This is a genomic window from Thauera sp. WH-1 (assembly GCF_047806685.1).
GTDB lineage: Bacteria > Pseudomonadota > Gammaproteobacteria > Burkholderiales > Rhodocyclaceae > Thauera.
On the sequence record NZ_JBLQGP010000003.1, the window covers coordinates 115,344 to 170,834 of the forward strand.

The window sequence follows — 55,491 nt, forward strand, 5'->3', positions numbered from 1 at the left end:
CTCGCCAGCCGCGATTTCTTCGAGGAGCTTTCGCAGACGAAGGCCGTGCGCAAGGACCGCGTCGACATCGGCATCGTCGGCATGCGCGTCGACCCGCGGACGCACTCTTCACGCCAACTGGTGGAATACCTTCAGCAGTTCGACCTGCCGCTGGTCGCCTGCATCCGCCAGGCCCAGCGTTACGTGCAGGCAGTCGAGACCGGGGTGACGCTGTTCGATGGCGGCAGCCTTGGAGCAGGCGAGCAGGCGCAGTGGAAGCCCTTGCTCGACTGGCTGGTCAGGCGTCGTTGAGCCGGCTGTCCGAGCCGACCATCACAGGACAGCCTGGCGGCTCGGGCAGGGCGCAAGCTTGGCACTCGGGCTCGGGCACGTTGCGGGCAGGGCGCCGGTCAGTCTGATACGCCTGCCGTCTCGACGTAATCGGTCAGTTGCCTGACCGCATGCTCGGCATCCGAGGGCGGCGACTGGATGTAGAGCGTGAATTGAGCGGCGAGCAACAGGCTCTTCACCCTGGCCAGAATGTCACCGAGCGCTGCGTCGGGGCCACCGGCGCTGGCGATGCCGTCGTCGATGAGGCGAAAAAGCTTGATGAGCCAGTTCAGCGTGTCTTCGACCGAGGCCTGGTGGAAGGGGATGCGCCAGCAGCGGCGGACCTTGCCGGCCTCGACGAAGAACAGGGCAAAAGAGGGATAGTTGATTCGCCGCTTGTCGACGCCGAAGTAGTCCTTCATCAGGCTCGAGAAGTAGTATCCCCGGTCCTTCGTGCTCGGGATGGTCGACGCTGTCAGCATCTTGGCATTGAAGTCCACATCACAGCCGTACTGCTCTTCGTCCCGCACGGCAAAGACCTCGAGATGCTGTCCGGATGCAGTGTCGAGCGCATTCCAGTAGTCGCGCCGGGTCAGCAGGCGGCGCACGGCGACATTGGTCTCGTCGTAGATCAGGGTGCCGAACAGCGTCACCTGCGGGCGCTGGCACAATGCGACAAGATGATCGGCGAGCTGCGACGCGGGGATCGTGCCCTGCGGTACGCGGGGAATGTTGAGCCCCTCGGGCAGGATCAGCGCTCCGGTCCCTCCCTTGAGCTTGCGCACCAGCAGCTCGCAGACACCGATCACACCCGCGGTGCGCAGATCCACGTAGGCGGTCGACCGCGGCAGCCCCGGAATCCAGGCCTCGTCGACCCGCACAGGAAGGAGGTATTCGGCAGCCTGCTCGATCATCCGGTCGAGCGCCGCGCGCCGCTCGACCTTTGAGTAGGACTTCTCGACATAGGCCTGCGACACCAGCACGACCACGTAACGCCCACGCGCCCGATAGGTGTGATCGAGGTATTCGACCAGGTTCCGTCCCCACACCTCGTGCTGGAACTCCTCGTCGAAGAACACCTTGAGTCCATTGGCCGTCGCGATCGCGTGAATCGCCCGTGCATAGTCGCGCTCTGGCGATGCAAACGACAGCAGCACATCGAACTCGAATTCTTCCGACATGGCGAGCTCCTTGAGCGAGTCGTCAGTATCGACGCGCCGCTTGCCCGCCGTCCAGTGAGGTGCCGCCAGGCCCACACTTGAATGCCGATGCGAAAAATGAAAAAGCCCCGCAAATCATCGACTTGCGGGGCTTTGACGGTGTCCTGGCGGACAGGGCGGGATTCGAACCCGCGTTGGGATATTATCCCAAACACGCTTTCCAGGCGTGCGACTTAAACCACTCATCCACCTGTCCGTAAGCCCGCCATTATAGCTGCAAGGTCTGCAGCGTGAAAGCGCTTTTTATGGCGTGGCTTGCCACGTCCGCTGAATCAGGATTCGTCCGCCTCGAGATAGGCGGTGATCTCCGCGCCGAGGGCTTCGAGTTCCGTGCTCAGGCGTTCGACCAGTTCGGCGATCGATCGCGTCGGGGCAGTCGCTTCGGGCGTATCCAGCGCGCGGCAGCCGGCCTCGAGCGCGCGCGCGTGCGCGACGCTGGCGTGGGCGCGGAACTGGGACAACGAGCCGCGTGCGGTGTGAGCGATGTGGGCGAGGCGGGGCAGGTCGTTCACCTGCGCGGCGGCATGGAGTTGCACGAGCAGGTCCTGTTGCCAGGCGAGGTAGGTCTGGAGCACGCCGCGCACGGCTTCGCGATGCTCGAACATGTCGTGCAGCAGGGCGTCGGGATCGAAGTGGCGGCAACGCGGCTTCGTCATCGCGGTGGGCGCTCAGAGCGGGGCGGGAGGGCAGGGGGCCGCGCCGACGGCGGCGGTGATCGCGCCCAGGGTGATGGGCTTCATCATGACCTCGTCGAAGCCGCTGCGCAGGTAGCGCTGGTGGTCGTCGTCCCGTGCATGGGCGGTGTAGGCGATGATGCGGATGCCGGCCCAGTCCGGCCGCGCGCGGATCTGCCGGCAGACTTCCTCGCCCCCCATGTCGGGCATGGAGATGTCGAGCAGCATGAATGCGGGCCTGGCTTCATCGAGGCGCGCCAGCATGGCTGTGGCGCTGCTGAACTCCTCCACCGTCCACCCGAGTCGCTGCAGGAAGACCCGCCCGATGGCGAGGTTGATCGGGCTGTCGTCGATGATGAAGGCGAGCGTGTTCATGGCTGGCCGACCGCCTGTTCGAGACCGGCCTAGGCGCCGTTACAGGCGCGTCGGCGCTGGGTGATCAGCGCCTGCATGTAACCGTGCAGTTCGTGGAAGGGGATGGGCTTGCGATATACCGTGACATCGTCGGGCAGACCGCCCTCGGCGGCGATCTCCTTGGCGCTGAGCGCCGACACGACGACGATGGCGACATGGCTCGACAAGGGGTTCTCGCGCAGGCGGCGGATCATTTCGAAGCCGTCGATGCCTGGGATGCGCAGGTCGGCGATCAGCAGGTCGGGTGGTTCGCGGCCGACCTCGACGAGCGCGTCGAGGCCGTGATCCATCACGCACACCTCGATCGGCAACGCCCAGGCGGCAAAGGTCTCGCTGTAGATGCCTTGCAGCAGCTTGTCGTCCTCGACCACCATCACCCTCAGGGTGCTGCTGAAGGGGCGCGCCATGCCGGCCGGCGCCTTTGCCCGCGCGAGCAGCGCGTCGACCGAATCCTGCCGGATGCGGCGGTGACCGCCTGCCGTTTTCCAGCCCGCCAGCGTACCGCTCTCGACCATCTGCTGGACGGCGCCGAGCGACAGTCCCAGTTGCCGGGCCGCCTGTGCGGTGCTGATGAACTCGCGGGGGGACTCGGATTTGCTCGACATGGCCGGCAGCATATTTGTACAAAAGACAAGAAAATAGCAGAAATGGCAGGGGACCGGGCGACGATTTGCATGCCCATGGCGTGGCTGGTGGCTGCCTCGGCCAATGGCGTGGCGCTCAACGGCGTTGAGCTGGCCTTGCCTGGCAGGCACATTCTGCCCCTCGCGCCAGGCCGGGCTACAATAAAACCGTCGAGCCAGCGCTTGCCGAGATCTTTACGGGAACGAACGCGCATGAATGCCTCACGCAATGTCCTTGGCGGGCCACTTCTGGCCTGCAGCTATGCCCCGCTGACGGGCTTCTACCGCACCGGTTGCTGTGAAACCGGGCGGGACGATCTGGGTCGTCACATCATCTGTGTCCGCGTCACTGACGCGTTTCTGGCGTTTTCGCGGCAGGTCGGCAACGATTTGTCGACGCCGCGTCCGGAGTACCGCTTTGCCGGCCTCAAGCCCGGCGACCGCTGGTGCCTGTGCGCACTGCGCTGGCGAGAAGCCTGGGAGGCCGGGGTGGCGCCGCCCGTGGTGCTGGAGGCGACACACGAGTCGGCGCTGCGCGTCGTCGACCTCGAGACGCTGAAGGCACATGCCTACGGTGCGTCGACCGGCCCGCAGGCCTGAGTGGCCATGGAGGGCGCAGCCGTCGACCGTGAGCAGCTCGAGCGCCTGCTCGTGGCGCTCGGGTCAGGCCTCGTGGAACGGCGACAGGCACTGCGCCTGAGCCTGCTGGCGGCGCTGGCCGGCGAGCACACCCTGCTGATCGGGCCGCCCGGGACCGCAAAGAGCGCGCTGGCGCGGCGCATCCATCTCGCGTTTCGCGAGGCGCGCTACTTCGAGCGCCTGCTGACCCGCTTCACCGTGCCCGAAGAACTGTTCGGCCCGCTGTCGATCCGCGCGCTCGAGGAGGACCGCTATGAGCGGCACACCGCCGGCTTCCTGCCTGATGCGGCGGTCGCCTTCATCGACGAGGTGTTCAAGGCCAACAGCGCCATCCTCAACGCGCTGCTCACCCTGCTCAACGAGCGCGAATTCGATAACGGCGCCGGGCGGCAACGCTGCCCGCTGATCAGCGTGGTCGGTGCCACCAACCAGGTGCCCGAGGACGAGGTCGCCGAGGCCTTCTTCGATCGCTTCCTGCTGCGGCTGAGCGTTGGCCCGGTCAGCGCGGATGGCTTTCGCAGCCTGCTGCAGGCGGATGCGGCGACAGGTGCGGCCTTGCCCGACGAGGCCGCGCCACCCGTGATCGCCGAGGCGCACCAGCTCTCGGCTGCGGCGCGTGGCGCGCTGGTCCGCGCGGCCGTGGGCGTTGGCCTGCCGCCGCCGGTGTTCGCGTTGATTGCCGAACTGCGGGCGTGGCTGGCGGCGCAGCACTGCTATGTGTCGGATCGGCGCTGGGTGAAGATTGCCCGCCTGCTGCGGATGGCTGCGGCGAGCGAGGGCAGGGCGGCGGTCGCGGCCTGGGACCTAGGCCTGGTGCCCTTCTGCGTGGCGGCCGAGGCCGAGGCGCAGCAGGCCGTCGCCGACTGGCTGGCGGCCCGGCTGGGCTTGCGCGAGGCCTATGCGCCGCCGCGGCTGAGCCGGGTGGTGGAGGCCTTCGAGGCGCAGTTGAAACTTGAACGCGAGGCCAACGATCTCGACTACGACGAATCGGGCAGGCTGCGCTTTTCCGCGCTTGGTCAGGCCGAGGCCCTTGCGGACGCATTCGGCGGGGATCGCGAGCTGCAGGGCGGTGGCGCGTTTGCCGATGAGCGTGCCGGAGAACTCGCCAGCGCAATTGGCGATGCCAAGGGCGGTGCCGGCGCGCTGCGCATGACCTATACGCGCAAGCGTCGCTACGGACGGCGCCATGTCGCCGCGCGCACGCACCAGATCGACGCCCTGCTGCAGCGCATCGCGGGCTACCAGGCCGAGCTCTGCGCCGAGCGCGCCGCCTTGCAGGCCTGGGCCGCCCAGGCGATCTGGGCCGATCCCGCGTTCATCGCGGCGGCGCAGGCGAGCCTGGCGCACACCACGCAGGCCCTGGTCGATCTCGTGCATCGCGCGCGGGCGGCGCGGGCCGGCTTCGAGGCCTTGCCGCGACTCGACGTCGAAGGCACCGAACCGGCGCCGGTCGAGCACGAGCCCTTGCTCGACTGAGGGCGACATCGTGCTCCCCCCGCTGGTCGTCCCGCGAGCCGTCGTCGCTCAGCGCTTCGAGGCCCTCGAAGCCCCCCTTGGGGTGCTCGAGCGCCTGCCGCGCGGCTTGTGGCTGGGCGGGATGACCCATGCGCATGGCCGGCTGGTCGATCGTCTCGAGGCGCTCGACGCCTGGCGCCAGGCCCTGCTGGCCGGGGGACTGCCCGAGGCGCAGCCGCCTACCGCGGATTCGGGCGAGTGCTGGCCACCCGCCGAGTTGGAAGCGGCCTTGCGCGCGCGCATGGCCGCGCTTGCGCTCGCGGGCTATTGTCGCGACCGCGCCGAGCTCAGCGAAACGGTGCTGCAGAGTCTGCTCTTTCACCTCGACCTGATCGTCGATTACCGCGACCGCGGCGCCAGCGCGGCCGAGGCGGACGCCATGGCGCTGGACGCCTTCGCCGCCGACTGGGCCGAGCGCTGTGGCGAGATGGACGAGCTCATAGCAGCTTTCGGCGACCTGGGCGACCTGCTCAAGAACACGCGCTGGGACAGCCTGCGCGGCCTGCTGCGCAGCACCGAGTGGCGCGAGGTGGTGCGCATCCGCAAGCTTCTCGAGCGCCTGCCCGAGCTCGCACGCATCATCCGCAGCCTGGGCCGCGCCCGCCAGGCCGAGGACGAGGCGGCATCGAGCCAGGCCGTGCAGCCGGTAACCGAGCCCGCCAGCGTGTTGCGCAGCGCGGCGCGCCGCCTGCGGGTGCCCGAGCTGCCGGGCGAGACGCGCGGCGTACACCGTTCCGGCCGCGTCGCGCGCATGCTGCCGGCCGAGGCCATGCTGCTCGGCCACCCGCAACTGCGCCTGGTGTGGCACGCCCGTCATGCCGAACGCACGCTGCTCGCCTACGAGGACGACGACCACCTGCAGGAAGAATGCCTGCGCCCTGCGCCGGTTCTGCGCCCCAGCCTGCGACCGGCGCCGGCGAAGCGGCTCGAGATGGGGCCGATGCTGGTTTGCGTCGACACCTCCGGCTCGATGCAGGGTGGTGCCGAGGCGGTGGCCAAGGCGGTGGTGCTGGAGGCGGTACGCTGCGCCCATGCGCAGGGTCGCGCCTGCCTCGTGTTCGCCTTTGGCGGCCCGGACGAGGTGGTGGAGATGGCGCTCGGCATCGATGCGCCCGGGGTGGCACAACTCGCCCGCTTCCTCGGCAGGAGTTTCGGTGGCGGCACGGACATCTGCGGCCCGCTCGAGCGTGCCATCGCCCGGCTGGAAGAAGCCGAATGGCAGCTCGCCGACCTGCTCATCGCCTCCGATGGCGAATTCGGTGCCACGCCGTCCCTGGCCGAACGCCTGCACGTGGTGCGTCGCGAGCAGGGCCTGCGCGTGCAGGGCATTCTGATCGGCGACCGCGAGACCATCGGCCTGCTCGAGATTACCGACCACATCCACTGGGTACGCGACTGGCGCCGCTATGGTCGGCCCGGCGACGGACAGCCGGCGCGTGGCGAGGGCGCCGAGGCGGGCGGCTCGCCGGTGCATTCCCGTAGCCTGACCGCCAGCTACTTCCCCGGCGCGCTGCGCAACCCCGAGAACCGTGCCCGCAGCGTCAGCCCCGAGGTCGCCGCGGCGGCCGTGCGCGCGGGCCGCCGTTGCGCGCCGGACGTGGCGGCGCAGCCTTCCACTGCCCCGGACGAGACCCGCTCATGAGCTTTGCCGCCGACCTTGTTGCCCAACTCGAACGCGTCACCGCCGGCCAGCCCATCCCACGCGTGCGCGCGCTGCATCTGCCGCCGGCCGAGGCCGCCGCATCGAAGAACGGCGAGTTCTGTGCGCTCGAACTTGACGACGGCGCACTCGGCATCTCGTATGTGCTGCTGGGCGACACCTTGTCCCGGCTCGCCGCTGCGGACGATCTGCAGGGCATCGTCGGCATGGATGCGCTGCAACTTGCGCGCGAATTTGCCGCGCCCGTGCCCGCAACTGGCGCGGCAGCCGCCGGGCACCGTGATCTGCGCCGCACGCTCGGCTTTGCTGCGGCGAATGCGCTGTCGCGCACGGTGATGGACCGCATGGGCTTCACCCCGCCGCGCGCGACCGACTCCATCGGCGGCATTGCGCCGCAGGCGGACGACCATATCGGCATGGTCGGGCTGTTCTCGCCACTGCTCAAGCAGGTCACCGCCGCCGGCGCGCAGCTTACCGTGATCGAGCTCAACCCCGACTACGCCGGCCACTACGACGGCTACCGCGTCACCCTCGATGCCGGCGCGCTCGAGACCTGCAACAAGGTGTTGGCGACCAGCACCATCCTGCTCAACCACACCGTCGACGCCATGCTCGCGCATTGCCGCAGGGCCAGCCGTATCGTGCTGATCGGTCCGAGCGCCGGTTGCCTGCCCGATCCGCTCTTCGCGCGTGGCGTCAGCGTGGTCGGCGGGAGCTGGGTGACTGATCGCGCGGGCTTTATCCATGCCCTTTGCAGGGGTGAATCCTGGAGCGCCTTCGCGTATAAGTTCGCCCTCGCGCCGGCCGACTGGCCTGGCACCGGGCGGGCCGGACGGCATTGACGATCGTCCGCCCGCGCAGCACATAACAATAAGCGGACGTCCTCTCCATGCAGCTGACCCCTCGACTCGTCTCATTCCTGCTCTTGCCGCCCATGCTGTGGGCGACCAACGCCGTCGTCGGCCGCATCGCCATCGACAGCATCGGACCGCTCTGGCTCAACGCCCTGCGCTGGATGGTGGCCTTCTTGATCCTGCTGCCGCTCGGATGGCGCGCGGTCGCCACGCCCGAGGCGCGCGCGCAGATCCGCGCCCGCTGGGCTCACCTTGCGGTGCTCGGGCTGATCGGCGTCGGCGCCTACAACGCGCTGCAGTACATGGCGCTGCGCACCAGCACGCCGATCAACGTGACCCTCATCGCCTCCAGTGCGCCGGTGTGGATGATGCTGATCGGCGTCCTGTTCTACCGCGTCATCCCGCGCCCGGTGCAGGTGCTGGGCGCGCTGATGTCGTTGCTGGGCGTCGCCTTCGTGCTGTCGCGCGGCGACCTCGGCGCGCTGGCGCGCATCGAGTTCGTCGAGGGCGACCTGCTCATGTTGCTCGCCATGATCGGCTGGACCGCCTACAGCTGGATGCTCGCCCGTCCGCCCGCGCACATGCGCGGCGACCAGCGGCCGGCCTGGAACTGGGCCGAGTTCCTCGTCGCGCAATGCGTGTTCGGTGTGCTGTGGGCGGTCGCCGCCGCCGCCGCGGGCGATTTCGTCGCGCCGGCAGCGCCTGCCGAGTGGTCCTGGGGCCTGGTCGCGGCGATCCTCTACGTCGCCATCGGACCCTCCATCCTCGCCTACCGTTTCTGGGGCGCGGCCGTGTCCGAGGCCGGTCCCGCAACCGCCGCCATCTTCTACAACTTCACTCCGCTGTTCGCCGCCATCCTGTCCGCCGCCGTCATCGGCGAGTGGCCCAAGCTCTACCACGGCCTCGCCTTCGTGCTGATCCTGGGCGGTGTGCTGGTATCGACCCGCGCGGCGCGCAGCTGACACCCATGGCCTCGCTGTTCGACATCCTCGCCGAGCAACGCATCGCTGACGCCCTGCGCCGGGGAGAACTCGACAACCTTCCCGGCGCCGGCAAGCCGCTGGTGTTCGATGACGAGCTGTTCGTGTCGCCCGAACAGCGCATGGCCAACAAGATCCTGCGCAACGCCGGCTTCGCGCCGCCCGAGATCGCCTTGCGCAGGGAGATCGCCGCGCTGCGGGCGCAGATTGCGGAGCTGGGGGACGGCAGCGAGCGCCGCCAGCTGCTGCGCGGGCGCCTGGCGATGCTGATCGTGCAGATGCAGGAAATGCGGCGGGAGCGTGGCTGAGCGGGCTATTGCGCGGGGCCGTGTCACAGCTGCTCATTCAGTAGCGGGTGTCGAGAAAGTCGCCGCCCACCATGTGGTACTCGGATGGAAAGTAGAGCCGCCGGCTGCGGATTTCTTCCTTCGAATAGTTGCGCATCTCCGCCGGGGCGCGCTCGATGTCCCACCCGAATAGCACGCCGTCGGGCTTTAGTCGAAACTTCAGTCTCAGGTTCCCGCCACGAGCGCGGAGTTCTTCGAAGACCGGGTCAGGAATCCGGGCAGCGACCGGGACGACGTAATCACCAGCGACTTCGCCGGCGTAGCGGATGCGGCCTTCCTTGCGGAAGCTGTGGTGCTCCTTTCGCCACATCACGCGGACCGTCATCGGCAAGCTGCGTCCGCCTGGGAAAGCCATGATTTCGCGGTTGCGTTGCGTAACCACGGAGGACGCATAAAAGGGGGCTTCGCGCTGACCAGCAAAGAATTCGACCCCGAACATCTCGGCGTCGGGTACCGAGTCAACGACGAGGGTCAGTCCATACTTGCCCCGCATTTCCCTGTATTCGTTCAACGCTGTTTGATCGGAGCGTGCTTTCACCCTGAACCCGACGAACAGAGCGATTGCTGCGATAAGCCCGGTAAGGGCGAGGCGTTTGCGTTGAATCATCTGGCTCAATCTATGTGAAGGTTTCCGAGGGTATAGCCATGCGCGCCCAACCAAGCCAAGTATGAATGCATATCGACTGTGCCAACAATATCGTCGGGCCTGGAGGCAATAACGTGCGGACCGTCGACAGGTGGTGGCGGCAAATAGGTGATGAAGGCTGCGGTGTCAGAGTAAGTCATCCCTGATGCTGAAGTCATTTCTCTCTGAGCGGTCGAGTCACCATTCAGGTAGCGTACCTCGCGGTCCTCGGCCAGGGCAGGGTGACATTCAGGCCCGGAGGGGCAATGCTGGTTGTTGCTTTTATCGTGGAGATGGGCGCCGGCCGGCACCGAACTGGCTGGCTGATCGATCATCCTTACCCCACTGGTCTTGGCTTGCTCGACCATCCACCTCAGTGCGACTTCGGCAAGCTGATTGTGTTCGCCGGGAAATCCGCCTCCGATATCGGCGTGTGAGCCGACAAAGCCTCGTTCGATGCGAACATGTCCCGAAGAGGTGCTTTCACCATCTGGACTCGCCAGGATCGACTCCAGTGGAAAGGCGCCCTGCGCCCCGGGGACGAGGCGGATCCCGCTCCCGCGATACTCATTTAGTGCTATGGCGTGTGCGACGTAGGCGAATTCTTCAGGAACTGCAAGGCTGTAACTGCTGCCGCTCAGGTTCGTGGACAACACCGTGTCGAAGAGCCCCATGAAGCGGAAATTGATGCGCTGGCATCGGTCTATCAACTTCCCATTTATGTTGATGGTGTAGCGATAGATTCCATCCGTGGTGGCGCCTACGATGCGGTTGGCGAACTCTCGAGCTTGCGCCGCTCCTCGGCTGAAACCAATGATGTCGACATCCATCGCCCCATCGTCTTCCCCGAAGAGCTCAGCCTCGTCGTCAAAGTAGCGATGCATCCGGTCGATACGTTCCGGCCCGGTGAAATTTCCCGCCATGTCTAGGGTGGACACATTTCCCCATAGCAGGCTGATATCGCCGTGATCGTCATCGAAATGTCTTACACCGACCCCACTGACATATCGCCGATTGCCATCTGCGTATAGTTGGCGAAACTCCCATACGTTAGAGACGCCGCTGCCAAGCTCCGCGAGTATTGCTTCATTGTCCGTATTCCCCGTCCCATCAAACGCAAACAAGATGAGCCCATCCGGATCCACAAACCCCAGCGGGTTGAACGCCACATACGCATAAGGATTCGGCCCGTCCGGCGTGCCGAGGGGGTCGGGGGTGAGGTATTGGCCGCGGTCGGGGTCGTAGTAGCGCTGTCGGTTGTAGTGCAGGCCTGTTTCGGGGTCGTGGATCTGGCCGGGGAGGCGCAGGGCGAGGGTGAAGCCAGGGCGGGCGGGGGAGGGGGTGATGGTGGCGGCGCCGAAGGGGGCGTAGCGGGCGCGCCAGATGGGCTTGCCGTCGCCGTCGGTGGCGAGTTCGGGGGCGTTGAGGTGGTTGGTGTGCAGCCATGCAAGGCCGGCATGCGGCGCGAACCAGCTCTGCACGGCACGGCCGAGGTCGTCGATGATCCGGCGCAGGCCGCCGATTTCTTCCACCGGGCGGGTGGGCAGGTCCAGGACGGCGAGCGGGAGGTCGGCGAGCCAGAGGTACTGGCGGGTGAGGGTGCCGTCCGCGTCGAGTTCGGCGAGTGGCTGGCGGGCGTCGTCGTAGACCGTGTGCGTGGTGCGGGCAATGCCGTCGGTCGCATCGATGTGGCTGCGGGTGATGCGCAGGCCGCGGTGGTCGTAGGTGTAGCGGGCCAGCGGCCGACCGTGTTCGGTGACGGCGGCGAGGCGGCCAAGGGCATCCCACTGGTATTCGCGTGCTCCTTCGCGTTCGGGCTGGCCGTTGGCGTTGTAGGTGGCAGCGGCATCGGGGGTGTATCCGCCGTCTGCGCTCTCGGCGTTCTCCAGGGCGCGGCTGAGGACGCGGTGGGTGCCGGGCTCGAATCGGGTGCGCTCGACCTTCGCGTGCAGCTCGTGCTGGCTGTCGACCCCCTCCTGGGCGAGGACACGGCGCTGGCTGGCGTCGTAGGCATAGCGCCACATCGCGCGTTGCTGCAGGCCACGCTCGGTCTCGCTCCATTCGACGCTAGCCACGAGCTGGTTACGGTGGTCGTAGGCCTGGCTGCGCTGCAGCGGCGCCGACGGGTGGACCCTGGAACCTTCGCGCTGGTGCAACAGATTGCCCTCCGCATCCCACACGTAGCGGTGATCGAGCAGCGCGTCTTCCGCCGCCCAGGTGTCGAGCGTGGCCGCATGGGCGGGGCGCAGGCCGAGCAGTTCCTCGATGCGCTGGCCGAGGGTCTGACCCGGGCGCATGGGGCTCGCGCCTGGGAGGGTAAGCCGGATGGTACGCGTGTCCTTGCCGAGGTGGTGCGTCACCCGCTGCAGCGTCCCGTTGCGACTGCGCTGCAGGCGTGTGCGAACGCCGTTGCCGCTGCGATAGCTGCGCAGGCCGAACAGGTCGCGCTCGAAGTCGGCAGCAATGATCTGTTCGCGGCCGAGCCAGCGCAGCCAGGGCGTGCGCACGGGCTGGCGGTGCAGCGCGACGATCTGGCCCTGGCCGTTGCGCACGTAGTGCAGGCGGCTGCCGTCGGGCAGGGTGGTGGCGCTGAGACGGTCGCGGTCGTCGTACTCGTAGCGGGTGATCGTGCTCAGTTCGCCGGGCGCCGCCTTCAGCGTGACGGTGCGAGCTCGCCGCTGGCCGGCGGCATCGTAGTCGAAGCGTTCGCGCTGGGTCGGATGGTCGACTTCAAGCAGGCGCGCGCCGTCGTAGCGCCAGCGTGTCGTTTGTGTCTGCCCGGTGCGGGCGTCGGTGACGGATTGCTGCACGATGCGGCCGCGAGCATCGTAGGCGTAGCGGGCGTGGTGGCCGACGGCGTCGCGCATGGCCTTGATGCGGTCGGCGGCGTCGAAGCTGCGCAGGGTCTCGCCGTGATCGGGGCTGTGGGTCCACACCGGGCGGCCGAAGTCGTCGTGCAGCGTGCGCGGACCGCGGACGGGGACCGCCGCGCCAGCCCCGATTGCGTCGCGGCCCGCTGACCGCAGCTGCTCGCGGCCGTGGCTGTCGGTGAGACTCACCAGACGCCCGCTGCCGTCGTAGCGCAAGGCGCGCTGGAAGCCGTTGTTGTCGGCGATGCGCTCGAGACGGCCGACGCCGTCGTAATCCCAGGTGCGGCGGCGGGCGAAGCTGGCGCTGCGCAGCGTGGCGTCGATCAGCCGGCTCTCGCTGTCATGGGTGAACAGGCGCGCGATGCCGAGGGCATCGGCGTGCCATTGCAGGCGACCGGCGGTGTCGTAGGCGCGGCGCCACAGCGCGCGCACCGGTGATCCGTCGACCGTGCCTGTGCGCAGCTCGATGAGGTGACCGAGCGCATCGTATTCGGCTTGATGGATCCGGTCCGAGCGCTCGCCCGGCCCGCGGCTGCGCCATTCGACGGGATTGAGCGCGCTGTCGTGACGCCAGCGGGTCTCGTGGCCGTCGTCGTTGCGCACACGCAGGGGCAGTCCGGTGGCCGGGTCGGGTTCGATCTCGGCGCGCCGGTCGCCCGGCTGCTCGAGGGCGATCACGAAGCTGCCGCGCGCGTCCCAGTGCAGGCGGGTGATGTCGCTGTCGGCCGGCGTTTGTGCGGGGCCGTTTTCGAGTGGGCCGTCGATCTCGGCGAGCACGCTGCGGCCATTGATGCGTGCGTACCGATAACGGGTGCTTCGCTCGATCGGCGTGGCCGCAAGGCGGCCGTTCGCATCGACCGGGCTGAAGCCCGATTCGCGCAGTTCGACAAGCTGGCCCGCTTCGTTGTAACGCAGCTTGATGCGGTGCTCGCGGCCGACGACGACGCTGGGGCGCACGATCGCGGTGGGATGCGTCCTTGGCGTAGCGGCTGCGTGCGGCCTGCCATCGGTGTGGGCATCGTCGATGGCGCTGGCGTCAGCGGCGTACTCGTAGCGGACATGGTCGAGCAGGCGCGGGACGCGCGCGGACAGGTCGGCTTCGAGTGTTTCCACGATGCGGCCGTTGGCGTCGAGGCGGTGCTGGACCGAGCGGCGCGGGCGGCCCTCGGCGTCGAGCGTGGTGGCCGCCGTCAGACGTCCGTTGGGGGCGTAGCGATAGCGCACGTCGGTGGGGCCGCAGCGCGCGCAGCCGGGGCCGCGCGCTTCCAGGATGCGGCGCTGCCCACCGATCACCGCGCTGAGATAGGTGGTGCGCTGGCCGAGGCTGTTAGTGAGTATGCTGCGACCGCGTGCGGGAAACTCCAGGCGCACGTCTTCGATGCCGGTCTCGTCCTCGGCGGGCATCGGGCCATGCACCGAGCGCACGCCGCGGCCGGCGTCGTCGTAGGCGTAACTGGTGAGGCGTTCGCGCCGCGGCGTGCCGTCCGCAGCCGTGCTGGCGAGCGTGATGCCTGTGAGGGCGGCGCCGTGGCGGGCGTCCTCATAGTGGTACTCGCGGTAGGCGCGTGCTTGAGCCGCCGTGCTTCTGGCGTCGACGGCGGGGTAGACGACCCGCAGCAGATTGCGCGCAGCGCCCCTCGCCGCCCCGGGCTGTGCGCCCGCAGCTTCGGCGCGGGAACTGCCGGTAAAGCCCTGTTCATAGGAAAAGCGTCCCACCGGGCTGTCGATGTGGGCGATGCCGGTGACAGCGCTGCCCGCCGGGTGGTAGTGCAGGTGCAGACTGCGCCCTTGCGGATCGGAGATCTCCAGCAGGCGGCCGTGGTGGTCGCGTTGCAGGCTGAGGAATTCGCCCGTGGGGGCCTGGATCTGCACCAGGCGGCCGGCGGCATCGAAGCTCAGGCGCCGGCCTTGCGGCCAATGCCAGACGTATTCCGCGCCGTCGGCGCGGGGGCGAATCCGGATCTCGCCGCGACTCGGGTCGGTACTGGCGCAGCGCTGCGGCTGCGCCGGGTCACGCGGGAAGATCACGCGCGCGCCGTCGGCCTGCACCACGACGAGGCGGTCGGGCCGGATCTGCAGCTCGGTGTCGTAGGACAGGCGCCAGCCCGCGCCCAGCCCCCGCGATTCGCCGCGATGGGCGCGCAGGCTGTTGTAGTGACGAACGAGCTCGAGGCCCAGCACGCCGGGCAGCGCGGGCATGTCCGCCTCGTGCTGGTACTTGTTGCCCGACAGCAGGTTCAGCGGGTTGCCGGCGCCGATGTCCTGCCCGGTGGCCGAGGCCTGGCTGGCGGGGCCGCCATGCGCGCCGCAGGTGTCGCCGGCGTTGTTGGTGACGCACTGTTGCGGTGCTGGCGGAACCGCATCCCAGGCAAGCTCGCTGTCTTCGTCCGGCGCGCAGCTCATGCTGATGCCGCAGCCCTCGGTCTGCACGCCGGCCAGTGCCGCGCTCAGGGCTGCGTCTGGTCCTGCAGCAGGGAGCAGCAGCGGTACGAGCAACGGCAGGGTGAGCAGGCGGCGCAACAGCGGGGCCAGGGTTGCACGCATCGTGACTGGGGGGGAGGGCATGGGCGGATAAGGGGCGGTGGTGAGGGACGCAGAGCTGAGTTCGCGGGCCGAGGCGTAGAGAGGGCCTGGAGGGTGGGTTGGGGGCGTGGAGACAGAGGATCGGTCGGGCACGGTGCTGGCTACCGGGTTGGCGGCTTTAGCAATCAGGATCGAAGTCGCCCGCCCGTGGCGGGGGCGTACCGTCTGAATCGGGGCCGGGTTGGGCAGTGGGCGGTGCGGTGTCGGACGGGGCTGGGGTGCATAGCGGATCCCACAGCGGACAGTCGGGCAAGGGCGGCGGCGCGGGGCCTTCACCCGGCCCCGTACCCGACCCTGAATCAGGCCCTGAATCCGGCCCAGAATTGGGCCCCGCGTCGCTGCTGCCGCTGCGTGGCATCGACCGCACGGCAGCGTTCTCCACGGCGTCCGACTGCATGCGCAAGGTCACCTGTGTGACGAGCGGGATGCGCCCGGCCTGCAGCAGGCTGCGGCGAAAGGGGTCGGGGTGGGTGGGGTCGAGCGTGCGCACGACCCAGGTGAAGAATCGCCCGGCCAGCGGGACCTGCTTGGCAGGCGGCAGGCCCCAGGTGATGCGCAGCTTGAGCAGGTTGGCGTCGGCCAGGCTCTGGCCCGAGCGGTTGCTGGCGGGGTTGGCGTTGCAGTCGGGGCGGTCGGCCGGGCAGCTGAGATAGCCCAGATTGGCGGACGGAATCACCCGTGCGGTGGTGCCAAGCTGTTGTGCCGCGGCTGGGCTGTGGTAGTCGACAAAGCTTTCCCGGCTCGGCGACAGGATCTCGATGCGCAGGGCTTGCGCAAGATCGGCGCGCGCGGCGGCGGCGGCGCGCGCAAGCTGGGTGGCGTCACGGCCTCCGCCATAGTAGGGCGTCATCGCGCGGGCGAAGGCGTCGCGGATGGCCGCCGGGTTGGCGTGGCGGAGCGTGCCGGCGCGGGCCGCTTCGAAGCTGGCATAGGTGAGATTGCTGCGGGCGTGGAAGGCGAGGCCGGTCTGCAGCATGGCGAGCGTCATGGCGAGCAGGGTGGGGGCGATGACCACGAACTCGACCAGGCCGGCACCGCCTTGCCGAGGTCTGTGCGAGCCGTGCCGCCCGAGCACCAGTCGGCTTCTCACGGCTGCTCGCTCCCCAGCGTGTTGCGGAGCAGCGCCGGGCGCCGCTGGCCGCGCCGGATGCCGGCTCGCGCTGCACCGCCCGCCGCCAGTTCCAGCACCGCATGGGCACCGCGGCAACGCGCCGTGCGCCACGGCGTCAGCGCAGGATGGACAGCAAGTACGAAGCCCTTGCGGTCAAGGAACACGGCATCGATCGCGAAGCGCATGCCGAAGGTGTGGATGCTGCTGCAAGGCTGGATCAGCAGCGCCTCGTCGGCGGCCAGCGCACGCCGGCCGAGCAGGCCGAGCGCGCGCTGCCAGAAGCGGCGGGCATGGCGGATGCGCAGCATCACAGGCCCATCGCCAGGAACTTCATCGCGATCGGAAAACCGAGCACCAGGAAGGTGCACGGGAAGATGAAGGCGATCAGCGGCAGCAGCATCTTCACCGGGGCTTCCATCGCGGCCTTCTCAGCGCGGGCGAAGCGCTCGCCGCGGCGCTGTTCGCCCTGGGCGCGCAGCACCGGGCCGAGGCTCATGCCCATGTTCTCGGCCTGGATGATGGCTGACACCAGGCTGGTGACGGCCGTCTCGTCGATGCGCACGGCAAGGCGACGCAGGGCCTCGGCGCGCGACTTGCCGGCGCGCACGTCGCGCAGCACCCGCTGCAGCTCATCACGCAGCGGGCCGGCCGGCCCCTTGGCGACCGCCTGCTGGAGGGCGCCATTGAGGTTGAGCCCGGCCTCGATGCACAGGGTGATGAGGTCGAGCACGAAGGGCAACTGCTTAAGCAGGTGTCGGCGGCGCGCGCGGGCGCGGTCGTTGAACCACGACCAGGCCAGAAGGCTGCCGGCGAGCGCGCCGACGAGCGCGCTCGCCAGGACCGGCACCTGCCACCCATGGGCCACAAGCGCGGCGAACAGCGCACCCAGTCCGCCAACCGCGATGCGGTGCGCGAGCAGCTGTGCGGGCGATACCGCATAGTCCAGCCCGGCCAGGCGCAGCCGCGTCAGCAGGCGCTCGCGCCCGCGCGCCGGCAGCAGCGGATCGACCGCCTGTGCGATCCAGCGCGTCGGCCACCACAAGGCATGCATGAAGCGTGGCGGCCGATCCAGCCAGGTGCGATCCTCCTGCGGTAGCGTGATGAGGCTGTGCGCCAGCACTGCAGCAAGCGCGGCCGCACTGGTGCCGGCGAGCAAGGCCACCAACATGATGGACGCGGTGTCGGCGGGGGCGGGCAGGCTGCTTGCGTTCATACGTCGATCGCCACGATGCGGCGGATCAGCAGCACGCCGGACACTTCGAGCAGCACGATCACGGCCAGCGTCGCCCAGCCCGCCTGTGTATGCCAGAGCAGGGCCATCGCCTCCGGCTCCATGCGCTCGAGCACCAGCAGCAGCCCGAGCGGCAGCAGGCCGACGACAACCGCCTGCAGCTTGCCCTGGGCGGTCAGCGCGTCGATCTTGCCCTGCATCGCGAGCTGGTTGCGGAGGGTGGCCGCGGCGCGCTCGAGCGCCTCGGCCAGGCTGCCGCCGGTCTCGTTGGCGATGCGCATCGCGGCCACCACCAGCGTGATCGCCTGCAGCGGGACGCGCTGCGCGAGGTGCTCCAGTGCCTCGTCCAGCGCCAGACCGAGGCGATGCTCGCGCAGCATGAGGTCGAACTCCTGCGCGATCGGCGGTCGGCCCTCGCGGATGAGCTGCTGCAGCGCCTGCGGCAACGAGACCCCTGCGCGCAGGCCGCCGGCGATGACCTGCAGCGCATCGGGCAGTTGCTGCTCGATCGCCTGCAGTCGTCGCCGGCGCAGCCAGCCGAAGACAAACCGTGGCAGCAGCGCGAGGGCGAGGCCGGCGCCAAGCCCGAGCGCCAACTGCCCGCTGGCGAGCCACAGGCCGATGCCGAGAACGGCGACCGCAGCCACATTGAGCGCGAACAGCCGCGCCGGATCCATGAACAGGAAGAGCTCGTCCAGGCGCACATGGGCATCGGCGGTGAAGCGCTGCCGATAGCGGGCGAGCGCCTTACTGGCGATGGCGATCGAGCCCCAGGCCAGCAGCGCGGCGGCGAGCCCGAAACCCAGCGGCGCCAGCAGCGTCGGCAGGTTGGGCCCGGCGCTCATGCCGCCACCCGGTCGAAGATGCGCAGATCCAGCGTGGCGCCCAGGCCGTTGCTGCGCAGTTCGTCGTAGAAGCCGGGGATGGCGTCGCAGCCGCTGAAGTGGCCCAGGCTGTGACCGGCCTCGCTACTGCGCCGCTCGAAGCGGAACAGCTCCTGCAACTGGATGCGCCCGCCCTCCATGCCGGTGACTTCGGCGATGCGGGTGATGCGGCGCGCGCCGCAGGCAAAGCGCGTCTGCTGCACGATGATGTCGACCGCGCTGGCGATCTGCTCGCGGATCGCGCCAAGGGGCAGGTCCATGCCCGCCATCAGCACCAGGGTCTCGAGGCGCGCGAGGGCATCGCGCGGGCTGTTGGCATGCAGCGTGGTGAGCGAGCCCTCGTGGCCGGTGTTCATCGCCTGCAGCATGTCGAGCGCCTCGCCGCCGCGGCATTCGCCGACCACGATGCGGTCGGGGCGCATGCGCAGGGCATTGCGCACGAGGTCGCGGATGCTCACCGCGCCACGCCCCTCGAGGTTGTTCGGGCGCGCCTCGAGGGCCACCAGGTGAGTGTGGCGCAGGCGCAGCTCGGCGGCGTCCTCGATGGTGATGATGCGTTCGCCGTCGGGGATGAAGTTCGACAGCAGGTTGAGGAAGGTCGTCTTGCCCGACCCGGTACCACCGGAGACGATGATGTTGCGCCGCTGCGCCACGCAGATACGCAGGAAGTCCGCCATGTCCTGCGACAGGCTGCCCAGCCGCACCAGGTCGTCCACCTCGAGCTGGCGGCGGGCGAACTTGCGGATGGTGAGCGTCGGCCCCTTCAGTGCCAGCGGCGGGATGATGGCGTTGACCCGCGAGCCGTCCTTGAGCCGGGCATCGACCATCGGCGAGGACTCGTCGATGCGTCGCCCGAGCGGCGCGACGATGCGCTCGATGACGCCGAGCACCGCCCGGTCGCTGGTGAACACAGCGGGATGCAGCGTGAGGCGGCCGCCACGCTCGACGAAGATCTCGTCGAAGCGGTTGACCATGATCTCGCTCACCGCCTCGTCCGCGAGCAGGGCCTCGAGCGGGCCGAGCCCGATCGCCTCGTCGAGCACCTCGCTGCACAGGCGGTCGCGATCAACGGTGGCGGGCAGCTCGCGGTCAGCGGCGATGATCTCGCGAATCAGCGCGGCGGTCTCGCTGCGCAGCTCATCGTCCGACATGCGGTTGAGATCGCGCCGGCGCAGGTCGATGGTGTCGAGCAGGCGCTCGTGGATGCGTTGGCGCAAGGCCTGGTGGAACATGGGCTGTCTCCTCAGTTGCCGCCGTAGAGCTGGTTCCAGAAGGCGTCATCGGCCGGCGCGATGCGCTCGACGGGTGGCTTGGCGTTGGGTGGCGCAAGCTCGCGTTCGGCGCGCTCTTCCAGGGCCTGCGCGCGCGGGTCGAGCAGGCCTTCGCCCGGGTTCATCAGCCAGGGGGTGATGAAGACCACCAGCTCGCTCTCGCGGCTGTTGAAGCGGGCGGACTTGAACAGGCGGCCGAGCACCGGGATCTCGCCCAGATGCGGTACCGCGTTCTCGTCGTTCTGCTGCTCGCGCTGGATCACGCCCGACAGCACCAGGGTCTCGCCGTGGCGCAGGTTGAACTCGGTCTCGGTGCGGCGCGACATCAGACCGGGCACGCCGAGCGCGGCCACGCTGCGGTCGAGCGCGCTGACCTCGGTCTTCACCCGCGCGCGAATCGTGCCCTCGGCATCGGCCACCGGCTCGACGATGTTCAGGCGGATGCCGTATTCCTTGAACATCACGCTCGGCGTGCCGGTGGCCGAGGCGACCGGGATGGGGATCTCGCCGCCGGCAAGAAAGCTCGCTTCGCCGCGGTTGCGCGCGGCCAGCCGCGGCTGGGCGAGGATGACCGCGTCGCCCTTTTGCGCGAGCAGGTTCAGCCGCCCGAAGAAGGCGCCCACGAGCGAGACGTTGGCGGCAAAGGGGCGGACGCGCTCGGCCTCGATCAGGACCTCGGTCTGCGCCTCGCCGCTGCCGAGCACGCGGCTCACGGCCGCACCGGTACGGTTGTCATGATAGAGGTCGCCGACCACGCCGATGCCGAACAGCGGCTTGCCCTGGGTGGTCCAGTCGATGCCCAGGTCGCGTAGCCCGCTGCGGCTGATCTCGACGAAGCGCACATCGAAGGCGAACATCCGGTCCAGCCCGACGCGGCTGGTGAAGTCGATGACCTGTGGAAAGCGGCGGGCCAACTCGGCCACCTTGTCACGGTCGGCATCGGACAGACCTTCACCCTCGATGACGATGTTGTCGCCGATGCTGCGCGTGCTGACCTTCGGCATGTCGCCAAGGAAGGCCTGCAGGTCGCGCGCGATGCGGGCGGTGTCGGTCTGGCGCACGGTGATCTTGATGCGGTGGTTGTGGCCGCTCTTCGTCCACACATGGAGCATGGTGTCGCCCGCGCCGTTGGCAATGAGCAGGATCTCGCGCTCGTCGAGCACCGCCGCCGACACCACCTTGCCGTCGCCCACCGCCAGGCGGCCGGCGTTGCGCTGCGGCAGCACGCGGGTCTCGCCGGCGAACATCTGGATCTCGGTCAGCGGCGGCAGGGCGGCGGCGTCAGCCCTGCCAGCGCTCTGGGCGGCGTCGCGCGCGGCCTGCGCCGGCGTGCTCAGCGTGGTAGCGAGGAGGACGACGAGCGCGGCCGCGAGGCGTGAGGGTCGGAAGGCGATGGGCATGGGCAGGTGAGCGCGACGAGGGCGCAGCGGGGAGATTGGAAGACGTGATTGGCGGGCTTGGTTCAGGGGCTTTGCTTGATGGCTTGATCGCAGCACCTCGGGCGCGAGTGGGGAGGCGACTGGGTCAGCAGGTGGCGCCGCGTTCAGTCGGTCGCCACCGAAGCCGCGGGTGGTGGAAGCCCACCGACTTCGAGCAAGGGGTTGTGGCTGCCGCCGTAGATCACCGGGACGGCCCGGCTGGCGGGCGGCGGCGGGGTGGCGAGGCCGAGCAGGGCGAGGGCGTCGGTGCGCACGAGGGGCGCGGGGCTGCGGTCGCCGGGTGCCCGCAGCAAGGCGGTGAGCTTGCCCACGGTGCGCGCAGCCACCACCTGTGCCGCCTGCTCGGGGTCGAGGTCGAGGGTGATGGTGCCGAAGCTGCGCGCCTGCGGGTCGCTGCCTCCCGGCTGCAGCCTCGCTCCGGTCGCGAGCACGCTCACGCCTTGCAGCAGCGGCACCGTGAGGTTGTGCGAATCGCGCTGCACGGTGACGAGGAGGTCGATCACGTCGCCCGGCTCGAGCATGCCGGACATCGAGCTGATCTCGTCGACCGGGAGGGTGGCGGCACGCCGGCCCGGCGTGACGCGTGCGGCGAAGCCCGCGCTGCGGCGGCCTTCCAGCTGGGGCCAGACGAGGGGCTCGCCGCTGCGCGCCGGGTAGGCAAGCACCGAGCCCGCTGCACGCTCGAACTGCTCGGGCGTGATCGCGGACGAATGCAGCCAGTCGACCGGCACTTCGCGCACCGCCACCGTGTCGTGGGTGATGAGGCTGCCGGCAGGCAGGTCGATCTTGGGTACGACGGCGCGCGCGGTGGGTTGTTGATGGTGAAGCTCGAGCTCGGCCACGCGCTCATCCAGGTAGCGCGCGGCGAGCCAGGCGGCAGCCAGGCCGAAGACCCCGGCGACGCCGAGGATCACCAGGTTGCGGGAGGGACGAAAGGCCATGATCGGATCAGAGCGGGAGCGAGATTGCAGTCAGGAAGCGGGCAAAGCCTTCGCCGATGGCGTCGGCGAATTGCAGCAGCAGAGGCTGGTCGCCGCCGACGGGGAGTGCGAACACCCCGGCCACCACGGCCAGCACGACGAGGTACTCGACCATCGACTGGCCGCGGGAAACGGTTGTGGCACGGGCGCCATGGCGGGAGACGGTGGGCGTCATCGGGTCGCGGCCGGCAGGAAGGTGACGAGGTTCAGCGTCACGGTCACGCCCGCGCCGTGCTCGACCACGGTGGCCACGGCCTCGCGCGCCTCGGCGGCGAACCACAGGCTGCTGCCGCGCAGCGTCGGTTCGGCCAGCGGCAGCCGGCGCTCGAGGCGGTAGCCGCGGGCCTCGAGTTCGGCTTGCAGATGGGCCTGGTTGTGTGCCGACGACTGCTCGCTGTGCCAGGCCAGGAAGCGGGCGCTGCGTCCCTCATCGTGCATCTCGACGTCGGTGCTGAGCTGACTGCCGGCCGGCAGGCGTAGGCCGAGCGGCTGATCCTGCGCAGCGACGGCGACCGACAGGTCGGATTCCGACAGCGTGCCCTCCACCCGGCCGTCACCGGTGTCGCGCAGGCGCACGACATGGAGCTGCTGGTCTTGCTTGCGCGCGAGGACGGTCCACGCCGCCACCCGCGTCTCGACGATCGGCTGGCCGAGCGCCGCGCGATAGAAGGCGCGTGCGCTGGCGAGCGAGGCCTCGACCTCGAATTGCCGGATCCGCGTCGGTACGCCCTTGATGCGGATGAGCTCGGCCGCCGGGGTCAGGCGTGCGCCGTCGATGACCGGCAGCGTCTCCGGCGGGAAGGCCCCGGCACCGGCCTTCGCCGCCCACAGCAGGCCACCGCACAGTGCGGCGACGACGGTCGTGACCCGCAGCACCTCGGCCAGTGGCGGGCGCATCGCCGCATGGCCGCTGCCGGCGATCGGCCGAACGTTGGGTGCGGCGCTCGAGCGCAGTGTGCGCAGAATCGTGTGCATGCTCAGCAGCCCTCCAGGAGGCGATCGCAGGGGACGATGTCGGCCCGGACCGTGCCGACATCGATTGTGTCGTCGAGCATCAGTTGCGGCAGCACGGTGCCCACCGTGTCACCGATCAGTTTCAGCGGCGCAATCGGATGAAGCAGGGCGCCACCCTGCTCGATTCGGCGCGCCACTTCGTCCGCGTTGCGCGCGGACCAGGGCCCGCTCAGCACGACCTGATGGCGCGAGATCTGCAGGCCGAGGCTGTCGAAGCCCGGCAGGCCGGCGATGTCGCGCGGCGTGACGCTGACGCGCGCCGTGTATTCGGTTTCGGTGGGCAGCTCGAAGCCCGCTGCCCCGGCAAGCGGCGCGCTCGCCGGGGCAGCGTTGTTGCGTCGCTCGAGGCGGACGCCGATCTGCTCGGCGAAGCGGTCGATGAGGGGCTGGCCGCGATGGTCCGACCACAAGGGGTTTCGATGGGCGGGCGTGTCGCTCGCGGAGGAACCGGTCCGGATCGGTGCAGCGGACGTGCTGAAGAAGCGCTGCCTGAGTTCGGCCGCCAGCATGGCGTCGGTCCTGGTCGGCACGGCGGGCCCGGACACGGTAGTCTCGAAGGCCGCATAACGGGCGGCCTGCTCGGTCGTGTGAGCGAGGTCGAGGTACTTGCCGAGCAGGGGCAGGGTCAGGAACAAGGGCACCAGTACCATCGCCAGCACGAGGAACTCGACGACGGACTGGCCCTGGCAGCGGTGCCAGGGAGCGGGGCGGCGGGCCTGGGACGAGTTCATGGCAGCGTGAGTCCGTCTTGCTGGGCGGCCGCCCAGCCGCGATCGGCCACAGTCGGGCTGGTCAGACGCGCCTGCCAGTAGGGGCTGTAGAGGCTGGGGCGCTCGGTCTTGCCGTCGCGGCGTGCTTGCGGCGGCGCGAAGAAGACCTCGGCGCGGGACAGCGCCGCCATCTCGCCGCCCGGTGCGGGCGCGTTGAACTGCTGCAGGCGCGCGCCCGGTTGCACGACGCTGCTGCCGCCCGAGATTCGCAGGGCAGCGCGGGGCTTGGCCACGCGCAAGGTGACGCCACTGAGGGGGCTGGCATGCGGCGAAAGTTCGCGCAGCTCGCGCGTTGCGGGCAGGCCGCTGAAACGAGCGCCGACCGTGTCGAGCCGCTGCATGGCCGGTTCGGCCAGCCAGTAGGCGGTGGTGGCGTTGTCGCGATAGCTGCCGCCGTGATGACCGCGCGCATCACTCGATGCCGCCTGGGCGGCCGCGCTTGCCGCACCGGCGGCGATCGGGGTGCGCCGCCAGCGCCAACGCCAGCGCCGCATGCGCTGGCCCTGGTGTTCCAGCGTGTCCAGCGCGCGCCACTCGTCGTAGCCGATGAGCTCGGTACCGCCGCGGCGCTTGAGCTCGACGTTGCGCTGCAGCGGCGCCAAGTTGGGGCCGCGGATCGACCACACCCGTTCGCGGGTGAAGTCGTCGCGCGAGCGCAGCACGACCTCGGCCAGTCGCCCACGGGCATCGCCGGCGGGGCCGCTGCGCCCGAGCGCCTGTGTGAAGTTGCGAAAGTCGTGGCTGGCAGGGTTGATCAAGGCGCGCATCGCCGGGTCGATGCGCTGCACCAGCGCGTTGGCGAGCTCGCCCTGCGCCAGCCCGGTGGCCAGGCTGGCGTGCATCAAAGACTGCGAGGCGGCGAGCGCGACCGACACCGCGTCGTGCATCGTGACGACGGTGCCGAGGGCGAGGTCGAGATTGTTCACGATGGCGCGCAGCGAGCCGCCCGCCCACACATTGAGGTAGGCGGAGCCGGTGAGGGTGCCGAGCAACTGCGCCAGGCGGGGGTATTCCGCCGGGTGGTAGATCCAGCTCGAGGCCACGCTGGCGAGCGTGCCCGCGTTGTTCACACCGTGCTCGAAGTAGTGCATCCAGGACACCAGGCTGACTGCCTGCGCAATCGCCACCTGGTTGGCCACGATCGCACGGTTGGCGTAGGCGTCGTAGTTGAGGGCGCGCGCCTCCAGCGTGGCGACGCTCCAGGCTGCGGCGTCGGCGGCGTTGGTGATGCGCAGCTTCTCGTCCACGCTGCGCCCGGTGTTGAACATCAGCAGCAGCACGCCGGCACTGGCAAACACGAAGAACAGGCCGAGGACGAGGGCCTGACCCGTGCAGGCCCCCGCAGCTGCCCGGCGCGCGGCGGCAGTGCGTAGCCGGCCAGCAAGGGCGCGGCCGGCGCGGCGGTGGGGGGCGTGGCTGGGTGTGGGCATCCGCGGTCGTGCGTCGGCGGCGATCAGCGCCCGGCGTTGCCGGTGTAGTTGTCCAGGGTGCGCGCGGTATTGGCCTGGGTGGATGCCGTGCCCGCCGCGGTCTGCGCCGCCGTCTTCTGGGCGGTGCCGTCGCTGCCGGCGATCTCCTTGGCGATGGCCGCGGTCTGGTTACGCACCGTCTGGCCGAAATACTGATACACCGCGATCGCCGCCACCGCGATCAGCGCCACGATGACGATGTACTCGGTCATGCCCTGACCGTGCTGCCGATTTTGCTGCAGGTATGCCGCCATGATCGCTCCGTCGGTGGATAAGACGAAATGATGATGGCAAATGAAAAATGCATAGTCAATATGCAAATTGCGTTACCTGGGCGGTCGTGTCCGGCGCTGTGGCGGGCCGTGAACGCAAAAGGCCCGCTGCATCGCTGCAGCGGGCCCAGTGGGGCGCCGGATTGCGGGTCGTTCAGCGCGCGATCGGCTTGTAGCGGATCCGCTTGGGCTTGGCGCCTTCCTCGCCCAGGCGCTTCTTCTTGTCCTCTTCGTACTCGTGGTAGTTGCCGGCGAAGAAGGTCCATTGCGAATCGCCTTCCGCCGCCAGGATGTGCGTGCAGATGCGGTCGAGGAACCAGCGGTCGTGCGAGATCACCAGCGCGCAGCCGGCGAACTCCAGCAGCGCGTCTTCGAGTGCGCGCAGGGTCTCCACGTCGAGGTCGTTGGACGGTTCGTCGAGCAGCAGCACGTTGCCGCCCTCGATCAGGGTCTTGGCCAGGTGCAGGCGTCCGCGTTCGCCACCGGACAGGTTGCCGACGATCTTCTGCTGGTCGCCGCCCTTGAAGTTGAAGCGGCCGATGTAGGCGCGGCTGGGCATTTCGAAGCGGCCGACGGTGAGGACGTCCGCGCCGTCCGAGATCGCCTCGAACACCGTCTTGTCGTTGGCCAGGCCCTCGCGGGTCTGGTCGACCGCGGCGATCTTCACCGTCTGGCCGATCTCGACCGTGCCTGAATCCGGCTTGTCGCGGCCTTCGATCATCTTGAACAGCGTAGACTTACCGGCGCCGTTGGGGCCGATGATGCCGACGATGGCGCCCGGCGGGATGCTGAAGCTGACGTTGTCCATCAGCAGCTTGTCGCCGAAGGCCTTGCTGACGTTGTGGAACTCGATGACCTTGTCGCCCAGGCGCTCGCCAGGCGGGATGAAGATCTCCTGGGTCTCGTTGCGGCGCTGGTATTCGACGCTGGCCATCTCCTCGTAGCGGGCCAGGCGCGCCTTGGACTTGGCCTGGCGCGCCTTGGGGTTGGAGCGCGCCCACTCCAGTTCGGTCTTCATCGCCTTCTGGTGCGCGGCTTCCTGCTTGGACTCCTGCGCCAGGCGCTCGCCCTTCTGCTCCAGCCAGGACGAGTAGTTGCCCTTCCACGGGATGCCGTGGCCGCGGTCGAGCTCGAGGATCCACTCGGCGGCGTTGTCGAGGAAGTAACGGTCGTGGGTGACGGCCACCACCGTGCCGGGGAAGCGGGTCAGGAACTGCTCGAGCCACTCGACCGATTCGGCGTCGAGGTGGTTGGTCGGTTCGTCGAGCAGCAGCATGTCGGGCTTGGACAGCAGCAGCTTGCACAGCGCGACGCGGCGCTTCTCGCCGCCGGACAGATTGCCGATGACGGCGTCCCAGGGCGGCAGGCGCAGGGCGTCGGCGGCGATCTCCATCTGAGTCTCGACGTCGCTGCCCGCGGTGGCCAGGATGTTCTCGTACTTCGCCTGCTCCTCGGCGAGCTTGTCGAAGTCGGCATCCGGTTCGGCGTAGGCGGCGTAGATCTCGTCGAGCTTCTGGCGTGCCTCCATGATCTCGCCCAGGCCGGCCTCGACCTCGTCCTTTACCGTCTTGGCGGGATCGAGCTCCGGTTCCTGCGGCAGGTAGCCGATGCGCTGGCCGGCGAGCCACTGCACCTCGCCGTCGTACTCCTTGTCCACGCCGGCCATGATGCGCAGCACGGTGGACTTGCCCGAGCCGTTGAGGCCGAGCAGGCCGATCTTGGCGCCGGGGAAGAAGGAGAGGGAGATGTCCTTGATGATCTGACGCTTGGGCGGAACGGTCTTGCTCACGCGTAGCATCGACATGACGTATTGGGCCACTGCGGGTACCTCGCTGGGGTGTTCGGTGGGGCGGAAAAGGCGGGAGTCTACCCGAGCGGGCGGTCGCAGGCACGCTTGACGCTTGCGGCTAGCCGATCAGGGTATTACGCTTTGTGAGCGTGTAAGAAACGCACGTTGGAGGGAAGTTCGACATGCACACCACACTGACGAGCAAGGGGCAGGTGACGATCCCCAAGCACATCCGCGATGCGCTGCACCTCGAGCCCGGCTGCGCGATCGAATTCCGCATCAACCGCGAGGGCGAGGTGGTATTGACACGCCCCGGGACACTGCCCGGCGAGAATGATCGCTTCGAACGCATGCGCGGCAAGGCCGACGTAAAGTGGCGCACGGACGACCTGATGGCCTTGCTGCGTGGCGACGACTGATGCTGCTTGTCGACGCCAACGTCCTGATCGACGTGCTGGAAGACGATCCGCAGTGGGCGGATTGGTCCATCGACATGCTGCGCCGGCAGTCGCAGGTGCATCGTCTTGCGATCAATCCCGTCATCTATGCCGAATTGTCGCTGACATTCTCGACGGTCGAGGCGCTCGACGAGGCGGTCAGCGGATTCGGTGTCGATCTGCGCGAGCTTCCCAGGCCGGCGCTGTTTCTCGCGGGGAAGGCGTTCGTCGCGTATCGCCGAAAGGGCGGCCAGCGCAACAGCGTCCTCGCCGATTTCTTCGTTGGCGCCCACGCCGCGGTGGAAGGCTGGCCGATCCTGACACGAGATCCACGCACGTACCGGCAGTGTTTCCCTTCGGTCGAGCTGCTGACGCCGTGAGGTGCGCTGAGCCGCATGCGCGGCTTCGATTGGCACTCGCGCTCCTTGCCCCCGTTCGCGGTCTCCCTCGCTACAGCATCCCCTCGATATCCTTTACCAGTTCCTCCGGCGTGGTCGTCGGCGCGTAGCGCTCGATGTGCTGGCCATCGCGGCTCACCAGGAACTTGGTGAAGTTCCACTTGATGGCCTCGGTGCCGAGGATGCCCTTGGCGTGTTGCTTGAGGTGCTTGTAGAGCGGGTGGGCGCTGTCGCCGTTGACCTCGATCTTGGCGAACATCGGGAAGCTGACGCCGTAGTTCTTGTCGCAGAAGGCGGCGATCTCCTCCGCGCTGCCCGGTTCCTGGGCGCCGAACTGGTTGCACGGGAAGCCGAGCACGACGAGGCCGCGGTCCTTGTAGGTCTGGTGGAGCTTCTCGAGGCCGGCGTAATGCGGGGTGAGGCCACACTGGCTGGCGGTGTTGACGATCAGTAGCAGCTTGCCGGCGTATTCGCCGAGGGTGGTGGTGCCGCCGGCGAGGCGGTCGACTTCGATCTCATACAGGCTGGCGCTCATGGGTTTCTCCGGAGGCGGGGCGGGCGGGGAATAGGTGGCGTTCGATCTCCGCAGCCGGCACCGGTCGGCCGATGAGGTAGCCCTGCAACTGGTGGCAGCCCTGGGCGGTCAGGAAGCTGCGCTGCGCCTCGGTCTCGACGCCTTCGGCAATGGCCTCCAGCCCCAGGCTGTGGGCCATGCCGATGATGGCGGCGGCGATCTTGCCCTCGGTGCCTTCGGCGCTGATGTCGCTGACGAAGCTGCGGTCGATCTTGAGCGCATTGACCGGGAACTGGCGCAGGTAGTTCAGCGACGAGTAGCCGGTGCCGAAGTCGTCGATCGACAGGCGCACGCCCATGTCGCGCAGGCGGACCAGGGTGTGGATGGTGCGATCGATGTCGCGCATCAGCATGGTCTCGGTGAGCTCGAGCTCGATCAGGCTGGGCGCGAGCGTGGCGGCGTCGATCACATGCGCAACGTGCGCGACGAAGTGCTGCTGTGCCAGTTGCTGCGCCGACAGGTTGACCGCGATCGGTACCACCTCCAGTCCGGCGTCGAGCCATGCGCGCTGCTGGCGGCAGGCTTCGGCCAGCACCCAGTCGCCGATGGTGTTGATCAGGCCGGTTTCTTCCGCCAGCGGGATGAAGCGCCCGGGCGCCACCATGCCGAGCTCGGGGTGCTGCCAGCGCAGCAAGGCCTCCAGGCCGAGCAGGCGCCCGGTTCTGGCGCACGCCTTGGGCTGGTAGTGCAGCAGCAACTCGCCACGATCGGTGGCGCCGCGCAACTGGTTCTCGAGCAGCAGCTGGCCGAGCGAGGAGGTGTTCATCTCTGCCGAATAGAACTCGAAGCCGTTGCGCCCGGCTTCCTTGGCACGGTGCATGGCAGCGTCGGCGTTGCGCAGCAGCATCGACACGTTGCCGCCGTCCTGATCGTAGAGCGCGATGCCGATGCTCGCGGTGACGGTGATCCGGTGCTCACCGAGCTGGCAGGGCAGGGCCACGGCATCGAGGATCTTGCGCGCGGCTGCCGCCGCATCCTGCGGGTTGCCCGCCTCGGGCAGCACCGCCACGAACTCGTCACCGCTCAGGCGCGCAAGGGTGTCGGTGTCGCGTATGGCGCTGCGGCAACGTTCGGTGATCTGCAACAGCAGGCCGTCGCCGCTTTCGTGCCCCAGCGTGTCGTTGATGGTCTTGAAACGGTCAAGATCGAGTAGCAGCACCGCCACGCCCCGCTTGTTGCGGCGGGCCTGCAGCAGCACCTGCTGCAGGCGGTCGTGCAACAGGGCGCGGTTGGGCAGGTTGGTCAGGGGGTCGTGGTGCGCCAGGTGCAGGATGCGTGCCTCGGCTTCCTTGCGCTCGGTGATGTCCGAGAAGATGCCGATGTAGTTGGCCGGCTGCTCATCCTCACCGCGCACGGCGGTGATCGACAGCCACTCCGGGTAGATCGAGCCATTGCGGCGACGGTTCCAGATCTCGCCTTGCCACTGGCCGCGGCTGTTGATCGTCGTCCACATGCGGCGGTAGAAGCCGGCGTCCTGGCGCCCGGAGTTCAGGATGGAGGGCGAGCGGCCGATGACGTCGTCCACGCCATAGCCGGTGATGCGGGAGAAGGCCGCATTGATCGCGATGATGCGCGCCTGGGCATCGGTGATCAGCATGCCCTCGCTGGAGTTGGTGAACACCGTCGCATAGCGCCTGAGCTCGCCTTCCGCGTGCCTGAGGGCGGCGACCTTGTCGCCCAGGTCCGCGTTGGCCTGGGTGACCGCGAGCGTGGCCTTGCGCAGGCGGAATGCGGTCAGCAGCAGGTACATGCCCAGGCTCAGCGCCACCAGTAGCAGCAGGACGCGATGCGTTTGCATGCGCGCCGTCGCCGCTTCGTAGCCCACGGTGTAGGTCTCGACCACGAGCTCGCCCTGGCGCGCGGTGAAGAGGCCGAGGAGTTCGCGCGCGGTGGCATCGAGGCGTTGGCGGTGTTCGAGTGCGGCCGCCTTGCCGTTGCCGGCCCGGGTGTCGGCGAGTCTGGCGTCCTGGTTCGCGCCCGCTTCCAGCGCGTGGCGCAGCGTGTCGATGAGCGTTCGCTTGCGCTCCTGCAACTCGGCGTAGCGTTCGATCTGCGTGAGCACCTGCATGGTTTCGGCGCTGGTCAGGAAGGTGGGGGTGTGACGCAGCTCGCGGATGAGTGCCTGGATCCGCTCGACGCGGCTGTCAACCTCCTGCCAGCCTGCGTCAGCGTCCGGATCCAGGCGACGGGCGATGGTGGCCGTGTTGAGTTCGGCGTCGATCTGGCGAATCTCGCGCAGATCGCGCGCGTAACGCAGGTGCTCGCGCGCGGTGACGGCGCCGGCCTCGATGAAGATCCAGCCGATGAGGCTAAGGCCAAGCAGGATCAGCACCACCAGACGGATGCTGGTGGAGGTTCTGAGCAATTGTGCGACGGCGGCGCGTGTCATGACCTTCGCCCGGCCGCCTGGGCGGGCGAAGGAGAAAAGGGGAAGAGAGGGGCAATCTGTGTCATCGGCCGCGCATGCTAGCCCCAGATTTGGCCCAAATGTTGATAAAAGTCAAAGAAAGCCGGATAGCTCACCTGCATGCGCAGGCTCCATCGGCGCGTTTACTTCTCGACGAAGGCCCGCTCGATCACATAGTCGCCCGGCACGCCGATGCGCGGAGACATGCGAAACCCCCGGCTGTCCAGCAGCTCGCAGCAGTCCTTGTTCATTGCCTGGCTGCCGCAGATCATCACCCGGTCATGGGCCGGATCGAGCGCGGGCAGGCCGATATCGGCAAACAGTCTGCCGCTGTCGATGACGTGGGTGACGCGACCCTGGTTGCGGAAGGGCTCGCGGGTGACGGTGGGGTAGTAGATCAGCTGCTCGCGCACCTGCTCGCCGAAGAACTCGTTTTGCGGCAGCACGCGGGTGATGAAGTCGGTGTAGGCCAGCTCGGCGACGAAGCGTACGCCGTGGACCAGCACCACCTTCTCGAAGCGCTCGTAGGTCTCCGGGTCCTGGATCACGCTCAGGAAGGGTGCGAGGCCGGTGCCGGTCGCCAGCAGGTACAGGTGACGGCCGGGGTTGAGGTCGTGCAGCACCAGCGTGCCGGTGGGCTTCTTGCTCACCACGATGGGGTCGCCCTCGCGCAGGTGCTGCAGGCGGGAGGTCAGGGGGCCGTCGGGCACCTTGATGCTGAAGAACTCGAGGTGTTCCTCGTAGTTGGGGCTGGCGATGCTGTAGGCGCGGGTCAGCGGCTTGCCGTCGACGTCCAGCCCAATCATCACGAACTGGCCGTTCTCGAAGCGCAGGCCGGGGTTGCGCGTGGTGCGGAAGCTGAAGAGGGAGTCGTTCCAGTGGTGGACGCTGAGGACGCGTTCGGTGACGAGGCTGCTCATGATCTTGTCGGGCCCTGCATGAAAGTTTGCGATGGGGCCCATTCTAGGTCGCCGTTGTTAGCGCTTTAGTGGATAATTTTTCTATCTCTTACCTATTCGGTGGATATGCGATTCACCCTGCGCCAGATTCAGGTCTTCGTCGAGATCGCCCGCAGCGAGAACGTGTCGCGCGCGGCCGAAGCGCTCGCGCTGTCGCAGTCAGCCGCCAGCGCCGCGCTGGCCGAGCTGGAGAACCAGTTCGACCAGCAGCTCTTCGACCGCGCCGGCAAGCGCCTGCGCCTCAACGAGCAGGGCAGCCTGCTGCTGCCGCATGCAGTCGAGCTGCTCGACCGGGCCGAGGAGATCGACGCCCTGCTGCGCGGCGAGCGCGGCCTGGGCAATCTGCGCGTGGGGGCGACGCTCACCATCGGCAACTACCTGCTGCCGTTGATCGTCTCCAGCTTCCTGCAGGACCACCCCGAGAGCCGGGTCCGGCTGCAGGTGCACAACACCGCCACCATCGCCGCCATGCTGCTGCGCCACGAGATCGACCTCGGCCTGGTGGAAGGCCAGATCGTCGATGCCGAGCTGGAGGTGCAGACCTGGGTCGAAGACGAGCTGGTGGTGTTCTGCGCCCCGGCACATGCGCTGGCAGGGCGGCGCGTGATGGCCCTGGACGAGATCGCCCATCAGCCGTGGATCCTGCGCGAGCGCGGCTCGGGCACGCGCGAGACCTTCGATCAGGCCATGCGTCACTGGCCCGGCGGCATCGTGCCGCGGCTCGAGCTCGAGCACACCGAGGCGGTCAAGCGTGCGGTCGAGAGCGGCCTCGGCCTCGGCTGCCTGTCGCGGCTCGCACTGCGAGATGCGTTTCGTCGCGGCAGTCTGGTGCCGATCGAGACGCCCGGGCTTGATTTGCGGCGCTACTTCAATTTTGTCTGGCACCGCGGCAAGTATCACAGCCGCGTCATCCGCCGCTTTCTGGACGATTGTCGCGCCTTTACCGCCGGCGCGCAGCGCAGCGACCAGATTCCCCTGCCGCCAGTGGCTTGAGCCGGCGCGCGCCGCAACAGGAATCAGTTGGCGCCGCGGCGGCGGAAGTCGCGCAGGCGGAAACCCAGTGCAAACAGCGTGGCGAAATAGGCTGCCGCTCCGGCCGTCACCACCGCCGCCAGTCGGCCGGCACGCGCCAGCCCGCCGGTCTCCACCCACAGCGTGGCGGGCCCGCTGGCGAACCACAGCACCACGCCCATCACCGCCAGCGCCGCCAGCAGCTTGAGCCCGAACGCGCCCCAGCCCGCCTGCGGCGTGTAGATGGCGCGCTTGCGCAGGCCGCGGTAGAGCAGGACGGCGTTGAGGCAGGACGCCAGGCCGATCGCCAGCGCCAGCCCGGCGTGACGCAGCGGAAAGACGAAAGCCAGGTTCATCAGCTGGGTGGCAAACAGCGTGATGATCGCGATCTTCACCGGCGTGCGGATGTCCTGCCGCGCATAGAAGCCGGGCGCCAGCACCTTCACCAGAATCAGCCCGGTCAGCCCAACGCTGTAGGCTACCAGCGCACTGCGCGTGTGCATCACGTCGGTGGCGGAAAATGCGCCGTAGTTGAACAGCGTCGCCACCAGCGGCACCGCCAGCAGGGCAAGGCCGAGCGCGGCCGGCAGGGTCAGCAAGAGGGTCAGGCGCAGGCCCCAGTCGAGCAGGGAGGAGAACTCCTCTGCCTTGTCGTCCGCATAGAGCTTGGACAGGCTGGGCAGCAGGATCGTCCCCAGCGCCACGCCCAGCAGGCCGGCGGGGAACTCCATCAGGCGGTCGGCGTAATACAGCCAGGACACACTGCCGCTTTCCAGGAAGGAGGCGAAAATGGTGTTGATCAGCAGCGAGATCTGGCTCACCGACACGCCCAGGATCGCTGGCGCCATCAGTTTCATGATGCGACGCACGCCCGGGTCGGCGAGGTTGAAGTCAAACCGCGGCAGCATGCCGATCTTCAGCAGCGGTCTCACCTGTAGCGCCAGTTGCAGCAGCCCGCCGAGGAACACCGCCCACGCCAGCGCCAGCACCGGGGGGTTGAAGTAGGGTACGGCAAACAGCGCCATGCCGATGAAGGCCAGGTTCAGCAGCACCGGGGTGAAGGCCGGGATCGCGAATCGGCTCCAGGTGTTGAGCACGCCGCCTGCCAGCGCCACCAGCGACATGAAGAAGATGTAGGGGATGGTGATGCGGGTGAGTTCGACGGTGAGTTCGAACTTGCCTGGGTCGCCCGCGAAGCCGGGCGCCGACACATAGATGATCAGCGGCGCCGCCAGCGCGCCCACTGCCGCCACCACCGCCACCACCAGTCCGAGCAGCGTGGCCACACGGTTGACCAGGGTGTGCGTGGCCGCCTCGCCCTGGCGGTTCTTGTACTCCGCGAGGATGGGCACGAAGGCCTGCGAGAAGGCCCCTTCGGCAAACATCCGCCGCAGCAGGTTGGGCAGGCGGAAGGCGACGAAGAAGGCGTCGGTCGCCATGCCCGCGCCAAAGGTGCGTGCGATCACGAAGTCGCGCACGAAGCCCAGGATGCGGGACAACAAGGTCATGCCGCTGACGGTGGCGAGGGCGCGCAGGAGGTTCATGCCGATCGGGGAGGGCGCCGCGAAGGCGCGCGGAAAATGCGAAGCGCGCATCATAGCCGCGCGCCGGCGCGGCGGTAAGCGCGGACGGCAAAAACCCGCTTGCATTCGCAAGGTTGCGCCAATATAATCGCGGACTTTCTAGAACCACCAATACGGAATTCAAATTTATGGCCAACTCGGCACAAGCTCGCAAGCGCGCCCGTCAGGCGACCAAGGCCCGCGCCCACAACGCCAGCCTTCGTTCCCGCCTGCGTACCGCGATCAAGGCCGTGCGCAAGGCCATCGTGGGTGGCGACAAGGCGGCGGCTCAGTCGGTCTTTCGCACCTCGATGAGCACCATCGACAGCATCGCCGACAAGAACATCATTCACAAGAACAAGGCCGCTCGTCACAAGAGCCGTCTGTCGGCTGCCGTCAAGTCGATGGCGGTCTGATTCTTGCTGCACGATGTCGGCGCCCTGGCGCCGCAATGGAAAAGCGACCCGCGAGGTCGCTTTTTTGTTTGCGCCGCCGCCATCGCGGCGGCAGGTGGCGGCGTTCGAGGGGGTGGAGTTCGAGGAGTCTGACTGGTGGCCGATGTCAGGCGAGCGGCTCAGCGAGGGCGGGTGAAGGGTCAGCGCGAGGCAGGCGCCACGGTGCGGCGTTACAGCGGTGCGTCGCCGACCCACTCGATCTGCAGGTTGTTGTCGTTGGCGAAGTTCACCATGAACTTGTAGGCCAGTGGCTCGACGTCGTAGAGGCGCGCGTCGACCAGCACGGTCTTGTCGCCCTTGAGCGTGCAGCCCGGGCGCACGTAGGGGGAGTACATCATCCGGTGGTCGGCGCCAAAGGCCGACATGACACCGCACAGGCGGTCTGCCCAGTCGCTCGGACGGAATTTCTTCCCCTCCCTCGTGACCCCGACAATGATGAAGTTCTCGATCTTCTGGTTCATGTGTGATGCCTTGGCGGCTTCGGGGGGCGCTCGCGTTCCGGTTCTGCACTGCCGGAATCAAAGCGCGGCGCATTCTAGCAGAAATCGGGCCTTGCCCGCGGGGCAGCATGCGCCTGCAGCGCCCGTAGGCTTATGTACAGGGCGCCGGGTTTTGGCTTAACATCCCGCACACTTTCCTGCACGGCGGCGTCTGCCGCCGTGTGCGTTTCCTGGCTTCGTCGAACTCGAGGTACCCCATGTCCCATGTCATGAACACCTACGCCCGTCTGCCGGTGGCTTTCTCGCACGGCGAGGGCGTGTGGTTGTACGACGAGACTGGCAAGCGTTATCTCGATGCCCTCTCCGGCATCGCCGTCAGCACCCTCGGCCACAACCATCCGCGCCTGGTCAAGGCCATTGCCGACCAGGCCGCGCGCGTGCTGCACACCTCCAATCTCTACGGCATCCCGCTGCAGGACAAGCTCGCCGACCGCATCGCCGCAGTCTCCGGCATGGACGAGGTCTTCTTCTGCAACTCGGGCTGCGAGGCCAACGAGGCCGCGATCAAGCTCGCCCGCATGTACGGCCACAACAAGGGCATCGAGCTGTCACACATCATCGTCATGGAGCAGGCCTTTCACGGCCGCACCATGGCCACCTTGTCGGCCACCGGCAACCGCAAGGCGCAGGCCGGTTTCGAGCCGCTGGTGCAGGGCTTCATCCGTGTCCCCTACAAGGACATCGAGGCTGTCCGCAAGGTCGGCGAGCACAACCACAGCGTCGCTGCCGTGATGCTCGAGATGATCCAGGGTGAAGGCGGGGTCAACGTCGCCGACGAGGCCTTCCAGCGCGAGCTGCGCGCCCTGTGCGACGAGATGGGCTGGCTCATGATCTGCGACGAGGTGCAGTGCGGCATGGGTCGCACTGGCAAGTGGTTCGGCTGGCAGCACGCCGGCACCATGCCCGACGTCATGACGCTGGCCAAGGGCCTGGCCTCGGGTGTGCCGATCGGCGCCTGCGTCACCGCGGGCAAGGCCAAGGGTCTGTTCGGGCCGGGCAACCACGGCTCCACTTTCGGTGGCAACCCGCTCGCCTGCGCAGCGGGCCTGGCCACCTTCGACGCCATCGCCGACGACAAGCTGATGGACAATGCCATCGCCGTCGGCGACGCGATCCGCAAGGGCATGGCCGAGGCGCTCGACGGCGTCGCCGGCATCGTGGACATCCGCGGCCGCGGCCTGATGATCGGCATCGAGCTCGACCGCCCCTGCGGCGTGCTGATGGGCCGCGCGGCCGAGCAGGGTCTGCTGCTGTCCGTCACCTCCGAGCGCGTGGTGCGCTTGCTGCCCGCGCTCACCTTCACCGCCGCCGACGCCCAGACGCTGGTGGCCATGCTGGCGCCGATGATTCGCGACTTCCTTGCGAACGGCTGAGGACCGCCCATGACTTCGATCAAGCACTATCTCCAGTTCAAGGATTTCACCCGCGACGAATACGACTACGTGTTCGCGCGCGCCAAGTGGATCAAGGACAAGTTCAAGCGCTACGAGCCCTACCACCCGCTGTTCGACCGCACGCTGGTGATGATCTTCGAGAAGGCCAGCACCCGCACGCGGCTGTCCTTCGAGGCCGGCATGCACCAGCTCGGTGGCTCGGCGATCTACCTCAACACGCGTGACTCGCAGCTCGGTCGCGGCGAGCCGGTGGAGGACGCCGGCCAGGTCATCTCGCGCATGAGCGACCTGGTGATGATCCGCACCTTCGAGCAGGACATCGTCGAGCGCTTCGCCGCCAACTCGCGCGTGCCGGTCATCAACGGCCTCACCAACGAATACCACCCGTGCCAGATCCTGGCCGACATCTTCACCTACATCGAGCACCGCGGCTCGATCCAGGGCAAGACGGTGGCGTGGATCGGCGACAGCAACAACATGTGCAACACCTGGCTGCAGGCCGCCGAGGTGCTGGACTTCAATGTGCATGTGTCCACGCCCCCCGGCTACGAGGTCGAGCCCGAGCGCGCCGGCCTGTACGGCACCGACAACTTCGAGCAGTTCGCCGACCCGATGGACGCCTGCCGCGGAGCCGACCTGGTGACCACCGACGTGTGGACCTCGATGGGCTTCGAGGCCGAGAACGAGGAGCGCATGAAGGCCTTCGCCGACTGGTGCGTGGATGCCGAGATGATGTCCGTGGCGCACAAGGACGCGGTCTTCATGCACTGCCTGCCGGCGCACCGCGGCGAGGAAGTCACCGCCGAGGTCATGGATGGGCCGCAGTCGGTGGTGTGGGACGAGGCCGAGAACCGCCTGCACGCGCAGAAGGCGCTGATGGAATACCTGATGCTCGGCCGCATCGAATTCTGATCTACCCAATACTCACGGCATGCACGGGCGTGCGCGCCGGCAACACAGCAGGAAACAGGAAAACAGCATGAGCGACGTCAATAAAGTAGTGCTCGCCTACTCGGGCGGGCTGGACACTTCGGTCATCCTGAAGTGGCTGCAGGACACCTACCAGTGCGAAGTGGTCACCTTCACCGCCGATCTCGGCCAGGGCGAGGAGCTCGAACCCGCGCGCACCAAGGCGCTCAAGTTCGGCATCAAGCCCGAGAACATCTTCATCGACGACCTGCGCGAGGAGTTCGTGCGCGACTTCGTCTTCCCGATGTTCCGCGCCAACACCATCTACGAAGGCGAATACCTGCTCGGCACCTCGATCGCCCGTCCGCTGATCGCCAAGCGCCAGATCGAGATCGCGCGCGCTACCGGCGCCGACGCCGTCTCGCACGGCGCCACCGGCAAGGGCAACGACCAGGTCCGCTTCGAGCTCGGTTACTACGCGCTGATGCCGGGCGTGAAGGTCATCGCCCCGTGGCGCGAGTGGGACCTGCTGTCGCGCGAGAAGCTGCTCGCCTACGCCGAGAAGCACGGCATCCCCATCGAGATGAAGCACAAGCAAGGCGGCTCGCCCTACTCGATGGACGCCAATATGCTGCACATCTCCTTCGAAGGCCGCCACCTCGAGAACCCCGCCGCCGAGGCCGAGGAATCCATGTGGCGCTGGACCGTGTCGCCCGAGGCCGCGCCCGACGCGGCCGAATACGTCGACCTCGAGTTCGAGCAGGGTGACCTCGTCGCCATCAACGGCGCCCGCATGAAGGCGCACGAGCTGCTCGCCAAGTTGAACGAGCTCGGCGGCAAGCACGGCATCGGCCGCCTCGACCTGGTCGAAAACCGCTACGTCGGCATGAAGAGCCGCGGCTGCTACGAGACCCCGGGCGGTACCATTCTGCTGCGCGCACACCGCGCCATCGAATCGATCACGCTCGACCGCGAAGTCGCCCACCTCAAGGACGACCTCATGCCGCGCTATGCCAGCATGATCTACAACGGCTACTGGTGGAGCCCCGAGCGCCAGGCGATTCAGGCGCTGATCGACCACACCCAGCAGACCGTCAATGGCTGGGTGCGCCTCAAGCTCTACAAGGGCAATGTCATCGTCACCGGCCGCGACTCCAAGACCGACTCGCTGTTCGACCCGACCATCGCCACCTTCGAGGACGACGCTGGCGCCTACAATCAGAAGGATGCCCACGGCTTCATCCGCCTCAACGCGCTGCGCATGCGCATCGCCGCCAACGCCCGGGCCAAGCGCGGCTAAGCGGGGGCCGGACACGCCGTAATGGACAATGAAGTCTTCCTCTTCGGGCTCACCTTTGCCGAGTTCGAGGACATTTCGCTCAAGCTCGGCCTGTCCGCGCTCATTGCGTTCATGATGTTCATCATCTGGAACCTGGGCAAGGAGTCCAAGGCCGGCCGCTACGGCATGCTGTGGATGTTCCTCGGCCTGGGCGTGGGCGTGGTCGGCTTCATTGCCAAGGGCGTCATCCAGAAGCTGCTCGGAATCGAATAAGGAATCTGCAACCCATGGGCATCACCACCACCTTCGACGGCGTCACCGTCACCACCCAGGCCAACGTCTATTTCGACGGCAGGTGCGTCAGCCACGCGATCCAGTTTGCCGATGGCACCAGGAAGTCGGTCGGCGTCATCCTGCCGGCCGCGCTCACCTTCGGCACCGGCGCTCCCGAGATCATGGAGGGCGTGGCCGGCAGCTGCCGCGTGCGCATGAAGGGCGCCGATGGCCCGCCCGGTGAGTGGACGACCTACGGCGCCGGCGAATCCTTCAGTGTGCCGGGCAACTCGAGCTTCGACATCGAGGTCGTCGGCGAGCCTTACCACTACATCTGCCACTACGGCTGAGCGCGGGGGAGGGAAGCCATGCCGTCTTTCGACATCATGTCCGAGGTCGACCAGCCTGCGCTGCGCAACGCCGTCGAGCAGGCCAACCGCAAGGTCGACGGCCGCCACGACTTCAAGGGCACCAGCGCCAAGATCGAGCACGCCGACAAGCTGCTGACGATCTACGGTGACAGCGACTTCCAGCTCGACCAGATCAAGACCATCCTGCTGCCCGAGATGACCAAGAAGAACGTCGACGTCCGGTGCCTGGACTACGGCGACGTGCAGAAGATCTCCGGCAACAAGGTCAAGCAGGAAGTGAAGGTGCGCGTCGGCGTCGACCAGGATCTGGCCAAGAAGATCGTCAAGCTGTTGAAGGACAGCAAGATGAAGGTCCAGGCCGCGATCCAGGGCGACGCCGTGCGCGTCTCCGGCGCCAAGCGCGACGTGCTGCAGGAGGCCATCGCGCTGGTCAAGAAGCAGATCACGGACTTTCCGCTGCAGTACGGGAACTTCAGGGACTGAACTCGCCGAGCGCCTTCGCCGGGCTTGCCAGCCGACGGCGTAGGCCACCCGTGAGCTGATCCGGGCGGGCCGCGCACAGGCCGCATAGGGCCGTACCGGCTGCGACGCGGCGGGTGAGTGACGCAGAACAAGCGCTGCAGGCCCAGCCTTTCGGCAGCCATCAGGTGAACCCATTCGTTTCCCCAATGCGAGCCTGGCGGGCGGTCATTCAAGTTTGTCGTGCATTCACCGTTATGCCTTGCAGGGGCGCCTTTGTGGCGCCATCCATCTGCAGCAAGAGGAAGTCCATCATGGATGCAAGTGCCATCGCCGCCGCCGTCACCGCCAACAGCCAGGCGCAACTCCAGCAGGAGGTGTCGGTCGAGGTGCTGAAGAAGGCGATCGACATTCAGGCCGAGAGCGCTATGCAACTCGTGCAGGCCATCCCCCGTCCGCCCGCGGCCGTGGGGAGCACGGCGGGTGGGGTGATCGATATCTGGGCGTGAGCGAAGCGGAGTTCCCGAGCGAGGCCGGGCCGGATCAACGGTGCGCCCGGGTGCGGGTTTCGATCACCTGCGGAACATTCGCGGCCATCAGTGATCATCCGTCTCGTCTTGATGCATCGATGTCACATTGCTGCCGTGGATGAAGATGCGGCGTTCGTGGGCTGTTAGTCCGTTTACCCTGCTTCGAGGATTGATGTTTTGTCGCACTCCCCCGTTGGATCGGAGATCTCCCTTCTGCGTGAGCGGCTTCGGTGCTCCCAGGGGGGCGTAGAGCCAAATGCCGACTGGGGCGGGCTGATGATGCAGCGCGCCCCGATTCCGGCCGCGGTCCTCGTGCCGTTGGTCGTGCGCGCCGATCATGCTTCGGTCCTCCTCACCAAGCGCACTGAGCACCTCCACCACCACCCTGGCCAGATCAGCTTTCCTGGCGGTCGGGTGGAGAAAGGCGATGCATCGGCCGTCGAGACTGCCTTGCGCGAGACGGAGGAGGAGATCGGCCTGCAGAGTCGCCATGTCGAGCTGCTTGGTGCGCTGCCCGACTACCTGACCGGCACCGGCTTCAGGGTGACGCCCGTGGTGGGGCTGGTGCATCCTCCCTTTGCGCTCAAGCTCGACGCCTTCGAGGTGGCCGAGGCCTTCGAGGTGCCGCTGTCACACTTCCTCGATCCGGCGAACCACGAGGAGCACAGCATCATGCACGAGGGGCGCTTGCGGCGTTTCCATGCCATGCCGTACGAAGGCTACTTCATCTGGGGGGCGACGGCGGGGATCATCATGTCGCTGTACCGGGTGCTGAGGGCGGAGGGCGGGCGTAGCGCATGAGGCGAGGCGGGGCAAGGGGTGGCTTTGTGATATCTTCACGACTCGAATTTTCACGCCGATCGGGCGTGACTTCCCTTCGCTTGAGCTACCGCCTGTCCCGTTTCGCATGACGCTTCTTGCGCTGATCCTCGCTCTGCTGCTCGAGCACGTGCGCGCGCTCCCCGGGCGGTGGCGGGTGTTGGCACCCTTGGGGCGTGTGGCGGAGGGCATTGCCAGGCGCTTGGACGACGGTAGCCGCGCCAGCGGGCGGCTTGCCTGGTTGCTGCTGGCGGGGCTGGGCACCCTGGGCACGGCGGTCGCGTACTGGCTGGCGTGGGAACTGCACCCGGTGTTCGCCTTTGCCTGCAACATCGGGGCGCTGTACCTGTGCATGGGCTTTCGCCACGAAAGTCATCATTTCACCGAGATTCACCTTGCGCTGCGCATGGGCGAACTCGAACGTGCTCGCACGCTGCTGGCGGCCTGGCGCGGCGGGCGCTACGACGAGGCAAGCCCGAGTGAGATTGCGCGCCTGTCGATCGAGCAGGCGCTCGTGGCGGCCCACCGTAACGTGTTTGGCGTGGTGTTCTGGTTCTCGATCCTGCCGGGACCGAGCGGTGCCGTCCTGTATCGGCTGGCGCGCTATCTGCACGATGAGTGGGGTGCGCGAAGCACGGGCGGCGAGCCTGGCGCTGGCGATTTCGGCCGCTTCGCCCAGCGCGCCTTCGAGGCGCTCGACTGGGTGCCCGTTCGCATCACGGCGACGGTCTATGCCGTGATGGGCAACTTCGAGGATGGTGTTTATTGCTGGCGCTCGCAGGCCGTGCTGTGGTCGGACAAGTCGTCGGCTATACTGATTGCGAGTGGTGGGGGCGCGCTGGGAGTGAGGCTCGGCATGCCGGTCCATGAGTCCGGTGTGATCGTCGATCGGCCCGAGATGGGGCTGGGAAGCGAGGCGGGCGTCGACCACCTGCAAAGCACGGTAGGCCTGCTTTGGCGGGCATTACTCGTGTGTCTGTTCCTGCTGGTGTTGCTCGGCGCAGCCGGGTGGGTTGGCAGGTAGTACGTTTGAATTCAAAAAGAGGGAGTGGGTTATGGCAAATCGTGAAGTCGTTGTTCTGAGTGCTGTTCGTTCCGCCGTGGGGGGTTTTGGCGGCTCGCTGAAGGACATGGAGCCGTCCGAACTGGGTGCGGTGGTGGCGAAGGAAGCGTTCGCGCGCGCGGGCGTCGATCCCAAGGCGGTGCAGTTCGCGGCCGTCGGCAACTGCATTCCGACCGACTCCCGCTATGCGTATGTGGCACGTGTGGCGACGGTCAACGCCGGTATGTCGACCGACTCGGTGGCGTTCGCGGTCAACCGCCTGTGCGGCTCGGCCCAGCAGGCCATCGTCAACGCCGCCCAGGCCATCATGCTGGGCGACGCCGACTACGCCATCGGCGGCGGTGTCGAGGTGATGTCGCGCGGTGCCTACCTGCTGCCGGCACTGCGCAGCGGTGCCCGCATGGGCGACACCAAGGCCATCGACGCGATGGTCGCGGTGCTCACCGACCCCTTCGGCGTCGGCCACATGGGCATCACCGCCGAGAACCTGTGCACCAAGTGGGGCATCTCGCGTGAAGAGCAGGACGCCTTCGCGCTCGAGTCGCAGAAGCGCGCCGCCGCGGCGATCGCCGATGGCCGCTTCAAGAGCCAGATCGTCCCGATCAGCTTCGAAACCCGCAAGGGCACCGTGGTGTTCGAGACCGACGAGCATCCGCGCATGACCACCCTGGAAGCGCTGGGCAAGATGAAGCCGGCCTTCAAGAAGGATGGTTCGGTGACCGCCGGCAACGCCTCGGGCATCAATGACGCCGCCGCCTTCCTGGTGATGGCCGATGCCGCCAAGGCCGCTGCCGCCGGCCAGAAGCCGATCGCCCGCCTGGTGTCATACGCGATCGCCGGTGTGCCCAACGAGATCATGGGCGAAGGTCCGATCCCGGCCACCAAGCTTGCCCTGCAGCGCGCCGGCCTGAAGCTGGATCAGATCGACGTGATCGAGTCCAACGAAGCCTTCGCCGCGCAGTCGATCGCGGTGAACCGCGGGCTCGAGCTCGACACCGCCAAGGTCAACCCCAACGGCGGCGCCATCTCGCTCGGCCACCCGGTGGGCGCGACCGGCGGCGTGATCATCACCAAGCTGCTGCACGAGCTGATCCGCACCAATGGCCGTTACGGCGTCGCCACCATGTGCATCGGCGGCGGCCAGGGCATCACCACGGTGTGGGAACGCGTGTAAGCGCTGTTTTCAGCTGACAGGAAACCCGCGCGGCCGTGAGGCTGGCGCGGGTTTTTTTGTGGCTGGGTGCCGCGGCATTTCAGGCGCAAGGTCGAATCAGACCTGCCTGTTAGTCGGCATCCTTCTCGAGCTTGATCGAGGCCGAGTTGATGCAGTAGCGCAATCCGGTGGGCTGAGGGCCGTCCTCGAAGACGTGGCCGAGATGGGCGCCGCAGTGCTGGCACAGGACCTCGGTGCGGACCATGTAGTGGCTGCGGTCCACCGCGGTGGCGACGTTGTCGGGTTCGGCGGCGGTCCAGAAGCTGGGCCAGCCGCAGCCGGCGTCGAACTTATGCTCGGAGCGGAACAGCGGGGCGCCACAACAGACGCAGTTGTAGGCGCCCTTGTCCCACACGTTCCAGTATTCGCCGGTGAAGGCGCGCTCGGTGCCCTTCTCGCGGGTGACGTGGTATTGCATGTCGGTGAGTTCGGCGCGCCACTGGGCTTCGGTCCTGTCGATCTTCTCGCTCATGCGGTTCTCCGCGGGGGTGTGTGAGTGGCGTTTGCGGCGTATCAGTGCAGATGACGCGGCATCTGGTCCGATTGTTCCTCGGGCATCTCGGCGTGCACCACTTCACCCTCGGGCGAGGGGTAGAGCGGCGCGCCGCAGTCGTCGCAGTACTCCAGCGGGAACTGATGGTCGAGGTGCACGATGTCGGCGATGCCCGATTCGCGCAGCACGGCATCGATCTGGGCAGTGCAGTCGGTGGTTTCGTCCTCGGCGCCGAGCAGCGGCCACACCACCCCATGGACGATGTCCTCGCGCCCGCGCACGGTGAAGCCGATGCGGTATTCCTCGAGGTTGCGGTCCCAGAACGGGGCGATCACGGCGCGCAGGTTGGCGGCCGGGGTCTCGAGCGTGGTCGCGAGGAAGGCGACCGAGGCCCGTACCGAGTAGGGGCGGCTGTCCTTGTCGGCGGCACGGCTGGCGGCGAAATAGGCTTCAGGCAGCACCAGCTCGATGGCGCAGCCGGGCAACAGCGGCGCCAGACAGGCGCCGCCCTGGGTGCGCCATTGCTCGCGCGCGCTGTCTCGGCTGCCGTCGGTCTCCTGCCAGCGGAACAGCGCGCTGCCGCGCGGAACGGCGACGGCGGCGAGCAGGTAGCGCGTGTCGGACAGGAACTGGGCGGTCTCGGGCATGCCCTCGGTGTCGATGTGGAGATCGAGGTTGTCGAGGGCGGCGCCGCCGATGACCTTGGCGAATTCGGCGGTGGCACAGTAACCCTGCGGCAGCTGGTCGGGGCTGAACAGGAAGTCGGCCACCGACAGGCGCGCGCCTTTGGCGAGCACGTGCGCCTGCAGGTGCACGCGAAGGTTGGCAAGCACCGCGGGCGGAACGCTGGTGGCGGGGATGCGGTAGCGCGACCAGGCCATCACCGGGGCGGCGATGAGGACGACGTCGTGCGTGTTGGCCGCGCCGGCCGCGCATTCGGCGCGCGATTCGATATGGTCGGCGAGTTCGTCGTAGGCGCGCGGCTCGCTGCTGTAGAGGTGGTCGAGCGCAGCGTTGAGCGCCTCTTCCTCGTTGTCGGCGAGGGCTTCGTCGAGGACCGTGGTGATCTGCTGCTCCCAGTAGCGGTCTTCGACACGGCTGCCGGATTCGGCGAGGCCGTTGGCGAGCCAGACGAGTTGCTCGGCAATGCGGCCGAGGCCGCCGCGGCGCTTGAGGCGCGTTCTTTTCATGGGGATGTCCTGTGCTGTTCCGGCCATCGCGCCCGGAGGGGCGCGACCAGGCCTTCATTCTAGCCGAATGGGGCAAGCCGCCCCGCGGTGCGTGTCACACCGTCGGGGGCTGGGCTCAGAAGCCGGGGCGATCGACGCGCACGGTCTGCAGGATGGTGGCGGAGATCTCCTCGATCGACTTCGTGGTGGACTCGAGCCAGCGGATGTTCTCGCGGCGCATCAGTTTTTGCGCGGCGTCGATCTCGTAGCGGCAGTTCTCCAGCGAGGCGTAGCGGCTGTTTGGGCGCCGCTCCTGGCGAATCTGCGACAGGCGCTCAGGGGCAATGGTGAGGCCGAAGAGCTTGGTGCGGTACTTGTGCAGCTCGCCGGGCAGCTTGTTGCGCTCGAAGTCTTCGGGGATCAGCGGATAGTTGGCCGCCTTCACCCCAAACTGCATGGCGAGGTAGAGGCTGGTGGGCGTCTTGCCCGAGCGCGATACGCCGACCAGGATGACGTCGGCCTCGGCGAGCTCGCCGTCACTGGAGACGCCGTCGTCGTGCGCCATGGCGAAGTTGATGGCCTCGATGCGGTGCTTGTAGTTGGTGCTGTCGGCAATGCCATGGAAGCGGCCGACGGCATGCGTCGAGCGCTGGCCGAGCTCGGTTTCGAGCGGGCCGATGAAACGCTCGAACAGGTCGAGGAACAGGGCGTCGGCTTTGTGCAGTGCATCAACCGTGGCCTGATTGACGAGGGTGCTGAACACGATCGGGCGCAGGTCGTCCTCGGCTGCGGCCTCGCGGATCTGGTTGGCGCAGTCGATGGCCTTGTCTATGTTGTCTACGAATGGCGCGCGGATCTGGCGGAACTTGGCTTCGGGAAACTGCGCAAGCAGGCTGTGGCCAAGGGTTTCTGCGGTGATGCCGGTACCGTCTGAGACAAAGAACACGGTGCGGCGCGGGGTGTCGGTCATGATTGTGGGCCTTGGACTGCCAGGACGGGTGGGGTCGATCAGGGCGACCCGGCATTGGGGCAAACCCTGTCGTGCGGCACAGCACAAAAAATCGTAAACTGCGTTCTTCGATATTTTGCTTTTTCTCCAACATTTGCGGAAGCCACCCATGACACGCTACGTGATCCCCTTCAACGAACTGCGCATGACCGACGTCGAAAAGGTCGGCGGCAAGAATGCCTCCCTTGGCGAGATGCTCAGCCAGTTGCCCGCCAGCGTTCGCGTGCCGGGTGGCTTTGCGACCACCGCAGAAGCCTATCGCGAATTCCTCGCTCACGACGGCCTGGCCGACCGCATCAACGCCGCGCTCGATGCGCTGGACGTGGATGACGTCGATGCGCTGGCCAGGACCGGTGCGCAGATCCGCCAGTGGATCATCGATATTCCCTTCCCGGCCAAGCTCGAGGCCGAGATCAAGACCGCCTACGAGCAGATTAGCGCAGAAGGCGAGGGCAGTTTCGCAGTGCGTTCGTCGGCGACCGCCGAAGACCTGCCCGACGCCTCATTCGCCGGCCAGCAGGAGACCTTCCTCAACATCCACGGCTACGAGAACATCCTGCACGCGATGAAGGAAGTGTTCGCGTCGCTGTACAACGATCGCGCGATCGCCTACCGCGTGCACAAGAACTTCGCCCACGCCGACGTCGCGCTGTCGGCCGGCGTGCAGCGCATGGTGCGCTCTGACACCGGGGCCTCGGGCGTGATGTTCTCGATCGACACCGAGTCGGGCTTCGACCAGGTGGTGTTCATCACCGCGTCCTATGGACTGGGCGAGACCGTCGTGCAGGGTGCGGTGAACCCGGACGAGTTCTATGTGCACAAGCCCACCCTGGCGCTGGGCAAGCCGGCGGTCATCCGCCGCAATCTGGGCTCCAAGCTGATCAAGATGGTGTTCACCGACAAGGCCGTGGCCGGCCGCTCGGTGCGCACGGTCGACGTGCCGGAGGCCGACCGCAACCGCTTCTCGCTCACCGACGAGGACGTGCTCGAGCTCGCCCGCTACGCCGTCATCATCGAGAAGCACTACGGCCGCCCGATGGACATCGAGTGGGGCAAGGACGGCGTCGACGGCAAGCTCTACATCCTGCAGGCGCGCCCCGAGACCGTTAAGAGCCAGGACAGCGGCCTGGTGATGGAAAAATACCGTCTCAAGCAGTACGGCAAGGCGCTTACCCACGGCCGCGCGATCGGCCAGAAGATCGGCGCAGGTGTCGTGCGCGTGGTCGGCGACGCCTCCGAGATGAACCGCGTGCAGGCGGGCGACATCCTCGTCACCGACATGACCGACCCCAACTGGGAGCCGGTGATGAAGCGCGCCAGCGCCATCGTCACCAACCGCGGCGGCCGTACCTGCCACGCCGCCATCATCGCGCGCGAGCTGGGCATCCCCGCCATCGTCGGCTGCGGCAACGCCACCGAGGTGCTGCACGAGGGCGAATCGGTCACCGTGTCCTGCGCCGAGGGCGATACCGGCTACGTGTACCGCGGCAAGCTGGACTTCGAAGTCATCACCACCGATATGGGCAACCTGCCCGAGATTCCGGTGAAGATCATGATGAACGTGGGCAACCCCGAGCTCGCCTTCGAGTTCGCGCAGATCCCCAATGGCGGTGTCGGTCTGGCGCGCCTGGAGTTCGTCATCAACAACATGATCGGCATCCACCCCAAGGCGATCCTCGACATCGGCCAGGTGCCGGCCAACCTGCGCGACGAGATCAACCGCCGCTCGCGCGGTTATGCGACGCCCAAGCAGTTCTTCATCGAGAAGCTGGTCGAGGGCGTGGCCACCATCGCCGCGGCCTTCTATCCGAAGCCGGTGATCGTGCGCATGTCCGACTTCAAGTCGAACGAGTACCGCAAGCTGCTCGGCGGCGAGATCTACGAGCCGGAAGAAGAGAACCCGATGCTCGGCTTCCGTGGTGCCTCGCGCTACATCGCGCACAGCTTCCGCGACTGCTTCGAGATGGAAGTCGCCGCGATGAAGAAGGTGCGCAACGAACTCGGCCTGACCAACGTGCAGATCATGATCCCCTTCGTGCGCAACGTCGAAGAGGCGAAGGGCGTGGTCGATCTGCTGGCCGAGCATGGCCTCAAGCGCGGCGTGAATGAGCTCAAGCTGATCATGATGTGCGAGATCCCCTCCAACGCCATCCTGGCCGAGCAGTTCCTCGAGCACTTCGATGGCTACTCGATCGGCTCGAACGACCTCACCCAGCTCACCCTGGGTCTGGACCGCGACTCGGGCCTGGTGGCGCACGCCTTCGACGAGCGCGACCCGGCCGTCAAGCAGCTGCTGTCGATGTCGATCCAGGCCGCGAACAAGATGGGCAAGTATGTCGGCATCTGCGGCCAGGGCCCGTCGGATCATCCGGATCTGGCCGAGTGGCTGATGGACGAAGGTATCCAGACCATCTCGCTGAACCCGGATACGGTGGTCGACACCTGGCTCAAACTGGCCGAGCATCGCGCCGGTTGAGCACCGCGGTAATTCCTTTCGCGTAGCGGTCGGCGCTATGATGCGGCGTTTGGTCCCATCCTAGCTCGACCCCATGTCCCGACCTCCACCCTCGATGCCTCCTGATGCCCCCGATGCCGACGGGGGCGGTCAGGAGGCACATGGGATGGCGGCGGGAGATCTCTCCGCTTATGCCGAACAGATCGGCCAGCGCGCCCGCCGCCAGGCGCAGATGCTGGCTGCCCTGGTGTCGGTGCAGCGCGACTTTCTCGTCGGCGGCGCGGTGCACGACGTGTTCGAGCGCATGCTTGGGCATCTCGTCGCGCTGACCAGCAGCGAATACGGCTTCATCGGCGAGACGCAGAAGGATGCGGACGGCAAGCCCTTCCTGCGCATGCACGGGCTGTCCGACCTGTCGTGGAATGCACAGACGCGGGCCACCTTCGAGCGTGTGCGTGCAGGCGGCTTCGAGTTTCGCAACATGGATACGCTGTTCGGTGAGGTGTTGCGCACGACTGCAGCTGTCGTCGTCAACCAGCCGGCGCTCGATCCGCGCCGCGGTGGCCTGCCCGAGGGGCATCCGCCGCTCGACTGTTTCCTGGGGCTGCCGCTGATGCAGGGTAGCCAGCTCATCGGCATCGTGGGGCTGGCCAACGCCCCGGGTGGCTACGACGACCGGCTGGCTGCGGATCTGGCGCCCATGCTGGCGACCTGCTCCAGCATGATCCTCGCCCTGCGCCTGGAGCAGGAGCGCAGGCGCACCGAGATCGCGCTCGATGCGCTTGCAGCGCGCTACACGATGTTGTCGGGTGCACCTTTCTACGAGGCGGTGTGCAAGCACTTCGCCGAGGCCTTGCAGATCGACCAGGCCTTTGTCGGCGAGCTGTCGGCCGCGGGCGACGCGGTGACCGTGCGTGCCGGCTGGGCCGATGGCAAGCCGCTGGGGGCCTTCAAGTATTCACTGATGCATACGCCGTGCGAGCGCGTGATGGGGCGTGAGCCCTGCGTGTTTGCGTGCGATGTGGCTCGGCACTTTCCGGAAGACCGCGTCCTGGTCGAGGGCGGCTACGCCGCTTACTGTGCCACGCCGCTGTTCGACAAGGAGGGTGGCCCCCTCGGCCTGCTGGTCGGCTTGTCGCGTCAGCCGCTGGCGGACGAGGCGGCCGCGCGCGAGTTGCTCGAGATCTTCGATGGTCCTGTGAGTGCCGAGCTCATTCGCGAGCGCGCCGAGGCTGCGCTCAACCGGCGCATCGAGTTCGAGCGCCTGGTGGCGCGGATCTCTTCCGAGCTGATGCCGGCGCGGCCGGACGAGGTGGCCGGCCTGCTCACGCGTGCGCTGGCGCAGATTGGTCCGTTTGCCGATGCCGACCGGGTCTTCGTGTTCGAGGTCAGCGATGACGGACAGTTGCTCGACAACACTTACGAATGGTGTCGGGAGGGCGTCTCGCCGCAGCGGGACAAGCTGCAACGCGTCCCCTTCGACGACGTCATGCTCTTCTGTCGCCTGATCAAGCGCCACGAGATTGTCGATTTTCCCGACGTCCACGCCTTGCCCGCGGGGGCGGAAGTCGACCGCGAGGTCTTGTCCGCGCAGTCGATCCAGTCCACGCTCGCCGCACCGATGGTCGTCAACGGACGGTTGCTGGGCTTCGTCGGCCTCGATTCGGTGCGTTCGGCGCGCCAATGGTCGGACGAGGAGAAGACCCTGATGCGGCTCACTGGCAACGCCTTTGCCAGTGTGCTCGAGCGCAAGCGCATTGACGACACGCTGCGCGAGAGCGAGGCGCGCTACCGCTCAGTGGTGGAGAGCGTGAAGGAGGTCATCTTCCAGGTCGACCTGGACGGGCGCTGGATCTTCCTCAACCGGGCGTGGACCGATCTCACCGGCCACCCGGTGGAGGAGACGCTGAGGCGAGCCTATGTCGACTACGTCCATCCGGGTGATCGCGATCTGCATCAGGAACTGTTCGACATGCTGCGTCGGCGCGAGGAGGTGTCCTGCACTCAGGCGCTGCGCTACCAGCGCATCGGCGGCGGCTCGCGCTGGGTCGAGCTCAACGCGCGGCCGGTGTTCGATGCCAGCGAGACCTTGCTGGGCTTCTCGGGCACGCTCAACGACATCACCCTGCAGAAGGAACACGAGGCTCAGCTCGAGTACATCGCCCACTACGACGCGCTGACCGGCCTGCCCAACCGGGTGCTGCTGCACGACCGCCTCAGTCGCAGCATGGTGCAGTCGCGCCGCCGCGGGCAGCAGCTCGCTGTCGCCTACATCGACCTGGACGGGTTCAAGGCAGTCAATGACACGCACGGTCACCACGTCGGCGACCAGTTGCTGACGACGGTGGCGGCACGCATGAAGGGTGCCCTGCGGGAGGCGGACAGCGTGTCGCGGCTCGGCGGTGACGAATTCGTGGCCGTGCTGGTCGATCTGCCCGATGCGGAAGCCTGCAAGCAGCTCACCCAACGGCTGCTCAGCGCGGTGGCGCAATGCGTGTGGGTGGCCGAGCTCGAGCTGCATGTGTCGGCCAGCATCGGCCTCACCCTTTACCCGCAGAGCGAGGAGGTCGACGCCGATCAGTTGCTGCGTCAGGCCGATCTGGCGATGTATCAGGCCAAGCTCGCGGGCAAGAACCGCTACCACTTCTTCGACACCGACCACGACCGCAGCCTGCGCGGACGCCACGAAGGCCTGACGCGGATCCGCAAGGGCATGCGGGCGGGCGAGTTCGCGCTGCTTTATCAACCCAAGGTGAACATGCGCAGCGGGGCCGTGGTGGGTGTCGAGGCCCTGATCCGCTGGCGGCATCCCGAGCTTGGCTTGGTCGAGCCTGCCGCCTTCCTGCCGGTGGTCGATGACCACCCGCTTGCGACCGAGCTGGGCGACTGGGTGATCGGGCAGGCGCTGGCCCAGGCGGCGACATGGAGGCGCGACGGGCTGGCATTGGCGGTGAGCGTGAACATTGCGGCGCGCCATCTGCAATCGGCCGATTTCATGGTGCGCCTGCAGGCTGCGCTGAGCCGATATCCCGAGCTGGCACCGGGCAGCCTGGAGTTGGAGGTGCTCGAGAGCAGCGCGCTCGAGAGCATGACGCGGGTGACCCAGATCGTCGAGGCATGTGCCGCGATCGGGGTGTCATTTGCGCTGGACGACTTTGGCACCGGCTATTCGGCCCTGGCCTACCTCAAGCGCCTGCCGGCGGCGCGGCTGAAGATCGACCAGTTGTTCGTGCGCGAGATGCTCGACGACCCGGAAGACCTGGCGATCCTCGAGGCCATTCTTGGCCTGGCGCGCGCATTCCGGCGCGAGGTGGTGGCCGAGGGCGTGGAGTCCGAGGCCCATGGCCGCATCCTGCTGCAGCTCGGCTGTGAGGTCGCCCAGGGTTACGGCATTGCGCGGCCGATGGCGCCGGATGCGATCCCGGGCTGGGTGTCGTCGTGGTCACCACCGGCGTCGTGGCGCGGGCGGGCGGCGGTGAATCGGGAGTTCATTGCGCTGATCTACGCGCAGGTCGAGCACCGCGCCCTGGTGCGCAAGCTCGCTGCGCACGTGGCCGACGGCACGCCGCTGTCGAGCCAGACGGCGGCGCATGCCTGCAGCCTCGGCGAGTGGGTCGAGTCGCTGGCGGAGATGGGCGCCGATGGGGCGCAACTCGAGCAGGTGTGTCTGGACCACACTCACCTGCACGAGTCCATCGACGGACTGGTCGCCAGCCATCGTGTATCGGACGCAGCGCGCGTGGTCGCGCAAATGGGGCGCGTACGCGAGCGACTCGATGCGCTACTGGAGGGGCTCCACAAGCTGCTCGACGCCCATTGAGCGGCGCGTTCCCGGCACGCGGCGCGCGGCGGGCCGGGCCCATGGCCCGACCCGTGCGGCATTGCAGCAATCAGGCGACCGCGACCGGGATCTTGCCGATCCTGGCCTGCCACTCCTTCGGGCCGGTGTTATGGACGCTGGTGCCGTTGGCGTCGACCGCGACCGTCACCGGCATGTCCTGCACGGTAAATTCGTAGATCGCTTCCATGCCGAGATCCTCGAAGCCGACGACCCTGGCTTCCTTGATCGCCTTCGACACCAGGTAGGCCGCGCCGCCGACCGCCATCAGGTAGGCCGACCTGTTGTCCTTGATCGCCTCGATGGCGACCGGGCCGCGCTCGGACTTGCCGATCATCGAGATGAGGCCGGTCTTCTCCAGCATCATGCGGGTGAACTTGTCCATGCGGGTGGCGGTGGTGGGGCCGGCGGGGCCGACGACCTCGTCACGCACCGGGTCGACCGGGCCGACGTAGTAGATGACGCGGTTGGTGAAGTCGACCGGCAGCTTCTCGCCCTTTTCGAGCATGTCGGCGATGCGCTTGTGGGCGGCGTCGCGGCCGGTGAGCATCTTGCCGTTGAGCAGCAGGATCTGGCCCGGCTTCCAGGAGGCGACCTCTTCCTTGGTCAGGGTGTCGAGATTGACCCGGGTGGCGACGTTGGTGTCGGCCTTCCAGGTGACCTGCGGCCAGTCTTCCAGCTTGGGCGTCGGCAGATGGGCCGGGCCGGAGCCGTCGAGGTGGAAATGCACGTGGCGGGTGGCGGCGCAGTTGGGGATCATCGCGATCGGCAGGCTGGCGGCGTGGGTCGGGTAGTCCATGATCTTGACGTCGAGCACGGTGGTGAGGCCGCCCAGGCCCTGGGCGCCGATGCCGAGCGCGTTGACCTTGTCCATCAGCTCCAGGCGCAGCGCTTCCACGCGGCTGAGTTGGGCGCCCGAGGCGGCCTTCTCGCGCAGTTCGTGGATGTTGACCGGCTCCATCAGCGATTCCTTGGCCAGCAGCATCGCCTTCTCCGGCGTGCCGCCGATGCCGATGCCGAGGATGCCCGGCGGACACCAGCCGGCGCCCATGGTCGGCACGGTCTTCAGCACCCAGTCCACGATCGAGTCCGACGGGTTGAGCATGACCATCTTCGACTTGTTCTCCGAGCCGCCGCCCTTGGCCGCACAGATCACCTCGACCTGGTCGCCCTCGACGATCTCGTAGTGCACCACCGCCGGGGTGTTGTCCTTGCTGTTCTGGCGCTTGCCCGCCGGGTCGAGCAGCACCGAGGCGCGCAGCTTGTTGTCAGGGTCGTTGTAGGCGCGGCGCACGCCTTCGTTGATCATTTCCTGGACGCTCATCGTGGCGTCCCAGCGCACGTTCATGCCGACCTTGAGGAAGACGACCGCGATGCCCGTGTCCTGGCAGATGGGGCGATGGCCTTCGGCGGCCATGCGCGAGTTGGTCAGGATCTGGGCGATGGCATCCTTTGCCGCCGGGCTTTCCTCGCGCTCGTAGGCCTCGCCGAGCGCCTGGATGTAGTCGAGCGGGTGGTAGTAGCTGATGTACTGGAACGCATCCGCGATCGACTGGATGAGGTCTTCTTGGCGAATGATCGTCATGGCGCTTGGTCTCCGGATGACATGGGGGCAGAATGGCGCGAACGGCCCCTGCGGGCCGTTAAGGCGCTGAATTCTAGCACTCCCCTGTCGGCCTCGTCGCTGGCCGGGGAGTGTAAGTCCTGTGTAAGATAAATATCTTTTAATGCGCCCACTTCGGCGTATATGGGTGTCTGCAAGCAGCGACCGATTTCAAGGCTGGAACCAACCAGCCAGACCCGTCCTGGGTCAGCTTCAACCATTTGAACAGTTGAGGAGAGGTGAGCATGTCCAACGAACAACAAGTCCGCATTTACAAGCCCTCGGAAGAGATGGTCAAGAACGCAGCGGTTTCCGGCATGGAGGGATACCGGGCGCTGTGCAAGGAAGCCGAGGATGACTACGAAGGCTACTGGGGGCGTCGGGCGAAGGAGTTGCTGGACTGGAAGGAGCCCTTCACGCAGGTGCTCGATGAATCCAATGCGCCTTTCTTCAAGTGGTTCGCCGACGGCAAGCTCAACGTCTCGTACAACTGCCTCGACCGCAACGTCAATAACGGCCTCGGCGACAAGGTCGCACTGATCTTCGAAGCGGACAGCGGTGAAGTCACCAGGGTCACCTACAAGGACCTGCTCGCTCGCGTCAGCAAGTTCGCCAATGCCCTGCGCGGCATGGGCGTCAAGAAGGGCGATCGCGTCATCATCTACCTGCCGATGTCGATCGAAGGCGTCGTCGCCATGCAGGCCTGCGCACGCATCGGCGCCACCCACTCCATCGTCTTCGGCGGCTTCTCGGCCCAGGCCCTGCGCG

The 55,491-nt window shown here is 67.5% G+C and carries 52 protein-coding genes and 1 tRNA gene (2 of these 53 running past the window's edge); 24 read left to right on the plus strand and 29 right to left on the minus strand.

The features are described from left to right. Window positions 1-291, plus strand: partial view of a ParA family protein gene (locus ACMV5O_RS04800; protein ID WP_416162425.1) — the final stretch only. Its footprint begins 324 nt before the window's first position; the window shows 291 of its 615 coding nt (coding positions 325-615); its start codon lies off the left edge, out of view; its stop codon occupies window positions 289-291. A 98-nt stretch (window positions 292-389) separates the two neighbouring features. Here the strand turns inward: ACMV5O_RS04800 and ACMV5O_RS04805 are convergent, their stop codons facing one another. The 5 genes from ACMV5O_RS04805 to ACMV5O_RS04825 form a co-directional block, all read right to left on the minus strand. After that, the gene (locus tag ACMV5O_RS04805) at window positions 390-1,565 is read right to left on the minus strand and encodes a TIR domain-containing protein (protein WP_416162426.1); all 1,176 of its coding nucleotides are present in this window, start codon (window positions 1,563-1,565) and stop codon (window positions 390-392) included. A gap of 69 nt (window positions 1,566-1,634) precedes the next feature. Continuing rightward, a tRNA-Ser gene (locus tag ACMV5O_RS04810) sits at window positions 1,635-1,725 on the minus strand. A 76-nt stretch (window positions 1,726-1,801) separates the two neighbouring features. Then, window positions 1,802-2,185, minus strand: coding sequence for an Hpt domain-containing protein (locus ACMV5O_RS04815; protein WP_416162427.1), 384 nt, complete (start codon window positions 2,183-2,185; stop codon window positions 1,802-1,804). Between the two features lie 12 nt (window positions 2,186-2,197). Further along, a complete protein-coding gene (locus ACMV5O_RS04820) occupies window positions 2,198-2,578 on the minus strand; it encodes a response regulator (RefSeq protein WP_416162428.1) in 381 nt (126 codons plus the stop codon). 29 nt (window positions 2,579-2,607) lie between these two features. Then, window positions 2,608-3,222: a response regulator gene (locus ACMV5O_RS04825; RefSeq protein WP_324544188.1), complete on the minus strand. Its 615-nt coding sequence runs from the start codon at window positions 3,220-3,222 to the stop codon at window positions 2,608-2,610. Window positions 3,223-3,453: 231 nt separating this feature from the next. On the opposite strand from ACMV5O_RS04825, the gene ACMV5O_RS04830 reads away from it, so the two are divergent. From ACMV5O_RS04830 to ACMV5O_RS04855, 6 genes are read left to right on the plus strand one after another with little or no spacing between them, the layout of a single operon-like run. After that, complete coding sequence (locus tag ACMV5O_RS04830) at window positions 3,454-3,840, plus strand: DUF2237 family protein (RefSeq protein ID WP_416162429.1); 387 nt, start codon at window positions 3,454-3,456, stop codon at window positions 3,838-3,840. Window positions 3,841-3,846: 6 nt separating this feature from the next. After that, complete coding sequence (locus ACMV5O_RS04835) at window positions 3,847-5,355, plus strand: AAA family ATPase (protein WP_416162430.1); 1,509 nt, start codon at window positions 3,847-3,849, stop codon at window positions 5,353-5,355. 10 nt (window positions 5,356-5,365) lie between these two features. Further along, window positions 5,366-7,036: a VWA domain-containing protein gene (locus tag ACMV5O_RS04840; protein WP_416162431.1), complete on the plus strand. Its 1,671-nt coding sequence runs from the start codon at window positions 5,366-5,368 to the stop codon at window positions 7,034-7,036. Further along, window positions 7,033-7,896 (plus strand): Rossmann-like domain-containing protein, encoded by an 864-nt coding sequence (locus tag ACMV5O_RS04845; protein WP_416162432.1) that lies wholly within the window; start codon window positions 7,033-7,035, stop codon window positions 7,894-7,896. The genes ACMV5O_RS04840 and ACMV5O_RS04845 overlap by 4 nt, the downstream gene beginning before the upstream one ends. Before the next feature lie 47 nt (window positions 7,897-7,943). Next, window positions 7,944-8,870 (plus strand): DMT family transporter, encoded by a 927-nt coding sequence (locus ACMV5O_RS04850; RefSeq protein ID WP_416162433.1) that lies wholly within the window; start codon window positions 7,944-7,946, stop codon window positions 8,868-8,870. Between the two features lie 5 nt (window positions 8,871-8,875). Then, window positions 8,876-9,196, plus strand: a complete 321-nt coding sequence (locus ACMV5O_RS04855; protein ID WP_416162434.1) for a DUF1992 domain-containing protein — start codon at window positions 8,876-8,878, stop codon at window positions 9,194-9,196. A gap of 37 nt (window positions 9,197-9,233) precedes the next feature. Here ACMV5O_RS04855 and ACMV5O_RS04860 read toward each other — a convergent pair whose 3' ends face one another. The 15 genes from ACMV5O_RS04860 to ettA form a co-directional block, all read right to left on the minus strand. Continuing rightward, complete coding sequence (locus tag ACMV5O_RS04860) at window positions 9,234-9,851, minus strand: hypothetical protein (RefSeq protein ID WP_416162435.1); 618 nt, start codon at window positions 9,849-9,851, stop codon at window positions 9,234-9,236. After that, complete coding sequence (locus ACMV5O_RS04865) at window positions 9,848-15,295, minus strand: RHS repeat-associated core domain-containing protein (RefSeq protein WP_416162563.1); 5,448 nt, start codon at window positions 15,293-15,295, stop codon at window positions 9,848-9,850. Before ACMV5O_RS04865 ends, ACMV5O_RS04860 begins: the two co-directional genes overlap by 4 nt. Window positions 15,296-15,431: 136 nt before the next feature. Continuing rightward, complete coding sequence (locus tag ACMV5O_RS04870; RefSeq protein WP_416162436.1) at window positions 15,432-16,403, minus strand: TadE family protein; 972 nt, start codon at window positions 16,401-16,403, stop codon at window positions 15,432-15,434. Further along, window positions 16,400-16,732, minus strand: a complete 333-nt coding sequence (locus ACMV5O_RS04875; protein ID WP_416162437.1) for a DUF192 domain-containing protein — start codon at window positions 16,730-16,732, stop codon at window positions 16,400-16,402. Before ACMV5O_RS04875 ends, ACMV5O_RS04870 begins: the two co-directional genes overlap by 4 nt. Continuing rightward, complete coding sequence (locus ACMV5O_RS04880) at window positions 16,732-17,637, minus strand: type II secretion system F family protein (RefSeq protein ID WP_416162438.1); 906 nt, start codon at window positions 17,635-17,637, stop codon at window positions 16,732-16,734. The genes ACMV5O_RS04875 and ACMV5O_RS04880 overlap by 1 nt, the downstream gene beginning before the upstream one ends. Then, on the minus strand, window positions 17,634-18,500 hold the full coding sequence (locus ACMV5O_RS04885) for a type II secretion system F family protein (RefSeq protein ID WP_416162439.1): 867 nt from the start codon (window positions 18,498-18,500) through the stop codon (window positions 17,634-17,636). Before ACMV5O_RS04885 ends, ACMV5O_RS04880 begins: the two co-directional genes overlap by 4 nt. After that, entirely contained in the window at window positions 18,497-19,771 is a 1,275-nt protein-coding gene (locus ACMV5O_RS04890; protein WP_416162440.1) for a CpaF family protein, read from the minus strand. The genes ACMV5O_RS04885 and ACMV5O_RS04890 overlap by 4 nt, the downstream gene beginning before the upstream one ends. An 11-nt stretch (window positions 19,772-19,782) precedes the next feature. Then, entirely contained in the window at window positions 19,783-21,210 is a 1,428-nt protein-coding gene (locus ACMV5O_RS04895) for a type II and III secretion system protein family protein (RefSeq protein ID WP_416162441.1), read from the minus strand. 143 nt (window positions 21,211-21,353) lie between these two features. Next, window positions 21,354-22,190 (minus strand): Flp pilus assembly protein CpaB, encoded by an 837-nt coding sequence (gene cpaB / locus ACMV5O_RS04900; protein ID WP_416162442.1) that lies wholly within the window; start codon window positions 22,188-22,190, stop codon window positions 21,354-21,356. Between the two features lie 7 nt (window positions 22,191-22,197). Beyond that, window positions 22,198-22,404 (minus strand): hypothetical protein, encoded by a 207-nt coding sequence (locus tag ACMV5O_RS04905; protein ID WP_416162443.1) that lies wholly within the window; start codon window positions 22,402-22,404, stop codon window positions 22,198-22,200. Continuing rightward, on the minus strand, window positions 22,401-23,204 hold the full coding sequence (locus tag ACMV5O_RS04910) for a hypothetical protein (protein WP_416162444.1): 804 nt from the start codon (window positions 23,202-23,204) through the stop codon (window positions 22,401-22,403). The genes ACMV5O_RS04905 and ACMV5O_RS04910 overlap by 4 nt, the downstream gene beginning before the upstream one ends. Window positions 23,205-23,206: 2 nt before the next feature. Beyond that, window positions 23,207-23,974 (minus strand): hypothetical protein, encoded by a 768-nt coding sequence (locus ACMV5O_RS04915; RefSeq protein WP_416162445.1) that lies wholly within the window; start codon window positions 23,972-23,974, stop codon window positions 23,207-23,209. Next, entirely contained in the window at window positions 23,971-25,443 is a 1,473-nt protein-coding gene (locus ACMV5O_RS04920; protein ID WP_416162446.1) for a pilus assembly protein TadG-related protein, read from the minus strand. The genes ACMV5O_RS04915 and ACMV5O_RS04920 overlap by 4 nt, the downstream gene beginning before the upstream one ends. Window positions 25,444-25,466: 23 nt before the next feature. Continuing rightward, complete coding sequence (locus ACMV5O_RS04925) at window positions 25,467-25,736, minus strand: hypothetical protein (RefSeq protein WP_416162447.1); 270 nt, start codon at window positions 25,734-25,736, stop codon at window positions 25,467-25,469. A 172-nt stretch (window positions 25,737-25,908) separates the two neighbouring features. Continuing rightward, window positions 25,909-27,573 carry an energy-dependent translational throttle protein EttA gene (gene ettA / locus ACMV5O_RS04930; protein ID WP_416162448.1) on the minus strand — a complete coding sequence of 555 codons (1,665 nt, stop codon included), beginning with the start codon at window positions 27,571-27,573 and terminating at the stop codon, window positions 25,909-25,911. A gap of 152 nt (window positions 27,574-27,725) precedes the next feature. On the opposite strand from ettA, the gene ACMV5O_RS04935 reads away from it, so the two are divergent. Both ACMV5O_RS04935 and ACMV5O_RS04940 read left to right on the plus strand, forming a co-directional pair. Next, window positions 27,726-27,962, plus strand: a complete 237-nt coding sequence (locus tag ACMV5O_RS04935; RefSeq protein WP_416162449.1) for an AbrB/MazE/SpoVT family DNA-binding domain-containing protein — start codon at window positions 27,726-27,728, stop codon at window positions 27,960-27,962. Further along, on the plus strand, window positions 27,962-28,360 hold the full coding sequence (locus tag ACMV5O_RS04940) for a type II toxin-antitoxin system VapC family toxin (RefSeq protein WP_416162450.1): 399 nt from the start codon (window positions 27,962-27,964) through the stop codon (window positions 28,358-28,360). Before ACMV5O_RS04935 ends, ACMV5O_RS04940 begins: the two co-directional genes overlap by 1 nt. A gap of 70 nt (window positions 28,361-28,430) precedes the next feature. Here the strand turns inward: ACMV5O_RS04940 and ACMV5O_RS04945 are convergent, their stop codons facing one another. From ACMV5O_RS04945 to ACMV5O_RS04955, 3 genes are all read right to left on the minus strand, one after another. Continuing rightward, window positions 28,431-28,913 (minus strand): glutathione peroxidase, encoded by a 483-nt coding sequence (locus ACMV5O_RS04945; protein WP_416162451.1) that lies wholly within the window; start codon window positions 28,911-28,913, stop codon window positions 28,431-28,433. Next, window positions 28,894-31,341 (minus strand): EAL domain-containing protein, encoded by a 2,448-nt coding sequence (locus ACMV5O_RS04950; protein WP_416162452.1) that lies wholly within the window; start codon window positions 31,339-31,341, stop codon window positions 28,894-28,896. Before ACMV5O_RS04950 ends, ACMV5O_RS04945 begins: the two co-directional genes overlap by 20 nt. A gap of 161 nt (window positions 31,342-31,502) precedes the next feature. Beyond that, entirely contained in the window at window positions 31,503-32,279 is a 777-nt protein-coding gene (locus ACMV5O_RS04955; RefSeq protein ID WP_416162453.1) for a ferredoxin--NADP reductase, read from the minus strand. A gap of 105 nt (window positions 32,280-32,384) precedes the next feature. On the opposite strand from ACMV5O_RS04955, the gene ACMV5O_RS04960 reads away from it, so the two are divergent. Continuing rightward, window positions 32,385-33,311, plus strand: a complete 927-nt coding sequence (locus ACMV5O_RS04960; protein WP_416162454.1) for a LysR family transcriptional regulator — start codon at window positions 32,385-32,387, stop codon at window positions 33,309-33,311. Between the two features lie 23 nt (window positions 33,312-33,334). Here the strand turns inward: ACMV5O_RS04960 and murJ are convergent, their stop codons facing one another. After that, the gene (murJ, locus tag ACMV5O_RS04965; protein WP_416162455.1) at window positions 33,335-34,873 is read right to left on the minus strand and encodes a murein biosynthesis integral membrane protein MurJ; all 1,539 of its coding nucleotides are present in this window, start codon (window positions 34,871-34,873) and stop codon (window positions 33,335-33,337) included. A 167-nt stretch (window positions 34,874-35,040) separates the two neighbouring features. On the opposite strand from murJ, the gene rpsT reads away from it, so the two are divergent. Beyond that, on the plus strand, window positions 35,041-35,307 hold the full coding sequence (gene rpsT / locus ACMV5O_RS04970) for a 30S ribosomal protein S20 (RefSeq protein ID WP_281048743.1): 267 nt from the start codon (window positions 35,041-35,043) through the stop codon (window positions 35,305-35,307). 209 nt (window positions 35,308-35,516) lie between these two features. Here rpsT and ACMV5O_RS04975 read toward each other — a convergent pair whose 3' ends face one another. Further along, window positions 35,517-35,807: a DUF3579 domain-containing protein gene (locus tag ACMV5O_RS04975; RefSeq protein ID WP_416162456.1), complete on the minus strand. Its 291-nt coding sequence runs from the start codon at window positions 35,805-35,807 to the stop codon at window positions 35,517-35,519. A gap of 236 nt (window positions 35,808-36,043) precedes the next feature. Here ACMV5O_RS04975 and ACMV5O_RS04980 point away from each other — a divergent pair, with 236 nt between their 5' ends. The 10 genes from ACMV5O_RS04980 (at window position 36,044) to ACMV5O_RS05025 (ending at window position 44,117) form a co-directional block, all read left to right on the plus strand. Beyond that, window positions 36,044-37,219, plus strand: coding sequence for an aspartate aminotransferase family protein (locus ACMV5O_RS04980; RefSeq protein WP_416162457.1), 1,176 nt, complete (start codon window positions 36,044-36,046; stop codon window positions 37,217-37,219). Window positions 37,220-37,228: 9 nt separating this feature from the next. Beyond that, window positions 37,229-38,152, plus strand: a complete 924-nt coding sequence (gene argF / locus ACMV5O_RS04985; RefSeq protein ID WP_416162458.1) for an ornithine carbamoyltransferase — start codon at window positions 37,229-37,231, stop codon at window positions 38,150-38,152. A gap of 67 nt (window positions 38,153-38,219) precedes the next feature. Beyond that, window positions 38,220-39,449, plus strand: coding sequence for an argininosuccinate synthase (locus ACMV5O_RS04990; protein WP_416162459.1), 1,230 nt, complete (start codon window positions 38,220-38,222; stop codon window positions 39,447-39,449). A gap of 21 nt (window positions 39,450-39,470) precedes the next feature. Then, window positions 39,471-39,701 (plus strand): DUF2788 domain-containing protein, encoded by a 231-nt coding sequence (locus tag ACMV5O_RS04995; RefSeq protein WP_416162460.1) that lies wholly within the window; start codon window positions 39,471-39,473, stop codon window positions 39,699-39,701. Between the two features lie 14 nt (window positions 39,702-39,715). Beyond that, on the plus strand, window positions 39,716-40,051 hold the full coding sequence (locus ACMV5O_RS05000; protein WP_416162461.1) for a pyrimidine/purine nucleoside phosphorylase: 336 nt from the start codon (window positions 39,716-39,718) through the stop codon (window positions 40,049-40,051). A gap of 18 nt (window positions 40,052-40,069) precedes the next feature. Beyond that, complete coding sequence (locus ACMV5O_RS05005; protein WP_416162462.1) at window positions 40,070-40,555, plus strand: YajQ family cyclic di-GMP-binding protein; 486 nt, start codon at window positions 40,070-40,072, stop codon at window positions 40,553-40,555. Between the two features lie 290 nt (window positions 40,556-40,845). Further along, entirely contained in the window at window positions 40,846-41,040 is a 195-nt protein-coding gene (locus tag ACMV5O_RS05010) for a YjfB family protein (RefSeq protein WP_416162463.1), read from the plus strand. A 297-nt stretch (window positions 41,041-41,337) separates the two neighbouring features. After that, entirely contained in the window at window positions 41,338-41,862 is a 525-nt protein-coding gene (locus ACMV5O_RS05015; RefSeq protein ID WP_416162464.1) for a CoA pyrophosphatase, read from the plus strand. Between the two features lie 106 nt (window positions 41,863-41,968). Continuing rightward, a complete protein-coding gene (locus ACMV5O_RS05020; RefSeq protein ID WP_416162465.1) occupies window positions 41,969-42,904 on the plus strand; it encodes a CobD/CbiB family protein in 936 nt (311 codons plus the stop codon). Window positions 42,905-42,935: 31 nt separating this feature from the next. Beyond that, on the plus strand, window positions 42,936-44,117 hold the full coding sequence (locus ACMV5O_RS05025; RefSeq protein ID WP_416162466.1) for an acetyl-CoA C-acyltransferase family protein: 1,182 nt from the start codon (window positions 42,936-42,938) through the stop codon (window positions 44,115-44,117). Window positions 44,118-44,226: 109 nt separating this feature from the next. Here ACMV5O_RS05025 and msrB read toward each other — a convergent pair whose 3' ends face one another. From msrB to ACMV5O_RS05040, 3 genes are all read right to left on the minus strand, one after another. Then, on the minus strand, window positions 44,227-44,628 hold the full coding sequence (gene msrB, locus ACMV5O_RS05030) for a peptide-methionine (R)-S-oxide reductase MsrB (protein ID WP_416162467.1): 402 nt from the start codon (window positions 44,626-44,628) through the stop codon (window positions 44,227-44,229). Window positions 44,629-44,669: 41 nt separating this feature from the next. Then, window positions 44,670-45,839, minus strand: coding sequence for a DUF2863 family protein (locus ACMV5O_RS05035; RefSeq protein ID WP_416162468.1), 1,170 nt, complete (start codon window positions 45,837-45,839; stop codon window positions 44,670-44,672). Window positions 45,840-45,954: 115 nt separating this feature from the next. After that, window positions 45,955-46,788: a pyruvate, water dikinase regulatory protein gene (locus tag ACMV5O_RS05040; protein ID WP_416162469.1), complete on the minus strand. Its 834-nt coding sequence runs from the start codon at window positions 46,786-46,788 to the stop codon at window positions 45,955-45,957. Between the two features lie 148 nt (window positions 46,789-46,936). Here ACMV5O_RS05040 and ppsA point away from each other — a divergent pair, with 148 nt between their 5' ends. Both ppsA and ACMV5O_RS05050 read left to right on the plus strand, forming a co-directional pair. Continuing rightward, window positions 46,937-49,303 (plus strand): phosphoenolpyruvate synthase, encoded by a 2,367-nt coding sequence (gene ppsA, locus ACMV5O_RS05045; RefSeq protein ID WP_416162470.1) that lies wholly within the window; start codon window positions 46,937-46,939, stop codon window positions 49,301-49,303. 145 nt (window positions 49,304-49,448) lie between these two features. Next, window positions 49,449-53,102, plus strand: a complete 3,654-nt coding sequence (locus tag ACMV5O_RS05050; RefSeq protein WP_416162471.1) for an EAL domain-containing protein — start codon at window positions 49,449-49,451, stop codon at window positions 53,100-53,102. A 70-nt stretch (window positions 53,103-53,172) separates the two neighbouring features. Here ACMV5O_RS05050 and ACMV5O_RS05055 read toward each other — a convergent pair whose 3' ends face one another. Beyond that, window positions 53,173-54,705 (minus strand): fumarate hydratase, encoded by a 1,533-nt coding sequence (locus ACMV5O_RS05055; RefSeq protein WP_416162472.1) that lies wholly within the window; start codon window positions 54,703-54,705, stop codon window positions 53,173-53,175. Between the two features lie 263 nt (window positions 54,706-54,968). On the opposite strand from ACMV5O_RS05055, the gene acs reads away from it, so the two are divergent. Further along, on the plus strand, window positions 54,969-55,491 hold the start of the coding sequence (acs, locus tag ACMV5O_RS05060; protein WP_416162473.1) for an acetate--CoA ligase. The gene runs 1,442 nt beyond the window's last position; the window shows 523 of its 1,965 coding nt (coding positions 1-523); its start codon is at window positions 54,969-54,971; its stop codon lies off the right edge, out of view.

Excerpts from the sequence above, each read along its gene's own strand:
- ACMV5O_RS04885 (WP_416162439.1), bottom strand. The coding sequence starts at position 18,500 with ATGAGCGCCGGGCCCAACCTGCCGACGCTGCTGGCGCCGCTGGGTTTC.
- ACMV5O_RS04820 (WP_416162428.1), bottom strand. The coding sequence starts at position 2,578 with ATGAACACGCTCGCCTTCATCATCGACGACAGCCCGATCAACCTCGCC.
- ACMV5O_RS04910 (WP_416162444.1), bottom strand. The coding sequence starts at position 23,204 with ATGCACACGATTCTGCGCACACTGCGCTCGAGCGCCGCACCCAACGTT.
- ACMV5O_RS04935 (WP_416162449.1), top strand. The coding sequence starts at position 27,726 with ATGCACACCACACTGACGAGCAAGGGGCAGGTGACGATCCCCAAGCAC.
- murJ (WP_416162455.1), bottom strand. The coding sequence starts at position 34,873 with ATGAACCTCCTGCGCGCCCTCGCCACCGTCAGCGGCATGACCTTGTTG.
- ACMV5O_RS05055 (WP_416162472.1), bottom strand. The coding sequence starts at position 54,705 with ATGACGATCATTCGCCAAGAAGACCTCATCCAGTCGATCGCGGATGCG.
- ACMV5O_RS05035 (WP_416162468.1), bottom strand. The coding sequence starts at position 45,839 with ATGAAAAGAACGCGCCTCAAGCGCCGCGGCGGCCTCGGCCGCATTGCC.
- ACMV5O_RS04875 (WP_416162437.1), bottom strand. The coding sequence starts at position 16,732 with ATGCTGCGCATCCGCCATGCCCGCCGCTTCTGGCAGCGCGCGCTCGGC.
- ACMV5O_RS04940 (WP_416162450.1), top strand. The coding sequence starts at position 27,962 with ATGCTGCTTGTCGACGCCAACGTCCTGATCGACGTGCTGGAAGACGAT.
- ACMV5O_RS04955 (WP_416162453.1), bottom strand. The coding sequence starts at position 32,279 with ATGAGCAGCCTCGTCACCGAACGCGTCCTCAGCGTCCACCACTGGAAC.
- rpsT (WP_281048743.1), top strand. The coding sequence starts at position 35,041 with ATGGCCAACTCGGCACAAGCTCGCAAGCGCGCCCGTCAGGCGACCAAG.
- ACMV5O_RS04995 (WP_416162460.1), top strand. The coding sequence starts at position 39,471 with ATGGACAATGAAGTCTTCCTCTTCGGGCTCACCTTTGCCGAGTTCGAG.
- ACMV5O_RS04975 (WP_416162456.1), bottom strand. The coding sequence starts at position 35,807 with ATGAACCAGAAGATCGAGAACTTCATCATTGTCGGGGTCACGAGGGAG.
- ACMV5O_RS04835 (WP_416162430.1), top strand. The coding sequence starts at position 3,847 with ATGGAGGGCGCAGCCGTCGACCGTGAGCAGCTCGAGCGCCTGCTCGTG.
- ACMV5O_RS04865 (WP_416162563.1), bottom strand. The coding sequence starts at position 15,295 with ATGCCCTCCCCCCCAGTCACGATGCGTGCAACCCTGGCCCCGCTGTTG.
- msrB (WP_416162467.1), bottom strand. The coding sequence starts at position 44,628 with ATGAGCGAGAAGATCGACAGGACCGAAGCCCAGTGGCGCGCCGAACTC.
- ACMV5O_RS04815 (WP_416162427.1), bottom strand. The coding sequence starts at position 2,185 with ATGACGAAGCCGCGTTGCCGCCACTTCGATCCCGACGCCCTGCTGCAC.
- ACMV5O_RS05000 (WP_416162461.1), top strand. The coding sequence starts at position 39,716 with ATGGGCATCACCACCACCTTCGACGGCGTCACCGTCACCACCCAGGCC.
- ACMV5O_RS04950 (WP_416162452.1), bottom strand. The coding sequence starts at position 31,341 with ATGACACGCGCCGCCGTCGCACAATTGCTCAGAACCTCCACCAGCATC.
- ACMV5O_RS04825 (WP_324544188.1), bottom strand. The coding sequence starts at position 3,222 with ATGTCGAGCAAATCCGAGTCCCCCCGCGAGTTCATCAGCACCGCACAG.
- ACMV5O_RS05015 (WP_416162464.1), top strand. The coding sequence starts at position 41,338 with ATGATGCAGCGCGCCCCGATTCCGGCCGCGGTCCTCGTGCCGTTGGTC.
- ACMV5O_RS05040 (WP_416162469.1), bottom strand. The coding sequence starts at position 46,788 with ATGACCGACACCCCGCGCCGCACCGTGTTCTTTGTCTCAGACGGTACC.
- cpaB (WP_416162442.1), bottom strand. The coding sequence starts at position 22,190 with ATGGCCTTTCGTCCCTCCCGCAACCTGGTGATCCTCGGCGTCGCCGGG.
- ACMV5O_RS05050 (WP_416162471.1), top strand. The coding sequence starts at position 49,449 with ATGGCGGCGGGAGATCTCTCCGCTTATGCCGAACAGATCGGCCAGCGC.
- argF (WP_416162458.1), top strand. The coding sequence starts at position 37,229 with ATGACTTCGATCAAGCACTATCTCCAGTTCAAGGATTTCACCCGCGAC.
- ACMV5O_RS04855 (WP_416162434.1), top strand. The coding sequence starts at position 8,876 with ATGGCCTCGCTGTTCGACATCCTCGCCGAGCAACGCATCGCTGACGCC.
- ACMV5O_RS05025 (WP_416162466.1), top strand. The coding sequence starts at position 42,936 with ATGGCAAATCGTGAAGTCGTTGTTCTGAGTGCTGTTCGTTCCGCCGTG.
- ACMV5O_RS05010 (WP_416162463.1), top strand. The coding sequence starts at position 40,846 with ATGGATGCAAGTGCCATCGCCGCCGCCGTCACCGCCAACAGCCAGGCG.
- ACMV5O_RS04850 (WP_416162433.1), top strand. The coding sequence starts at position 7,944 with ATGCAGCTGACCCCTCGACTCGTCTCATTCCTGCTCTTGCCGCCCATG.
- ACMV5O_RS04905 (WP_416162443.1), bottom strand. The coding sequence starts at position 22,404 with ATGACGCCCACCGTCTCCCGCCATGGCGCCCGTGCCACAACCGTTTCC.
- ACMV5O_RS04920 (WP_416162446.1), bottom strand. The coding sequence starts at position 25,443 with ATGCCCACACCCAGCCACGCCCCCCACCGCCGCGCCGGCCGCGCCCTT.
- ACMV5O_RS05005 (WP_416162462.1), top strand. The coding sequence starts at position 40,070 with ATGCCGTCTTTCGACATCATGTCCGAGGTCGACCAGCCTGCGCTGCGC.
- ACMV5O_RS04925 (WP_416162447.1), bottom strand. The coding sequence starts at position 25,736 with ATGGCGGCATACCTGCAGCAAAATCGGCAGCACGGTCAGGGCATGACC.
- ACMV5O_RS04990 (WP_416162459.1), top strand. The coding sequence starts at position 38,220 with ATGAGCGACGTCAATAAAGTAGTGCTCGCCTACTCGGGCGGGCTGGAC.
- ACMV5O_RS04845 (WP_416162432.1), top strand. The coding sequence starts at position 7,033 with ATGAGCTTTGCCGCCGACCTTGTTGCCCAACTCGAACGCGTCACCGCC.
- ACMV5O_RS04960 (WP_416162454.1), top strand. The coding sequence starts at position 32,385 with ATGCGATTCACCCTGCGCCAGATTCAGGTCTTCGTCGAGATCGCCCGC.
- ACMV5O_RS04915 (WP_416162445.1), bottom strand. The coding sequence starts at position 23,974 with ATGAACTCGTCCCAGGCCCGCCGCCCCGCTCCCTGGCACCGCTGCCAG.
- ppsA (WP_416162470.1), top strand. The coding sequence starts at position 46,937 with ATGACACGCTACGTGATCCCCTTCAACGAACTGCGCATGACCGACGTC.
- ACMV5O_RS04895 (WP_416162441.1), bottom strand. The coding sequence starts at position 21,210 with ATGCCCATCGCCTTCCGACCCTCACGCCTCGCGGCCGCGCTCGTCGTC.
- ACMV5O_RS04945 (WP_416162451.1), bottom strand. The coding sequence starts at position 28,913 with ATGAGCGCCAGCCTGTATGAGATCGAAGTCGACCGCCTCGCCGGCGGC.
- ACMV5O_RS04830 (WP_416162429.1), top strand. The coding sequence starts at position 3,454 with ATGAATGCCTCACGCAATGTCCTTGGCGGGCCACTTCTGGCCTGCAGC.
- ACMV5O_RS04890 (WP_416162440.1), bottom strand. The coding sequence starts at position 19,771 with ATGTTCCACCAGGCCTTGCGCCAACGCATCCACGAGCGCCTGCTCGAC.
- ACMV5O_RS04980 (WP_416162457.1), top strand. The coding sequence starts at position 36,044 with ATGTCCCATGTCATGAACACCTACGCCCGTCTGCCGGTGGCTTTCTCG.
- ACMV5O_RS05020 (WP_416162465.1), top strand. The coding sequence starts at position 41,969 with ATGACGCTTCTTGCGCTGATCCTCGCTCTGCTGCTCGAGCACGTGCGC.
- ACMV5O_RS04880 (WP_416162438.1), bottom strand. The coding sequence starts at position 17,637 with ATGAACGCAAGCAGCCTGCCCGCCCCCGCCGACACCGCGTCCATCATG.